Source organism: Streptomyces sp. NBC_01525, assembly GCF_045040405.1.
Taxonomy (GTDB): Bacteria; Actinomycetota; Actinomycetes; order Streptomycetales; family Streptomycetaceae; genus Streptomyces; species Streptomyces benahoarensis.
The window spans coordinates 1,060,053-1,117,723 of record NZ_CP109397.1 but is presented as its reverse complement, the minus strand read 5'-3'; the positions used below and the strand labels follow the sequence as shown (position 1 = coordinate 1,117,723).

The 57,671-nt window shown below is 72.2% G+C and carries 35 protein-coding genes (2 of these 35 cut by a window edge); 20 read left to right on the top strand and 15 right to left on the bottom strand.

Annotated elements, in window-relative coordinates; translation table 11 throughout:
- Positions 1–582 carry the 5' portion of a DMT family transporter gene (locus OG422_RS04960; RefSeq protein WP_405740098.1) on the bottom strand. Its footprint begins 516 nt before the window's first position, so 582 of the gene's 1,098 nt are visible here — the first part of the coding sequence; it begins with the start codon at positions 580–582; its stop codon lies beyond the left edge, outside the window.
- Here OG422_RS04960 and OG422_RS04955 point away from each other — a divergent pair.
- The 4 genes from OG422_RS04955 (at position 581) to OG422_RS04940 (ending at position 3,971) form a co-directional block, all read left to right on the top strand.
- Positions 581–2,044: a PLP-dependent aminotransferase family protein gene (locus tag OG422_RS04955; RefSeq protein WP_405740095.1), complete on the top strand. Its 1,464-nt coding sequence runs from the start codon at positions 581–583 to the stop codon at positions 2,042–2,044. The two genes, OG422_RS04960 and OG422_RS04955, sit on opposite strands and share 2 nt — an antisense overlap.
- A 54-nt stretch (positions 2,045–2,098) precedes the next feature.
- Positions 2,099–2,551, top strand: a complete 453-nt coding sequence (locus tag OG422_RS04950) for a GNAT family N-acetyltransferase (protein ID WP_143942448.1) — start codon at positions 2,099–2,101, stop codon at positions 2,549–2,551.
- Between the two features lie 145 nt (positions 2,552–2,696).
- Positions 2,697–3,668 (top strand): hypothetical protein, encoded by a 972-nt coding sequence (locus tag OG422_RS04945; protein WP_405740091.1) that lies wholly within the window; start codon positions 2,697–2,699, stop codon positions 3,666–3,668.
- A gap of 111 nt (positions 3,669–3,779) precedes the next feature.
- The gene (locus tag OG422_RS04940) at positions 3,780–3,971 is read left to right on the top strand and encodes a DUF1059 domain-containing protein (protein WP_405740088.1); all 192 of its coding nucleotides are present in this window, start codon (positions 3,780–3,782) and stop codon (positions 3,969–3,971) included.
- A 127-nt stretch (positions 3,972–4,098) separates the two neighbouring features.
- Here OG422_RS04940 and OG422_RS04935 read toward each other — a convergent pair whose 3' ends face one another.
- From OG422_RS04935 to eccD, 11 genes are all read right to left on the bottom strand, one after another.
- Positions 4,099–7,575, bottom strand: coding sequence for a right-handed parallel beta-helix repeat-containing protein (locus OG422_RS04935; protein ID WP_143942451.1), 3,477 nt, complete (start codon positions 7,573–7,575; stop codon positions 4,099–4,101).
- A gap of 55 nt (positions 7,576–7,630) precedes the next feature.
- Positions 7,631–9,151 carry a hypothetical protein gene (locus OG422_RS04930; RefSeq protein ID WP_405740085.1) on the bottom strand — a complete coding sequence of 507 codons (1,521 nt, stop codon included), beginning with the start codon at positions 9,149–9,151 and terminating at the stop codon, positions 7,631–7,633.
- 99 nt (positions 9,152–9,250) lie between these two features.
- Positions 9,251–23,401, bottom strand: a complete 14,151-nt coding sequence (locus OG422_RS04925) for a hypothetical protein (protein ID WP_405740082.1) — start codon at positions 23,399–23,401, stop codon at positions 9,251–9,253.
- Positions 23,402–23,405: 4 nt separating this feature from the next.
- A complete protein-coding gene (locus OG422_RS04920) occupies positions 23,406–23,735 on the bottom strand; it encodes a hypothetical protein (RefSeq protein WP_143941931.1) in 330 nt (109 codons plus the stop codon).
- Between the two features lie 128 nt (positions 23,736–23,863).
- Positions 23,864–24,163 (bottom strand): YbaB/EbfC family nucleoid-associated protein, encoded by a 300-nt coding sequence (locus tag OG422_RS04915; RefSeq protein WP_405740078.1) that lies wholly within the window; start codon positions 24,161–24,163, stop codon positions 23,864–23,866.
- Positions 24,120–26,180 carry a hypothetical protein gene (locus tag OG422_RS04910; RefSeq protein WP_405740075.1) on the bottom strand — a complete coding sequence of 687 codons (2,061 nt, stop codon included), beginning with the start codon at positions 26,178–26,180 and terminating at the stop codon, positions 24,120–24,122. Before OG422_RS04910 ends, OG422_RS04915 begins: the two co-directional genes overlap by 44 nt.
- Before the next feature lie 77 nt (positions 26,181–26,257).
- Positions 26,258–26,740 (bottom strand): hypothetical protein, encoded by a 483-nt coding sequence (locus tag OG422_RS04905; RefSeq protein WP_143941929.1) that lies wholly within the window; start codon positions 26,738–26,740, stop codon positions 26,258–26,260.
- 160 nt (positions 26,741–26,900) lie between these two features.
- Complete coding sequence (locus OG422_RS04900) at positions 26,901–27,209, bottom strand: WXG100 family type VII secretion target (protein ID WP_143941928.1); 309 nt, start codon at positions 27,207–27,209, stop codon at positions 26,901–26,903.
- Between the two features lie 99 nt (positions 27,210–27,308).
- Positions 27,309–27,632 (bottom strand): WXG100 family type VII secretion target, encoded by a 324-nt coding sequence (locus OG422_RS04895; protein ID WP_143941927.1) that lies wholly within the window; start codon positions 27,630–27,632, stop codon positions 27,309–27,311.
- Positions 27,633–27,737: 105 nt separating this feature from the next.
- Positions 27,738–29,258 carry a type VII secretion protein EccB gene (gene eccB, locus OG422_RS04890; protein ID WP_405740071.1) on the bottom strand — a complete coding sequence of 507 codons (1,521 nt, stop codon included), beginning with the start codon at positions 29,256–29,258 and terminating at the stop codon, positions 27,738–27,740.
- A gap of 142 nt (positions 29,259–29,400) precedes the next feature.
- Complete coding sequence (gene eccD, locus OG422_RS04885; RefSeq protein WP_405740068.1) at positions 29,401–30,795, bottom strand: type VII secretion integral membrane protein EccD; 1,395 nt, start codon at positions 30,793–30,795, stop codon at positions 29,401–29,403.
- Positions 30,796–31,248: 453 nt separating this feature from the next.
- Between eccD and eccCa the strand changes: the two genes are divergently transcribed.
- Together eccCa and OG422_RS04875 are read left to right on the top strand one after the other, a co-directional pair.
- Positions 31,249–35,214, top strand: a complete 3,966-nt coding sequence (gene eccCa / locus OG422_RS04880; protein WP_405740065.1) for a type VII secretion protein EccCa — start codon at positions 31,249–31,251, stop codon at positions 35,212–35,214.
- Positions 35,215–35,381: 167 nt separating this feature from the next.
- Positions 35,382–36,530 (top strand): glycosyltransferase, encoded by a 1,149-nt coding sequence (locus OG422_RS04875; protein ID WP_405740062.1) that lies wholly within the window; start codon positions 35,382–35,384, stop codon positions 36,528–36,530.
- A 65-nt stretch (positions 36,531–36,595) separates the two neighbouring features.
- Here OG422_RS04875 and OG422_RS04870 read toward each other — a convergent pair whose 3' ends face one another.
- Both OG422_RS04870 and OG422_RS04865 read right to left on the bottom strand, forming a co-directional pair.
- Positions 36,596–37,801 carry a S8 family serine peptidase gene (locus OG422_RS04870; RefSeq protein ID WP_186000429.1) on the bottom strand — a complete coding sequence of 402 codons (1,206 nt, stop codon included), beginning with the start codon at positions 37,799–37,801 and terminating at the stop codon, positions 36,596–36,598.
- A gap of 176 nt (positions 37,802–37,977) precedes the next feature.
- Complete coding sequence (locus OG422_RS04865) at positions 37,978–38,742, bottom strand: class I SAM-dependent methyltransferase (protein ID WP_405740058.1); 765 nt, start codon at positions 38,740–38,742, stop codon at positions 37,978–37,980.
- A gap of 163 nt (positions 38,743–38,905) precedes the next feature.
- Between OG422_RS04865 and OG422_RS04860 the strand changes: the two genes are divergently transcribed.
- The 11 genes from OG422_RS04860 (at position 38,906) to OG422_RS04810 (ending at position 54,667) form a co-directional block, all read left to right on the top strand.
- Complete coding sequence (locus tag OG422_RS04860; RefSeq protein WP_405740055.1) at positions 38,906–39,838, top strand: ABC transporter ATP-binding protein; 933 nt, start codon at positions 38,906–38,908, stop codon at positions 39,836–39,838.
- Between the two features lies 1 nt (position 39,839).
- The gene (locus OG422_RS04855) at positions 39,840–40,592 is read left to right on the top strand and encodes an ABC transporter permease (RefSeq protein ID WP_405740052.1); all 753 of its coding nucleotides are present in this window, start codon (positions 39,840–39,842) and stop codon (positions 40,590–40,592) included.
- Positions 40,593–40,672: 80 nt separating this feature from the next.
- Complete coding sequence (locus tag OG422_RS04850; RefSeq protein ID WP_143941689.1) at positions 40,673–41,932, top strand: sensor histidine kinase; 1,260 nt, start codon at positions 40,673–40,675, stop codon at positions 41,930–41,932.
- On the top strand, positions 41,925–42,566 hold the full coding sequence (locus OG422_RS04845) for a response regulator transcription factor (protein WP_143941688.1): 642 nt from the start codon (positions 41,925–41,927) through the stop codon (positions 42,564–42,566). Before OG422_RS04850 ends, OG422_RS04845 begins: the two co-directional genes overlap by 8 nt.
- Positions 42,567–42,884: 318 nt before the next feature.
- The gene (locus OG422_RS04840; protein ID WP_405740047.1) at positions 42,885–44,327 is read left to right on the top strand and encodes an FAD-dependent monooxygenase; all 1,443 of its coding nucleotides are present in this window, start codon (positions 42,885–42,887) and stop codon (positions 44,325–44,327) included.
- Between the two features lie 743 nt (positions 44,328–45,070).
- Positions 45,071–48,625, top strand: coding sequence for a hypothetical protein (locus OG422_RS04835; RefSeq protein WP_405740044.1), 3,555 nt, complete (start codon positions 45,071–45,073; stop codon positions 48,623–48,625).
- A 997-nt stretch (positions 48,626–49,622) separates the two neighbouring features.
- Positions 49,623–50,651 carry an N-acetyl-gamma-glutamyl-phosphate reductase gene (gene argC / locus OG422_RS04830; protein ID WP_405740041.1) on the top strand — a complete coding sequence of 343 codons (1,029 nt, stop codon included), beginning with the start codon at positions 49,623–49,625 and terminating at the stop codon, positions 50,649–50,651.
- An 85-nt stretch (positions 50,652–50,736) separates the two neighbouring features.
- Entirely contained in the window at positions 50,737–51,915 is a 1,179-nt protein-coding gene (gene argJ, locus OG422_RS04825) for a bifunctional glutamate N-acetyltransferase/amino-acid acetyltransferase ArgJ (RefSeq protein ID WP_143941683.1), read from the top strand.
- A gap of 61 nt (positions 51,916–51,976) precedes the next feature.
- Complete coding sequence (argB, locus tag OG422_RS04820) at positions 51,977–52,903, top strand: acetylglutamate kinase (RefSeq protein ID WP_143941682.1); 927 nt, start codon at positions 51,977–51,979, stop codon at positions 52,901–52,903.
- Positions 52,900–54,117: an acetylornithine transaminase gene (locus tag OG422_RS04815; protein WP_405740037.1), complete on the top strand. Its 1,218-nt coding sequence runs from the start codon at positions 52,900–52,902 to the stop codon at positions 54,115–54,117. The genes argB and OG422_RS04815 overlap by 4 nt, the downstream gene beginning before the upstream one ends.
- A 7-nt stretch (positions 54,118–54,124) precedes the next feature.
- The gene (locus tag OG422_RS04810) at positions 54,125–54,667 is read left to right on the top strand and encodes an arginine repressor (protein WP_143941680.1); all 543 of its coding nucleotides are present in this window, start codon (positions 54,125–54,127) and stop codon (positions 54,665–54,667) included.
- Between the two features lie 155 nt (positions 54,668–54,822).
- Here the strand turns inward: OG422_RS04810 and OG422_RS04805 are convergent, their stop codons facing one another.
- Positions 54,823–55,149 (bottom strand): TraR/DksA C4-type zinc finger protein, encoded by a 327-nt coding sequence (locus OG422_RS04805; protein ID WP_143941679.1) that lies wholly within the window; start codon positions 55,147–55,149, stop codon positions 54,823–54,825.
- Positions 55,150–55,588: 439 nt separating this feature from the next.
- Here OG422_RS04805 and OG422_RS04800 point away from each other — a divergent pair, with 439 nt between their 5' ends.
- The 3 genes from OG422_RS04800 to OG422_RS04790 form a co-directional block, all read left to right on the top strand.
- Positions 55,589–56,551: a HAMP domain-containing sensor histidine kinase gene (locus tag OG422_RS04800; protein ID WP_405740032.1), complete on the top strand. Its 963-nt coding sequence runs from the start codon at positions 55,589–55,591 to the stop codon at positions 56,549–56,551.
- Entirely contained in the window at positions 56,548–57,216 is a 669-nt protein-coding gene (locus OG422_RS04795) for a response regulator transcription factor (protein ID WP_143941677.1), read from the top strand. Before OG422_RS04800 ends, OG422_RS04795 begins: the two co-directional genes overlap by 4 nt.
- Positions 57,217–57,280: 64 nt before the next feature.
- Positions 57,281–57,671, top strand: the 5' portion of a protein-coding gene (locus tag OG422_RS04790) for a hypothetical protein (protein WP_405740029.1). 260 nt of this gene lie beyond the right edge of the window; only the first 391 of its 651 coding nucleotides appear in the window; it begins with the start codon at positions 57,281–57,283; its stop codon lies off the right edge, out of view.

Sequence of the window (57,671 nt, the reverse complement as noted above, 5' to 3'; positions counted from 1 at the left end):
CCCGGTGCGCAGCGCGGAGAACGCGGCGGTGGTCAGCGGGAGCAGGCCGACGACCACGGCGGCGTGCGAGGTGGTCGTCGTCTCCAGGGCGAGCGTGGTCAGCAGCGGGAAGCCGAGGACGATACCGCAGGCCACGACGGCGATACCGGGCCAGTGGCGCCGCGCGGGCAGCGGGGTGCGGCGCGCCACGAAGCAGGCCCCGGCGACGGCGGCGGCCAGGACGCTGCGCAGCATCACGACCGTCCACGGGCCCATGCCCTCCAGCGCCCAGGCGGTCGCCGGGAAGGTGAGCGAGAAGGCGGCGACGCCGAGCGCGGCGAGCAGGACGCCGCGGCGGAGGTGGTCGGGGGGATCGAGGGGACCGGCCGAACCGGCGGAAGCGGCTTCGGTGGACGCGGCTTCGGCGGGCGGAGAGGCGGCGCCGGGCCGGGCGTCGGGCGCAGTGGCCTCGCGCGCGCCGGTGGCGGACGAGGCGTCGGTGGGCGTGGCCTCGCCGGACGCCGTGCAGGGGACCGGAGCCCGGGCCGAAGGGCCGCCGACCGTTATCCCCGCGGAGCTGGTAGCGCTATCGTGTGCTCTCATGCGTGAGCGTAGCAGTGTCGCCGAACTGGCCTCAGTCCTGCGGAAAGAGGTCAACCGCTACTCGCCAGGGGAGAAACTGCCGTCGAGTCGCGCCCTGCGGGAGCGCTACCGCGTCAGTCCGGTGACGGTCTCCCGGGCGCTCGCCGAGCTGGCCGCCGAGGGACTGGTCACCACCCGGCCGGGCGCCGGGGCCTTCCGCGCCGCCCCGCCCGCCCGCGCCGCGCGCCCCGCCGACACCTCCTGGCAGGAGATCGCGCTGAGCGCGGAAGCCGCCGCCGACCAGGTGCCGCGCAGCGTCGACGCCTCCGGGGTGCTCGCCACCCTCGCGGGGCCCCCGCCCGGCGTCGTCGAGCTGAGCGGCGGCTATCTCCACCCCGACCTCCAGCCGGAACGCGCCCTGGCCGCCGCGCTGGCCCGGGCCGGGCGCCGCCCCGGGGCCTGGCAGCGGCCGCCCCTGGAGGGCGTGCACGAGCTGCGGGCGTGGTTCGCGCGGGAGATCGGCGGGCCGGGCGGCGCGCTGGCCCCGAGCGATGTGCTGATCACGGCGGGCGGGCAGAGCGCCCTGACCGCCGCGCTGCGGGCGCTCGCCCCACCCGGCGCGCCGGTGCTCGTCGAATCCCCGACCTACCCCGGCGTCCTGGCCGTCGCCCGCGCGTCCGGGCTGCGGCCGGTTCCGGTGCCGGTCGACGCGGACGGTGTCCGCACCGACCTCCTCGCCGACGCGTTCCGGGCCAGCGGCGCCCGGCTCTTCGTCTGCCAGCCGCTGTTCCAGAACCCGACGGGCGCGGTGCTCGCGGCCGAGCGGCGGGCCGAGGTGCTGCGGGTGGCGCGGGCGGCCGGTGCGTTCGTCATCGAGGACGATTTCGCCCGCCGCCTGGCCCATGAGCCCGCGGCCGCGCTGCCGCCGACGCTCATCTCCGACGACGCGCACGGCACCGTCGTCCACGTCGGCTCGCTGACGAAGGTGACGTCCCCGAGCCTGCGGGTGGGGGCGCTGGCCGCCCGCGGGCCCGTCCTCGACCGGCTGCGCGCCATCCAGGTCGTCGACAGCTTCTTCGTCCCGGGGCCGCTCCAGGAGACCGCGCTGGAGCTGGTCGGCTCACCGTCCTGGCCGCGTCATCTCCGGGCGGTCTCCAGGGAGTTGGGTGCGCGCCGGGACGCGCTCCTGGCCGCGCTGCACGCCCGGCTGCCCGGTCCGGCGGGTGCGGACGGCGGCGCGGCGCTGAGCGCGCCCCGGGGCGGCTGCTACCTCTGGCTGCGGCTGCCGGACGGCACGTCGGAGGAGGCGCTGGCCGGTGCGGCGCTGCGGGCCGGTGTCTCGGTCGCCCGGGGCCGCCCGTACTTCCCCGCCGAGCCGCCCGCGGCCCATCTGCGCCTCGGCTTCGCCTCGGCGTCCGGCCCCGCCGAACTCACCGAGGGTGTACGGCGCCTGGCCGCCGCCTGGCAGGAGGTCGCGCCGTAGGGCGTGTCCGGAAAGGGCTCGACGCGCGCCCCGCCGCTCTGCGACTCTCCGGCCATGAACGCACACCTGCCCGCGGGCTACGAGCTGTCCACCGACCCGGCGCGGCTGGACGGTGAGCGGGTGCACCGCTGGCTGTCCGAGGACACCTACTGGGCGCCCGGCCGCTCCCGCGAGCGGCAGGAGCGGGCGGTGGCCGGTTCGCTCAACTTCGGCCTGTACGCCACCGATTCAGGCCGTCAGGCGGCATACGCGCGGGTGGTCACCGACCGCGCCACCTTCGCCTGGCTCTGCGATGTCTACGTGGATCCCGCCGACCGCGGCCGGGGCCTGGGCACCGCCCTCGTCGAGGTGGTCGCGGCCGACCTCGCGGCGCGCGGGCTGCCGCGGGTCGTGCTCGCCACCCAGGACGCGCACGGGGTGTACGAGAAGGCCGGGTTCCGGCCGCTGGCGGTGCCGGGGGAGTGGATGACGCGGCCGCTGGCCGGTCCGGACACGCCCGGCCGCTGACCGCCGGACCCGTCCGGCCCAGCCACTACCCGGTCGGCGTAGCGCCGCCGGTGACCTGCGCGGATGGCGGCGTCCGGGGCCCGTGGCGCGGCCGTCGGGCCCGGACCGAGGTGCGCCCGGCGGGCGGCCGGGGTCTGCTCGGTGCATGTTCATACGGCATGTCCTCCGACACGCACCGGCCACCGGCGCCCTCGCGGCCTCGCTGGCCCTGACCGGCGCCGGGCCGGTCCTCGCCGCGGGCGACGCGCACCGGGCGGTCGTCCAGCCCGATCCGGTCGCCCCCGGGGAGGAGTTCTCGGTCTTCGACGGCGGCAACTGCCCCGGGGAGAGCGGCGAGGCGACGTTCGACGGCGCGGGCATACCGACGATGAAGCTGTCCATGCTCCGCAACCAGGTGGGCGGCACCGGGCGGGTCCCCGAGTCCGCCGAGCCCGGCTCGTACAAGGTGACCGTCGTCTGCGGCGAGGGCGGAAAGGACGGCGGCCACGGCGGCGGCGCGGGCTCCGGCCATGACGGCGGGAGCGGCCACCGGCCCGGGGCGCAGCAGGGCGACGGCGGGCTGATGCCCCGGAGCGATCCGGGCGCGGCGGGCCCGGGCGCCCCGACGGCGGACGGGGGCCTGTCGGGCGGGGAGCTGCCGGACGGGGCGTTCCCCGGCAGCGGGACGCCGCCCGGCGACGGCCTGCCCGGGGCCGGGGGCGGCGCGCTCCCCGTGCCCGGCGACGGTACGGCGGGCGCACCGCTCGGGGCGGACCCGGACGCGGACGCGGCCGGAGCCGGGCTGCCCGCCGCGGGCCCGGTGGACGGCGTGGCGGCGGGCGGCGGCCCGGCGGGTGCGGGCACGGCCCGGGCGGTGGCCGCCGTACGGCCGGGCGGCGCCGTGCCGACGACCGGCGGCGGCGACGGCGGGCACGGGAAGGCCACGCTGACCGGCACCCTGACGGTGGTCGCCGCCGACCACGGCCGCCTGCCCAAGGGCGGCTCCGACGCCGGTCTCGGCGGCGCCGCGGGCACCGGTCTGGGGACCACGGCGCTGGGCGGCGCCCTGCTGGCCGGTGCGATCGGCTGGGGCATCGTCGAGGCCCGGCGCCGCAGCCGGGAGGAGGGCCAGGACTGAGCGGAGCGGGCGGCGGGGCCCGGCGGCGTCGGCCCGCCCTGCCGCCCGCCGCGACCGCGCAGGCGGCCGACGGGCGGGTGGGCGGAGACTGGAGGTATGAGGAGGTGCGTCATGCGCAAGATGATCGACTGCCGGGACTACCCCAGCGAATCGCGGTGCACGCTCACCATCTCCGGTGAGGAGGAGGAAGTGGTGCGCGCCGCCAGTGAACACGCCGTGTCCGTCCACGGGCACGCGGCGGGCCCCGAACTGCGTGAGCAGATCCGGGCCGCGCTCAAGAACGAGATGCCGCAGCACGCCTGAGCCCGCGGGCCCGTGCCGGCCGTCGCGGTGGTGCGCGCGGTGTGCGCCACCGGGCGGCCGGCGCGGTGTGCGCGGTCGCCCGTCCCCGGAGCGGGCCGGGAGCGGGCGACGGCGGCCGCCCCCTGGGTCACGTCAACGACGTCTCCTGAAAGTCCTCCGGCACCAGCTGCAGCAGTTCCTCGCGGCTCGGGGACGTCTGGCGGCTGAGGCGGCCCGCCTGGCGGGTGACGAGGGATTCGAAGACCTTGCGGGCGTAGCGGGCGTTGCCGAAGTTGCGGTCCCTCGGCACCGCCGCGAAGTGCGCGCGCAGCAGCGTCTCCAGCTCCGGGGCGCAGGTGTAGCCGCCCGCCTTGGCCTGCCGGTTCACGATGATCACCAGCTCGTCGCCGTCGTAGTTGCCGAACTCCACCCGCTGCGAGAAACGCGAGGTCAGACCGGGGTTGGAGGCGAGGAACGAACCCATCTCGTCCTCGTATCCGGCGGCGATGACGACGACGTCGTCGCGGTGGTCCTCCATCAGCTTGACGAGGGTGTCCACCGCCTCCTGGCCGAAGTCGCTGCCGCCCCGCTCGGACGGCGTCAGGGTGTACGCCTCGTCGATGAAGAGCACCCCGCCGCGTGCCTTGTTGAACGCCTCGGTGGTCATCTGCGCCGTGTGACCGACGTACCGGCCGACCAGGTCGGCGCGCGCCACCTCCACCACCTGGCCACCGGCGAGCACGCCCAGTGCCTTGAGCAGCTTCGCGTAGAGCCGCGCCACGGTGGTCTTGCCGGTGCCGGGCGGGCCGACGAAGACCAGATGGCGGCTGAGCGACGGCGACGGCAGCCCCGCCGCCTCCCGCTGCCGGGCGTTGGCCAGCAGATGCACCAGGTCCGAGACCTGCCGCTTGGCCTCCGCCAGCCCCACCATCTGCTCCAACTCGCCGAGCAGCGACTCCAGTTGGCCCTCGTCGCCGCCCGCCGCGCCCGCACCGACACCGGATCCGGCGACCTCGCCGAGGTCCTGCGGCAGCAGCCGGACCATATCGGCGGGGGAGGCGTTCACCTCGTTCGCGAGGCGGAACGCCTGCCGGTCCACCATCTCCTCGAACACCCCGCGCGCGGCGCGCCCGTTGCCGAACGTCTCGTCCCGCGTCATCTGCCGGAACAGCGTGTCCAGCCCGTCCCGGGCGGCCGGGTCGAGGGCGTACTCGTGCCGTTCGCAGATGCTCTCGACGATGGTCACCAGTTCGTCCACCGTGTAGTTGGGGAACTCCACGGTGCGGTTGAACCGCGAGGCCATGCCCGGGTTCGACGACAGGAAGCTGCGCATCTGCGCGGAGTATCCGGCGGCGATGACGACGACGTCGTCGCGGTGGTCCTCCATCAGCTTGACGAGGGTGTCCACCGCCTCCCGCCCGAAGTCGGGGCCGCCGGAGCCGGACTGGGAGGTGAGGGTGTACGCCTCGTCGATGAAGAGCACCCCGCCGAGCGCCCTGTTGAACGCCTCCGTCGTCTTGATCGCCGTCCCGCCGACGACCTGCGCCACCAGATCCTGGCGTGCCACCTCCACCAGATGCCCGTACCGCAGCACCTCCAGCTCGGCGAGGATCGTGCCGTAGAGGCGGGCCACGGTGGTCTTGCCGGTGCCCGGTGGCCCGGCGAAGACCAGATGACGGCTCATCGGCGGCACCGTCATGCCCATCTCCTCACGGCGCCGCGCCATGCGGTTGAGGCTGACCAGCGTGGTCACCTCGTGCTTGACGGAAGCCAGCCCGACCAGCTGCTCCAGCTCCTCCAGCGGCGAGGCGGGGGCCTTCTTCTTCGTGTCCTTCTTCGTGGCCGTGCGGGCGGATCCGCCGTCGTCCGGCGCGTCGCCGTCCGCGGGGCGCTGCCCGCCGTCCGCACCGGCGGCGTTGTCCGTCGCGCCGGTGGCCGCGTCCCAGGCGGCGCTGCCCGCGGCCGGTACGTCCTCGCCGCCGCGCTCCGCCGCACCGCGCGCCGCCGCCGCGCCGTCCGCCACGTCGCCGTGGATGTCGGCCAGGCCGTTGCCGCGCGACATCACCTCCTCCAGCAGGGCGTTCTCGCTCACCACCGTGCGGTGCACCCCCGCGCCGCCGTTCTCCCAGGTGGAGACGGACCGCAGCGCGAACTGTTCGGTGGTGTGCGTCAGGACGCCGTCGCCGCGGTTGCCGAAGACCTCGCAGCCGGTGAAGGTGCCCGAGCCCCCGGCCGCCACCAGGATGCCGTTGCGCTCCCCGTCGTGGAACCGCGACTGCGTCGCCACGACATTGGCGCCGGATCCGACCGACAGCCCGTCGCCGCCGGTACCGGCCACATCGCAGTCCCGCAGCCGCACCGACGCCGTGCCGGACACGGCTATCCCCGCCGCGCCGCTCTGCCGTACGACCAGCATGTTCAGCCGGGCGCGGGCCTCGCCGCCGATCTGGACGCCGCTGCGCCGGGTGCCGGTGATCTCCAGGTCCTCGAACCGGCCCTGGCTGGTGTCACACACCTCCAGGCCGTGCGCGCCGCCGCCGGTCAGCACCGTACGGCGCAGCGTCGGCCGCGCGTCCTCGGCCACCCGCACCCCGATGCCCGTCGGCTCCGTCACCGTCAGCCGGTCCAGCTCCGGCACGCAGTCCTGCGTCAGCTCCACGCCGGTGCCCCGGACGTCGGCGATCCGCAGGTCCACGAAGACCGGCCGGGCCGCGCCGCCCACCCACAGGCCGGTCTCCTCGCTCGCCTCGACCGCGCAGTCCTCGAACCGCCCCCGCGCCGAGTCGTACATCCGCACGCCCTGCCCGGCGGTACGGGCCACCCGCAGCCGCCGCACCAACGGGTCGGCGTGCTCGGCGACCGTCACGCCCTCCTTGCCGGTCTCCTCGACGTGGCAGTCCTCGACCAGCACCTGATTGCGGCTGGCCAGATGCAGACCGACGGCCTTCGTGCGGTGGATGCGGCAGCGCAGCAGCCGGGTCGAGCTGTCGTCCTCCAGCGCGACGCCGGGCTGCGCCGTCCCGGAGAAGTCGCAGTCCTCGACGGTGCCCTGGCCGTGGCCGCTGACGTACAGGCCGTTGCCGCGTGCGTCACGGACGGTGCAGCGGCGCACCAGCGGGTCGCCGTGCCCGCCGATGACGATGCCGGACGCGCCGAGGTCGGCCAGCCGGCAGTCCTCGATGACGCTCTCCGCCTCGCTGGTGACGACGATCCCGGCGCCCTTGGGGTTGGTCACCTCGCAGTCGCGCATGGCGAGGGTGCCGGTGTCACGGGCGAGGACGGTGGCCCACGAGGCGCCGCCGACCTCGCAGCCGTCCAGCTCCAGCTGGCCGTCGGCCACGTCCACGGCCGGGCGCTCCGGGTCGCTGCCGTGCACCACAAGACCGGTGAGTTTCACCGCCTCGGCGGCCACCGTGACCGCGGAGCCGGTGCGCGGCGTGATCCGCACCGTGCCGAGGCCCTCCGCGGCGACGACGGTCACGATGCCGGTGAACACCAGCGCCTCGGCGTACCGGCCCGGGGCCACAGTGATCAGCGCACCGCTCGGCGCCGCCTGCACCGCCTCCGCGATCGTCGCGAACTCCCCGGACCCGTCTGGCCCCACGGCCAGCACCTGACGGCTCATCGCCGCTAACTCCCTCCAGGGCCCGGCGCCGTGACGGCGCCGGGCCCGAACGTGCTCACTCTGCGCGGCATTCGGCCTTCACCTGGGCGGCGGCGACGTGCGCCAGCGTCGAGGTGTCGCCCTCCCAGTCCTGCCCGGCGTTGGTCACCCGGAGGGTGAACCGGCCGCCCTCCACATGGACCGTGGTGCCGAGCACCCAGCTTCCCTTGTTGCGAGGCTGGTCGATGTGGAACCCGGCGAGGTCCCCGCCGTACCACTTGGTGCCCTTGTGCACCGAGTATCGCGCGGGAGCCCCACCCACCTCCACCGGGCTCTTCCCCTGGGGGATGTAGACCGAGATGCGGCAACTTGCCGACTTCATCCCGGAATTGAACTGCCAGTACGCGGTCACATCCGAGTCCGGCGAATCCGCGTCACCGGACATCGGTATCGCCCGGGAGCCACCCCCGCAGCCTCCGGCCGTCGACCCGCCGGTCCGCGTCAGCCACCCCTTCTTGCCGTCGCCGTACGCGCCGATCTCGTGGTACGAGGCGTTGGCGCCGGTCGCGCAGGTCGGCCCGGCGAACGCGGTGAAGGTATGGGTCGCCAGCGTCTGGGTGTGCACCTCGGAGCCGGAGCCCTTGTCGTCCGCGCCCGCCTTGTCGGCGTGGTCGGCGCCGGCGGCGGTCGGGTCGGTGCGGGTGGTGGCGTCGCTGTCGGTGTGCGGCCCGGAGCCGGAGCCGCCGGAACTGCCGTCGGCGGGGCCGTTCCCGGCGTTGGAGGGGGCGCGGCCGTCCGTCCGGGGGGCCGCGCCGCCGTCGTCGCGGACGCCGCCCGGGACGGGGACGAAGCCCTTGCCACCGTCGCCACCGGCGTCCGGCAGCGGCTGCGTCAGGTCACCGGCGGCGTTCGCCGGGGACGTGGCGAAGGACTTGCTCAGCGCGGAGATCGCGAACGGCGCGCCCAGCAGTACCACCCCGGCCAGCGCCGCGCCCGCCACCACACCGGGGGAGACCCGGCTGCCGCTCTCCGCCTTGGTGTCCGCGCCCACCGCACCGGCCGCCGCGTCGGCGCGGCGGAAGAGGCCGAGGCCGCGCCGCCCGGCGGACGCCTTCTTTCCGGCGGACGCGCCCACCGGGGCGGGGGCCGCCTCGGCCGCGGCGGGTCCCTTGGCCTCCGCAGCGGCTGCGCCGTCGTCCGCCGCCGCGCCGCCGGAGCCGTCCCCGCCGTCCGCCTCGGGCTCGGCGTCCGTCTCCGCATCGGCCTCCGTGTCCGCCGCGCCGGGCAGCGGCGCGCCGGGACGCAGCACGGTCGCCCCGGCGGCTCCGCCGGTGGCCGCCGGGGCCTCGTCCGGGACGTCCGCCGCGGCGTCCGGCTGCTCCTGCTCCGGGCGCAGGGTCGTCCCGCCGGCCGGCGTCTTCGCGGTGCCCGGTGACGCGGTGGGGGTGTCCGTGGACGCGGCCGGGGTGGGCGCATCGGCGGTACCGGCCGGGCCGTTCTGCTGCGGCGCGTCGGTCACGGGCGCGGACGTCTCGCCGGTGGCTCCGGCGGCACCGGCCTCTTTCGCGCTGCGGGAGTTCGCCGTCTCGTCGGTCATGATGAGTTCCGCTTCACTCGTCGGGTGTTCGGGGGAGTGGGGGCACCGCCACGCGGGACGCGGAGGGGGCGTTCCGCCCGGCGGTGGTCCGGATGCCGGTCAGTAGTGCTCCATCGCCGCGTCCAGTGCCGTGTGGAGCGCGGCGGCCCAGGTCTTGAGGCTCTCTGACGCCTCGGGCAGGCCCAGCAGGCCGGGGGTCTCCGGCTCGGGTGTCGTCGGGCGCGGGCCGTGGGTGCCGAGGGCGTCGCCCGGCAGGTCGAGGTGGAGCAGGAGCGGTGCGCCCGCCCCGCCGTCCCACTGAACCAACTCATCCAGTCTCGCCGCCTGTTCGGGCCTGAGGTGCGGTTTCACGTAACGATCGAGGAACTGCTCGCGGCTCATCCGCTCGCCGCCCACCAGGACGTCGTCGCCCGCGGACGTCAGGTGCACGGTCTGCCGGCCGTCGTCCGCCGTCGTCTTCTGGGCCGTCAGCAGCGCGTCCAGCATCGCCTTCTGCTGCGCGCCGTTGGCGTCGCCGTAAGGGTGTGCGGGCAGGTACCAGCCGGAGTCCACCCGGATCGCGCCGGGCTGCACCCCGCCGACGCCGCGCAGCACCGCCTCGGGGCTGAACCGCAGTTGCAGCGCGTCGTGCAGGGTGAAGGTCTCCTCGAAGACGTTCTTGTCGGAGATCTTCGGCAGCCCGAACGCGTCGAACGTGTCGTACGTGGCCACCTTCACCACCACGTTCACGGAGGTCGGCGTGTGCCGCTGCCAGTGCACGGTGCGGTCGACGGAGTTCTTCTGCAGCGCGACCTGGCCGCCGGAGTCGTGCTCCAGCGTGTGCGTCACCGACGAGGACGCGGAGAACCCCTGCTTGGCGCCCGCGAAGCTGCCGGCGGCGGAGCCGCCCAGCTTCGTGCCGCGACTGTCGGTGTGCGCGTCGATGTCGTTCTGCAGGTCGTAGTCGGCCCGCTCGCCGGTGCCCTGGTGCCAGCCCTGCGACAGGCCCAGGTTGCCGGGGACGAACTCGACGGTGACCCGGGCGTGGGTGTGCGTGGCCACGCCGCCCTCCGCGGTGATGCGCACCGGGAACGTTGCGGTCCGCGTCGTCGGGGTGCCCAGGCCGGTGCGCACCATGTGGCGGGCCAGCTCCCGGGCGCCGATCAACTGCTTGAGCTGCACATGGCCGCCGTGCCGGGGGTCGGCGAAAACCTTGGGGGCGCCGGGGTGCCCGGCCAGCTGCGTCATCAGCTCGGTGAACAGCGTGTGCCCGGCCCGCTCGTCCATGTCCACCAGCACGTCGTGGTTGAGGAACTCCTGGGACGTGATGGGGGTCAGCGGGGTGGGCGTGCCCGTCACGGGGACCGGCAGTTCGGACCGGGGGACGAGGACCTCCTCCCGGACCGGGACGGTGATCTCGTGCGGGGCGCTCCGGCCGGGCGAGAACCAGGTGGCGGCCTTGTCGAGGCCCGCCTCGACGAGGTGGGCCTTGCCGAGCAGCAGGGCGTCGACCAGCTGCGAGGCGTGCGAGGAGCTCTCCACCGTCAGCGTCAGCGTCGCGTCGGTCTCGTAGACGAACAGGTCCTCCGCGTCGGTCGTGTACGCATCGTGCCGGCGGACCATGACGCTGCTGTTGTTCGCGACGCCGTTCCCGGTGGATCGGTTCCAGGACCCCGACAGCGCGGCACCGCCCCCGGCGCCGCTGCCCCCGGCGCCGAGCGTGACGCCCTTGCTGTGCTTCGTGGAGGCGCTGAACTGGTCCTCGATACGGGTGTTGGACTGGATGTAGCGGGAGAGGACGCCGTGCGCCGACTTCCCGGTGAAGCGGGCCGCCGTCGCGTTCCGGTCCATCCGGAGGTGGACGTCGACGTAGGTGTGGTGGCCGACGCCGTCGGTGCGCAGCCGCAGGGTCAGTCCGGTGTCCCGCAGCAGGCTGGACAGGCCGCGCAGCGAGGCGCCGTCGAGAATGCTGTCGGCCATGGACTTCATGGCCCCGGCCGGTGCGTTGAGGGTGTTCAGCGGGCCGAGGACCTGCGGCGCCGCCTGGGACAGCAGTGTGACGAGCTGACCGAGCACCTGCTGCGAGAGCGTCCGGTCCGGCACGGGTGGCTGCCCGTTCGGCACCTGCGTCCGGTCGCCGGGGCCGTCGTCGTGGGTCTCCTGACGCTGCTCCTCGTGGTTCTCCCGCGGCGGCTCGTTCTGCTCGTGCGGGCCGTTGGCTGCGAGGTGGGGGGCGCCGGGCACCGGCGTGAGCCCGGTGGTCATCGACAGGATCGGCAACTGTTCCAGCGTCGGCGGCACATCGGCGTCCTCCGCCGTCCGTTCGGCCAGCACCGGGCGCTGGAATGTCGCGCCGCCCGGCACGTGCAGGGTGGCGCTGAGCCCGTCCGCCTTCCAGGTGCCCAGCATGGTGTTCTTGGTGACGGCGATGTTCAGCCGCCAGACGACGTCCATGGCGTGGTGCTCGTGCGGGACGTCGATCGAGGAGAACTCGCCGGGGTGGGTGTCGTCGATCTCGATGGTGGTCCGCGCCTTGGAACGGCTCCACGTCTCCGAGTAGCCGACCGAGCCGCTGCCACCGTTGTCGCCCTGCTTCCCCGCGTACTCCATGCTCCCGCCCGACGTCCAGGCGTTCCCGCCGGAGATCTGCGTCTTCTGGGTGTGCCGGAGCATGTACTCGGTGAGGCTGAAAGACGACAGTTCCTGCGTCTCCGCGCTGAGCGGCCGCTTGTTGCCGGTGATCGCCTCCGCCATCAGATACACATGGGCGTCCGCGAACTGCTTCCCCACCACGAACCGGCCCGGCAGCGCCTTCGCCTCACTGCTCAGCGCTCCCTTGAGCTGGTCGGTGGTGATCATGTGCTGGAGGTACGAGGCGACATACGGCGGTACGTGCAGCTCGGCCAGCAGCTCCGCCGCGGCCTCCCGCAGCGCACGGGCGTGCCGGACGTGGTCGATCCGGTCGCCCGACTCCAGCCGCTCCTGCGTGAAGCCGTCGGGCAGCACGAGGTCGGAGAAGGTCATCGTCCTGCCGTTCCAGGTCGGCTTCGGCGCCCGCTGCGCGACCGGCGGCGGACCGTCGCCGGCCGCATCGTCGGCGTGCTGGATGACCGACAGGTCGGAGAGCGACTTCGGCACCAGGTACTGCACCCCGCCGTTCGGGTGGGTGACGTGCGGCGTGGACGTCTCGGACGCGGTGCCGGTGATCTTCTCGGCGTGCACCGACACGTGGTAGCGCGCCGGGTAGTGGTCGTGCCACATCGTGCCGGAGGCGTTCGTCCCGTGGTGGGAGAACGCGTACGTCGTGATGCCGTTGGTCAGCGAGACGTCACGGGAACGCCCGAAGTTCAGCCCGGGCGGCGTGAAGGTCATCCCGCCGCCGCCCGCGGACATCGAGAAGCCGAGCGAGAGGGACTGGCCGTTGCCGACGGAGTCGGTCGTGGACAGCCAGTTCCAGTGGGTGGGCCAGCTCTGGACGGTGGCGTCGTCGACCGGCAGCCGCCACGGGCCGTCGGTGCCGTCGCCCTGGCGGTGTTCGCCCCGCACCTCGAAGTGGAGCAGCAGCTGGGTGCCGTTGTCGCCGCGCGGCCCGAGGAACGTCAGATGCAGCCCGTCGCCGAACACCTCCTTGGTCTTGCGGGACAGCTCGTTCACATGGAACCGGATCTCCAGGAAGCGGTTGAGCTGGTCGAGGTGGCGGGTGCGGTGCTCGGGCGTCAGATGGGAGAAGCCGATGTCCCGCTCCGCCACGACGGCCTGTTTCCGGAAGTGGTCCACGAGGTGCGACAGCCCGGAGACCCCGAATCCCTCGTACATTCCGAACTTCGGCGGGCTCGGCGGCGGCGTCGTCAGTTCCAGGGGCGGGTGCGCCGGCCGGCCCATGGCGTGCGCCAGCCGGTACTCGAAGTGGTCCGTCAGATGTTCCGGGACGTGCACGACCAGCCGCACCGGCACGGAGTGCGGCGGCATCGCCGGCGCGCCCACCTCGGTGAGCGTCGCCTCCATCGTGAGGTGCACCTCGTACGGGACGCTCTTCCCGTTGAAGCGGACGGTGTCCAGCATGCCGCCGGTGTTGCCCTCGGTCAGCGACGAGGAGTTGTTGCTGTTCAGCGCGAAGGAGAACGGGAACGACAGCGACGGGTCGTGGTCGGAGAGCTTCGGGCCGACGGTGAGATCCACGCCGAAGCTCTTGCCGCCGCCCTGGGAAGTGGTGTGGAACAGCGAGTCCCACGCCCGTACGTTGTTCGCCAGCCCGGCGTCGAACGCGTCGCCGGTCCGCTTGACGGACAGGATCTCGGCCCGGACGTCCGAGACGTAGTGGTGCCCGTCGCTGTGGACGGACGGCAGCCGGGTGGCGCTGAGCATCCGGGAGAAATGGGCGACGGTGCCCATCTCGCCGAACCAGTGGTTCAGGAACTCGCGCGCCCGCGACCCCGGGCCCATGTGCGGATACGGGCCGGCCAGCAGCGACGCGAGCTGTTCCTGCCCGCTGCTCTCCCGGACGAGGAAGAACGTGTCCTGGAGCGCGCGGGCGACGCGGCGCCGCTCGTCCGGGGTGCGCGGGGTGACCTCCCAGTCGTGGCTGGTGTGGTGGGCCTCGTGGCCGGTCAGTTCGTGCGGGAAGGCCACCTCGACCGGCACCGGCCGGTGGACCGGTGCCTGGTGCTGCACGGCCTTGGGGACGCCGTGCAGCTCCGCCTTCAGGGTGGCGTGCGGGAAGGCGAAGTGTTCCTGGTCGCCGCTGAACACGAACTCCGGGCGGTCGTAGGAGTTGTGGAGGAAGCTCTGCCCGGCGGAGGCGCTGGACGAGCCGCCGAGGTTGAAGGCGAGGCTCAGCACCGCGTGCTCGGCGGTCGGCTTGAACGACGTGGTGCTGGTCAGCGCGCGCGCGTTGCCGGTGGTGTGGGTGCCGCCGTACTGCCGGTTGAGGGTCGCCTCGCGGTGCCCCCGGACCTTCGCGCCGAACGGCAGCTTCCGGGTGGCCTGGTGATCGGGCAGATGGGTCGCCCCGTTCCGGGACAGCCCGTCGAGCCGGACCTTCAACCGGTACTTCGACTGCCGGTCGTCGTACAGATCGAGCGTGAGCCCGTCCTTCGACAGCAACTGCCGTACGAGGAGGGGCCCTTCGGGCCCGGAGATCTTCTGCCACACATCGGTGGCCAGCTTGTTGACCAGGGCGTTCTTGTGGCCGGGCTTCAGCGTCGTCCCGGTCTGGTCGACGGCGGACCGCACCAGCTCTGTGAGCGAGGCGGGACGCGGCCCGGGGACGCCGATGGGGATGTCCCCGATCCGCACGACGGAACCGAACTGCCCGAGCGGGTGGTGCCCGCCGTCGCCGAAGCCTTGGGGGACCTGGGGCTGGTGGACGAGGGGGAGCGGCTGAGAGGGGGTGGGGTCCGGGTTGTCGTCCGGGTTCTCGTGCGGGTTGTCGTCCGGGGTTTCGTGCGGGGGCTCGGTGAGGTGGTTGTCGTGGTTGTCGTGCGGGGGCTCGGTGGGGGTGTTGTCCCGGCTGTCCCGGCTCTCGTTCGGGTTGTTGTCGCGGTTCTCGTCCCGGTTCTCGTTCCCGCCGTCGTCCTGGTTCTCGTCCCGGTGGTCGTGCGACGCATCGGACGTCGGCCGGGCGGAGGTGTCGATGTGGAGCCGGCGGGTGGCGCCGGGGGTGTCCTGGCCCTCCCAGTGCATCAGGCGGTGCAGGTCCGCGTTCTGCTCGGGGGTGAGCTGCGGGCGGACGTACCGGTCGAGGAAGTCCGCTTCGCTCAGGCGCCGGTCGCGGACGAGGACGGTGCCGTCGCCGCCCGAGGTGACATGCCAGGTGGTGCGGCCCTCGGTGAGGTCCGACTCCTGGGCGGTGCGCAGCGCGTCGAGCATGGTGGCGGTCTGCTGCTCGTCCCCGGCGTGGTGCGGGGCGAGGTACCAGCCCGAGTCGACCTGGACCGCCGCCTCGGTGACGCCGCCCACCTCGCGGACCACCGCCTCCGGCGAGTACCGCAGTTGCAGCATGTCGTCGAGTGCGAAGCTGCCCTGGTAGACGTCGTTGCGGGTGACGTTGCCGAGGTCGAAGTGGTCGACGGAGCTGTCCGCGGCCACGTGCACATCGACCTTGAGCTTCGTGGGGCTGTGGCGCAGCCAGTGCACGGTGCGGTCGATCGACTCGGTGGGCATCGAGGTGAACGCGCCGCTGTCGTGCGACTCGGTACGGCCCTGCTTGAACTTCCCCGCGAGGTTCTGGGTCATCTTGCCGGTGGCCGCGGCGAAGTTGGCGGTGGCGCCGCCGCCGACGCTGCGGTCCTTGCCGACCGCGTGGGACTGGGTGTTGTACTGGTACTGGTAGTCGGAGCGCTCGGAGGTGCCCTTGACCCAGCCCTCCGGCGAGCCGAATGCGAGCTGGGTGAAGGTGAGCCGCAGCTTTCCGTAGGTGAGCGTCGCGACACCGGCTTCGGTGGTCAGCCGCGCGCCGAAGGTGCTGTCGTCCTCGGTGGCCTTGCCGAGGCCCGAGCGGTGCAGATGCCAGGCCAGCTCGCGGGAGTTGAGGAGCTGGCGGAGCTGCTCGCGGCCCGCCTGCCCCTTCTCCGCGAACTTCTTCGGGGCGCCGTCGTGCGCGCTCAGTTCCTTCATCAGGTCGTCGAAGAGCTTCCGCGAGGACGACTCGTTCATGTCCACCAGCACGCCGTGGTTGCGGAACTCGTCCTTGCCGATCGGCTTCGGAGTCTGCTGCGGGGGCGGCGTCTGCGTCTGCGTATCCGTAGGTGTCTGCCGCGGGGGCGGCGTCTTCGTGTGCAGGTCCTGGTGTGCGGCCTGGTTCCCGGTCCGGTTCCCGGTCTGCTCTTCGACCTGCTTGAGCTGCTCAGGGGAGAGCTCGGAGCGGGCGACGACCACTTCCTCCCGTACGGGGACGGAGAGGGTGTGCGTGCCGTCCTCGTGCTGGGTGACGTACTGCCACAGCGTTTCGGCGCCGCCCTTGATCGTGGCGGCCTGGCCGAGGAGCAGGGCGTTGACCAGCTGGGACGCGTGGCTGACGCTCTCGACGGTGAGGTCGATCGTGCTGTCGACCTCGTAGACGTACAGCTCCTCCTCGGCGGTCGAGTACGCGTCGTGGCGGCGGATCATGATCGCGTCGCTGTCGGAGAGTGTGGTGCTCCGGCCGAAGCCGAAGGAGAGGGACGGCGAGGCGCCGTTGCTGCCCTTGCCGCCGGAGCCGCCGCCGCCGAACGATCCGGAGTGTTTGACGGTGTGGGAGTGCGCCTCCTCGACGCGGATGTGGGACTGCGTGTACCGGGAGAGCACGCCCTTGGAGATCTTGCCCGTGAAGTGCGCGCCGCCGGAGCCCCGGGTCAGCTGGGTGACGATGTTGGTGTACGTGTGGTGGCCGAAGCCGTCCGTCCGCATGCGGACGTGGAGGCCCGTGCCGCGCAGCAGGCTGCTGGTGCTCTGCAGGGTGCGGGCGTCGAAGATGCTGTCGCCCCCGGCCTCCGTCACGGTGCCCGGTGTGTGGTACCCGTGGTTCTTCCCCAGCGCGTCCGGAGCGTGCTGCTGAAGAAGCTTCTCCACCGTCTTGAGGATCGAGGACGACACCGGGGGCGTCGATCCGGCGGGGGTGCCGTTCCCGTCCTGCCCCGTCGCCGTCGGATCGGTGTTCCGGGGGGACAGGTCCACGGTCATCGCCGTCAGCGGCAGCTTCGCCAGATGCTCGGGGACCTTCGCCTCCGCCGCCGTCACCTTGGTGTACTCGGGGCGCAGATACGACACACCGCCCTCGACGTGGACGTCCTTGACCAGGACCTGCGGCGTCCCCCAGGTACCGAGCAGGTTGGTGTCGCGCTGGACGACGCTCAGCCGCCAGATGACGTCCGCCTCGTGCTGGCGGTGCGGCAGCGTCTGGTCGATGAACTGGCCGGGGTGGATGCTGGTCACCTTGACGGTGGCCTTGCCGTCCGACACGGCCTTGCCGCCGGACGCATCCCCCGAACCGCCGCCGGAGTCATCACCGTTCTCCTTGGAGCCGCTGAGCGAGGCGCCCAGCCCGTGGGAGTGGGTGATCACCGTCTTGTCGGTGCTGGTGAAGCGGCTCATGGCCTCGTCCAGCGTGAAGTTCGACAGCTCCTGCGTCTGCTCGAAGCTCTTGTCGTTGACGGTGATGGCCTCGACGACGAACTGCACGTTGTTGTCGGTGAACGTCTTCTCCCGGACCAGCCGCCCGGCCGACGCCTGCGCGTCGCGGTTGAGGATGCCCTTGAGCTGGTCGGGGGTGAGCAGCTTCTCGACGTAGGGGACGGCGTCCTGCCGGGGGATGCCCGCCGCCTCGAAGAGCTTCGCCGCCTCGCGCTGGAGGTCCAGGGCGCCGTGCACGTGATCGATGCGGTCCTGGTTCGCGATCCGGTTCTCGGTCATGTCGGCCGGCGTCTTCAGCGGCGGGTAGCTCTTGTTCCTGCCGAGGGCGTCCGGCTCGACGTCCACGACGGTGACCTGGTGCTTCGTCTGCTCGGTGGGCGTCTCCTCGGTGGCGGAACGCTCCTCGACCGGCAGCGACTTCGGGACCAGATAGTCGGCGCGGCCGTTGACGGTCTTCGTCAGCACCGGCTTCTGCTGCTCGTTCAGCACCTTCGTACCGGAGACGTGCTCGGCCTCCACGGTCATCTCGAAGACCACCGGGTACGAGTCGTGCCACATCTCGCCGGAGGTGTTGGCGCCCATGTGGGAGAAGCCGTACGTGGTGATGCCGTCGGACTCGGAGTGGTCGCGGCCCCGGGAGAAGAACGCGTCGGCCGGGGTCAGCGTGAACTCGTCGGTGACGTTCCCGGAGAGGGTGCCGCCGACGGTGAACGACTGGCTGGTGGTCTGGCCCTGGGAGTCCTGGAGCCATGACCAGTTCGTCGGCCACTTCTGCACGGTGCCGTTGGCGACCGGCAGCCGCCAGGCCTGCGCCTCCTCGCCGGGCCGCGCGGGGCGGGCGGAGACGCCGAAGTGCAGCAGCAGCTGACCGTTGTCGCCCTTCGGGCTGCGGAACGTCCGCCGGACGCCGCCGTTCAGCACGTCGGACGCCATATGGGACAGCTGGTCGGCATGGAAGTGCGTGGTCAGGAACTCGTTGAGGGCGTGCCGGTGCTCCTTCTCCCGGGCGGTGTTCTTGTGCCGGAACTCCGTGCGCGTCTCGACGCGGCGCGCGTCGTGCAGGAACGTCTTCGGCAGGTCGGCGAGCCCCTGGAGCCCGAAGACGCTGAAGAACCCGCGGGTCGGGGGCCGCTCCGGCGGCGTGAGCCGGTCCTCGGAGCCGTTCTGGTGGTCCGTGTGGTCTTCCCGCGGGACCTCGGTGATCTCGTCGGGGTTCTCCTGGGGGCGCTCTTCGGGGCGCTCTTCAGGGTGTTCGTCGGTGGTGTTCCGCTCCTGCGTGAGGTGGCCGCCGTCCTGCCGGGCCACGTCCGCGAGCTGCTGCTCGAAGTGGTCGGTGAGGTGCTCGGGGACGCGGATGATCACGGTCACGTCCCGGGTGCTGGAGAAGTCCGCGCTCCCCACCGGGTTGAGGCCCGCCTCGACGCGCAGCTTCAGCTCGTACGGCACGCTGGGCCCGTTGAAGCGGGTGGTGTGGGACATACCGCCGGTGTATCCCTCGGTCAGCGACGCCGAGTTGCTGGTACCGAGGCTGAAGCCGACCGGGAAGGACAGCATCGGCAGCGCCTCGGGGCCGATGACGACGGTCGCGTCGAGGGACTTGCCGCCGCCCTTGGAGGCGGTGTGGAACACCGAGTTCCAGTCGCGGGTGTTGCCGGCCAGGCCCACCTGCGTCGCGTCACCGACCCGGCGGATGGAGGTGACCCCGGCGCGCGTCTCGGCGGCGTAGCGGGTTCCCTTGTGGACGGTGGAGGGCAGCAGCGTGGAGCTGAGCATCCGGTGGACGCTCCACAGCATCCCGTGTTCGCTGAACCAGTTGTCCAGCATCCGCCGCGGCGCCGAGTCCGGGCCCATCGACGCGTACGGCTTGGTCAGGCCGGAGACGAGCGACGACTGGCCGTGGCTCTCCTGGGCGACGAAGAACATGCTCTGCAACGCCTGCGCGAGCTTCTGCCGCGCCGTGGGCGAGGCGCCGCTCCGCACCTCCCAGGGATGTTCGGTGTGGTGGGCCTTCGGATCGGTCAGCTCGGTCGGGAAGGTCACCTCCAGGGTGTCCTTCGCGGTACCCGTCCAGTGCCGGCCGCCGCCGTCGCGGCGGATGTCGACGGAGAGTGTGGCGCCCTCGAAGCCGAAGTGCTCCCGCGTCCCGGCGAGGTTCAGTTCCGGGCGGACGTAGGTGTTGGTGAGGTTGCTGTGCCCCTTCGACGAGCTGGAGGAGCCGGTCAGCGTCACCTTGGGCTTCACGCCCACGTCGTTCACGGTCGAGGCGTGCGAGGTGGTGGCCGACACGCTGCGGCTGTTGCTCACCGTCGAACTGTCGCTGACGTTGTAGTTGACCGCCGCTTCCCGCTGCCCCTTGTCACTCTCACCGAACAGCAGCTGCCCGGTCGCCTTGGTGTCCTTGACCGGTGCGGAGCCGGGCGTGGGGGAGGACGTCGGCTGTGGCGCCGGCGCGTTGAGGTGCTGCGCCGCATCGTGGTGCACATCGCTCAGCTTGAGCGTGACGGTGTACGCGTTCCCGAACCGGCCCACGGGGACGCGCAGCTTCAGCCCGTCCTCGTCGAACAGCTTCCGGGCCAGGTACTGCCCGTTGTCGCCCGACAGGTCCTTCCACAGCTGGTCGGAGAGCTTGTCCGCCAGCCGGTCGCGGTTGGCGGGCTTCAGCTGGCCGCCGTGCAGGCCCCCGCGCTGCCCGTGGACGTTGTCGAGGGCCGACCGGACCAGCGTGTGGAGTCTGGCGGGACGCTCCCCGCCCGCGCCGAAGGTGAGGCCCCCGAACCGCTGAAGCCGCCCGAACTGGCCCAGCCCGTACCGCCCGTCCTTCCCGAAGCCCTGCGGCACCTCGACCTGCTTGGGCGGGGTTTCCTGCGGGGGAGGCTGATGGGTGCCGTCGTTCTGGCCGTCGTTCCGGTCGTCGTGCTGAGGGGTGTGCCGGCCGTCGTGCTGGTTGTCGCTCCGGTCGTCGTTCTGGCTGTCGTTGTGGTTGTTGTCCTGACGGTTGCCGTTCGGCTGCTCCTGCTTCTCCTCCGGGTTCGGCTTCTCCCGTTGGTGGGGCGTGTCCTGCTGCTCGGTCTTGTCCTGTGACGGGTCGGGCCGGGGCTCGGCGGTGGTGTCGTGCGGGATGTCGGACATGGTCTTGGCCATGGCCTGGTAGTGCGCGCCGCCGCCGTCGAAGTGCACGTACAGCGGGCTGCCCTCTCCGGTGGGCAGCGGCAGCGTGCCCCGGTCCAGGGACTTGAGCGTGACATTGACGCCGAGGGACTCACCGAGAAGCCGCGCGAAGTCGTCGGCGAACGGCGAGTTCCAGAGCCCGTCGCCGTTCTGGGCTGCCTTGACCATCAGCCCCTTGGTTCCCAGTTCCCGTGCTTCCGCCGGGGACCTGACGATGTCCGCCAGCCCCGTGAACCTGCTCTGCCGCAGCAGGTCCTGCCACGCCTCCTGCTGCTTCTTGGCGTCCTCGCCGGACAGGCGCTGACGGATGTCTCTTTCGAGGGGGGCGTCAAAGGGCGTCGCCGGATTCGCGAACGCCTCGGCGACCACGAGTTGGACGGGGTCGTCGACGTGGTGCGGCCCCAGCTCCGAGGTGTCGGCCTGCTCGATGTGCCGGGCCAGATGGTTCCGCAGGCCCTGCACGTCCAGCCCCCGGATCTCGGGCAGCGTGTTCTGGTGGTAGGCGCTCACCAACACGGAGGTGAACAGACAGTCACCATCGCCCGGGACGCTCAGCACGTGGTAGGTGTCGCCGTTCACGAGGTGCTCGCCGACGACGCTGCGCTGCTGGGTGACGAACTCCGGCGGTGTCACCGGCGCCGGTTCGTGATCCCGCTCGGTGAGCGTGGTCAGATCGCCCCACTTGCTGCCGGACGGTTCCGGCGCCGCCTGCTTCTGCTGCGCGTGCTGCTGCTCGGGCGTCGGCGTCTGCTGCTTCTGCTCCGGCTCCTGCTTCTCCTCCTGCTTCTGTTCGTGTTCCTGCTTCTGGGCCTGCTGCTGTTCCTGCGTCTGCTGTTCCTGCTGCGGCGTCCGGTGCTCGTCGGTGATCTTCTCGGACGAGGCCGGAGTGGTCTGCGGCTGTTGCTTCTGGGTGCCGTCGGACTGGTTCTCGGGGGTGGCGGTGGAGTGGTCGGTGGACGCGGTGTCGTCGGAGTGCGAGGACGTGGCGATCTTCTGCGGCTCGCCGGTCTGCCCCCCCGACGTCTCCTCGTTCGACGTGTCCGTGCCCGTGTCCGTCTGCTTCTGTCCGTCCTCCGTGTGCGCGGTCTGCTGCGTGCCGCCCTGGTGATCGGAGACCGGCGGGGTGGCGCCGTTCTTCACGGCCTCGGACTTCGGCGATGTCTGCGCGGTGTTCGTCTGCGAGGTGTTCTGTTGGGTGGGCGCGGACTGCTGATGGCTGTTCAGGGCAGTGGCCTGGACGGTTGCCGTGTGGTGGTCGTCCTCGGTGACGCCCTCCGTGTCCATGACGGACTTGTCGTCGGTGATGGACTCGTTGTCCACGACGGACACGTCATCGGTGACCGATTCGTCGTCCTTGACGGAGACGGCGTCCTCGTAGTGCCCGGACGTCGGGGGGCGGTGGTTGCCGTCGTTGCCGCCGCTGCCGCCGCTCGCGGTGTTCTGCTGGGACGAGGAGGGCGTGGAGGTGTCCGTCGAGCCGCCTACGGGGTTCTGGTTCGTGGTGGTCGGCTGCTGCCCTCCGCCCGTGGGAGTGGTGTCCGTCGACGCGTTCTGCTGGCCGTCGCTGGACGTGGCCGGAGGCACGTACGCGTTCGGCTCGTTGGACGAGGGCAGGCCCCGGTCGCCGTCGACGGTGGTGGGGAGCGGGCCGGGGGCGTTCTTGACGGCGTGGGTCAGGGCGGCGACCCCGGCGATGCCGCCGACGGTTCCGGCGTGGGTGGCCACCTGGCCCGCCGCGGCCGAGGCGCCGGACATCGCCGTGACGTTGAAGCTCTTGTCGTCGGAGAAGAGCAGGTTGTAGAAGCCCTCGGACAGATACGCCTGACCGGCCACCGCGCCGGTCATCCCGCCGAAGTGGCTGGCCTTGGTGGCGATGTGGTCGTGCTGGTCCCGGATGGCCTTGAGCGTGGTGTCGGAGAGGTTCGCCAGCGACTGGTGCACGGCGGGGTTGAGGTGCTGGCCGCCGCCGTGGTCGAGGACCTCCTTCAGCGCGGGTCTGCTCTCGTTGCCCCAGTTCTTGGCGAAGGTGTTCCCGTACTGTTTGCCGAGGTCGCGGGCGGCCTGTTCGCCCATCGTGTCCTTGAACGTGTGGGCGAAGAGATCGCCGAAGTCGTCGCTGATCTTTTTCGTCGCCGTCTCGCCGACGCCCTTGCCCGCTGCGGAGCCGCCGAGCGGGCGGAGCAGATCGTCGGCGTTCTTGGTGACGATGTCCTGGATGCCGTGGGACAGGCTCTTGGAGGTGGTGCCCGCCACCGTGTCGGTGGCGACCGACAGCTCGTTGGTGATCTGCTTGGCGACGTTCTTGGCGATCGGACCGGCGAAGAGGTCGGACAGCTTCTTGCCGACCTTCCCGCCGAGCAGCGACAGCGGACCCTCCAACAGCCCGTCGAGCAGACCGCCCAGCGCCGCGTCCTTGGTCAGGCTGGCGTCCCAGGAGTCGCGGTGGCCCTTCGCCATCTGGATGCGCTGCGCGAGCCCGTCCAGGGCGGTGCCGATGGACTCGTTGAGGATGACGTGCATCGCGAGGTGGTCGAGGAGGGAGCGGAGCAGGCGTTGCAGATAGGTCGAGGTCTTGATCTTGATCTCGGGGATTTCTTCCCACTGGAACGTGGCGATGGCGATGATGATCTCGATCAGCATCTCGGCGATCTGAAGGATCGCCATGATCTTCATGTACTCGATGTTGACCGAGGAGGACTTGGCCACCTTCTCCAGGCCGCCGGTGATCTCCTGACCGGCCCGGACGTAATTGCGGTCACCCGTGGTGAACTCCGAGAGCGACTTCGCGTACGCGTCGGCGGTGTCCCCCGTGATGCTGTTGCGGACCGTGTTGACGGCGTGGACCACCTGCTCGGGCAGATGCTCCAGCGCCTGGCGGATCTGCCCGAAGCCGTCGCCCATGTCCCGCAGCTTGTCTTCGTTCGCGTTGCTGAAGCTCTGGCCCGTCAGGACGATGAAGAAGCCCTGTACCTCCGGGGGCGCGTAAAGGACCACCGGGTCACCGCATCCGCTGCTTCAGGCGGTGGGACGCGTCGATGTTGGCGTCCTCGGCGTTGGCGAAGGACGTCCGGGTGCCGAGGGTGTCCTCGGCCGCCTGCTGGAAGGCGACCGCGAGGTTCGCCAGCAGTTCATGGCAGGCGTCGACCGCGGGCAGGAACGTCTTCCGGAGCTGCTCGGACGTCTCGTCGCCGGAGCCGCATGCCTCGTTCACCATGCCGGAGACCGTCTGCGTCTGCGCGTAGATCTCCCTCGTGATGGCGGACAGGTCGTCGGTCTGGGTGGCACCGTGGTTTATCCCGCTCAGGTCGGCAGCCAGAATCTCGGCCACGGCCGTCTCCCTTCGTCCCCATCACATCCGTCGCACACCGGCGGCCCGGGTGGTGCCGCCGTACCGCCGTGCCGCACGGCATCCCGTACGGCACGGCGCTTTCACTTCCCGCGGGGTGGCCCGCCCTGCTATCCCTGCTGCTGGCCGGGGAGGGTGCCCCGGGTGAAGGCGGTGAGGAGGTCGTCCAGCGACGAACGGCCCTCGGTCATCGCCTTCAGGTCGAGCCCCTCGGGCAGGTGCGGCGCCATCGCCCGCTCCTTCGCCTCGGCGGCGTCCTCCTGCGCCCGCTGCACCGTCTCCAGCAACGCCTTCGCCAGTTCCGCCGCGGCCATCGACCGGTAGCGGGTGCTGTGCAGCTTGATGCCGGTCACCCGGCCCCGGGCGTCAGCCGTGACGCTGAGCAGATGATCCTTGGCCGTAGCCGTCACGCTGACCCTGTCGAGACTCTCCCGCGCCTCCTTGGCCTGTACGCGGGCCTCCTCCAGACGTTCCAGGGCGTTCTCCATACGGCCCAGGAGCGGATTGCCATTCATCGGTCTCTCCCAGATATGCGGTGTCGGCGAAGAGTTGGGTGCCCGGCCGGCCGAGTACGGTGGGCGCCATCTCCGGGTCGGTGCCCCAGACGGACGCGTCCTCGGCCAGCCAGGTCGTGCGCTCACGCTCCTGATTCTCCTGGCCCTTGCCGCCGCCCATGCCGTTGGCCATCGGCGGGAACACCGGGACGCTCGAACCGTTCTTGCCGCCGGACGAGGAGGTGGCGATCGGGCTGCGCACACCGTTGGCGCCGTTGGTCCCCGTGGTGCCGCCCGAGGAACCGCCCGTCCCGCCCGTGCCGTTGGACGAGATCGGGATGTTGCCGGAGCCGGTGCTCGTCCCGGGACGGAACCGGTTCGAGGAGACCGGCGGCGGCGTGTACTTCTTGCTCTCGTCCGGCGTCCACCGCCGCGTGTCGGTCCGGCCCGGAGGGGGCGGCTTGTAGGTGGTGTTCCGGTTGTTGGGGTACCGGTACGGGTTCCGGCGATCGGTGTTGCCCGGGGGCGGCACGTTGCCCGGATGGCGCAGGTACGGCGGGATGTACTGGTTCCGGTCGTTGCCACCGGTCTGGCCCGGGTTGAGGTCGCCGGTGCCGCCGCCGGTGCCGTCGCCGGTGTGTCCGGGGTTGAAGTCTCCGGTCCCGTTGCCGTCGCCGGTCTGACCTGGGTTGAGGTCGCCGGTGCCGCCGCCGGTGCCGTCGCCGGTGTGTCCGGGGTTGAAGTCTCCGGTCCCGTTGCCGTCGCCGGTCTGGCCCGGGTTGAGGTCGCCGGTGCCGCCGCCGGTGCCGTCGCCGGTGTTCCCCGGGTCGAGGTTGCCGGTGTCGCCGTTGCCGTCGCCGGTGTTCCCTTCAGGGTTCGGCGGCAGATCCTTGTCCTTGTCGGTGTCCTTGTCCGGGTTCTTGTCGTCGTCCGTGCCCGGCGGCTTGGGCGGAGGGGTCGTGCTGCCCCCGTAGCCGCCGCCGTTGATCGCGTTCTCGATGCTCGTCGGTACGGGCTTGAGCGCGAGCGTCGCGGTGTTGTACGCCTGCGCCAGCTTGATGTGGACGTCGCCGACCATGCCGTTGAGGTGCTGCTGGGCGGTTTGCAGCCAGAGCTGTTTGGCCTGTGCCTCGATCGCTTGCCAGGTGGCCTCCTGGTCGATGTACCCGATCTCCTGGCCGTCGAGGGTGAGCTGGGTGGTGCCCGCGAGGGTGTTACCGGGGTTGTCCTTGTGGTTCACGCCCACCCGGCTCAGGATCTGCTGCACCGCCCCGTACGGGGACCACGCCGGCTGCTGCTGCCAGCCGGTGTAGATCTCCTGCATCTCGTTCACCGCGGCCCGCAGCCCCTGACCGGCCTGGTTGATGGCGCCCAGGTAGCCGCCGGAGCCGCTCGGGCCGCCGGTCAGGTTGTCGATCTCCTCGAACGCCCGCGACAGCCGCAGCAGCACGTCCGCGAACGCGGCGGACGCCGACCCCTTCCAGCCGCTCTCCGGGTTGTCCAGCTTGGCCCGCCACTGGTCGAGACCGATGTGGTAGTTGTTGAAGTACTGGATGGCGCCTTGGAGTTGCTGCTCGGCGTAGGTGAAGCTGGGTATCGACGTGACGTCGGTGCCCGAGCCCGCGAGCGCCGTGAGCACCTTGCTGGAGCCCATGTTGAGCCTGGGCCAGGGCGAGTCCTTGCCGTCCATGTCCTTGTCGCCGTCGACCATGCCGACCCCGGCGGTCATCTCCACGCTGCGCCCGTTGTCGTACCGCGTGACCCACATGCCCTGCCACGGGTCCCGCCCGAGGGCGTAGTTCCAGTAGGCGCGGGTCCACGGGGGCTTCGTGACGTCCTCCAGGGCGGGGATCGGCTCCAGAGTGCCGCTGCCCGCCGTCCCCTTCTGGAAGAAGGAGTTCAGCAGTTCGGGCCAGGTCGTGGGGTCGGCCATGGGTCTGCTCCTGCGTGAGATGCGGTCGGGGGGCGGAAGGCGGCCGGGGTCCCCTCACGGACCTGGCGCCACGCAGATCAGGCGGTGGTGTGCTGCCCGCCGTCGGTGTTCTGCCCGCCCTGGTTGTCGCCGGAGGAGGAGCCCGGCGGCTGCGTGCCGCCGCTGGAGCCACCGCTGGAGCCACCGGAGCCCTTGCCGCCCGCCGCCAGCGCGCTGCCGATGATTTCCTGGAGCTGCTGGGCCGTCAGCTGGGTGTTCTCGTCCTCGATGTTGCTCATGGCGGTGCTGGTCTCCAGGAGCTGCACCATCATCTTGTCCGAGAGGTTGTACGCCGTGGTCAGCTCGTTGAGCAGCGCGGTCGCCGCTTCCTTGAAGCGGTTCGACAGGTCGACGGCCGGCTGGTAGTTGGTCCCGCCCGGCAGCAGCTTGTTGGCGCCCTGGAACGCCTGGAGGAGGACGCGGGCCTGGTCGGCCCCCTCGCGCAGGTGGGTCAGCTCGTTCGTCCGGAAACCCTCCAGGGTCGCCTTCGTGAACGTCACGGTTCCTTTGTCGTCCGCCATGTCTCGCTCCTGCTGGGTGAGGGCGCGCGCACGCGGCGCGGGCCACGCTGATCGGCGCGGAAGTACGAAGTGGTGAGGGGGAGGGCGCCCGCCGCGGACGGGGGCTACGGGTACGGGCAGCGTGCGGAGACCTCGCTCCGCACGCCGTCCGCACGGTCCGTCAGCTGGTGGTGAGCGCACCCCACTTGGCCTGCTCGGTACCGTCGACGTGCTGGTAGTTCATCCGGACCTGGCCCAGCGTCCTGCCGCCCATGCCCAGCGTCGCGCGCATCTCGTCGACCTTCTGGATCCAGGCGCGGTGCGCGTTGTCGTACGCGTCGATGGCCTGACCGGACATCTCGCTGCGGACGGTGTTGACCTGGGCGTTCAGCTCATCCAGGTAGTTCTCGATCGTCTGCGTGTAGTTCACCAGCTCCTGATGGCCCTGGTCCATGGCTGCGTGGTTGGTGCTGAAATCGGTAAGTTCCATCTGGCGCGTCCTCACGAATCGATGGGATGACAGGGGAAGAGTGGCCGCCCGGAGGCCGCCCGGTCGCGGACCGTCGAGAGCGGTCCGCCCACACGTCGCTCAGTGGTGACTGGTCTGTGTCACCCAGTTCTTGCTCAGGCCGACACCCTCCGACTCGGTGTTGGTGAAGCTGTTGCGCGTGCCGCCCAGCTGGTCACCCATCGCCTGGAGGGAGTCCATGAGTGCCTTGAGCTGCGTCTGCCAGGTGGCCAGGGCGTTGCCGAAGCCGCCCGACGCGTTCCCCGTCCAGCTGCCGGACAGCGCGATCTTGCTGTTCTCGACGCTGGTCTGGATGTTCTGGCAGCTGGCGTGCGTGTTGTCGATGGCCTTGGCCGCGATCTGGAGAGCATGCTCACTGCTTGTGAGCTGGTTTCCGGCTCCCATGCTGGGCTCCTTGGAGATCGGCGCCGGACGCGGACCCGGTGTCCGTGTCCCGGCGGGAACGTGCGGTGAACGGCATCCGGGCCGGGGTGGCCGGAAGGCGGTGCGTCATCCGGCCGCCCCCTTCCCGGAGTCTGCGGTGGAGCTTCCGGAGGCGCGGCACTCGGGGTCCTCCGGCGCCTGCGGAGCCGTCAGCGCGGGCTGCGCCGCCGCCACCGGATCGAGCACGGGGCCCGTCGGCAGCAGGCGCAGCAGCGCGGACGGCAGTCGTACGGCCTCCGGCTCGGTGAACGACAGCTTCTTCAGCACCGAGCCGTCGGCCAGCGGGTACTTGGTGCCGTCCCCGGTGACGAGGTACGGCGCGCCGGTGCTCCGGCCGCTGCCCTCGCCGCCGCGGCCCGGCAGCGGGCGGGCCAGCACCGCGGTGCCCGGCTGCGCGGTCACCAGGCCCGGCTGCGGGCAGCCCGGCGCGGTGCTCTGCCGCGGCACGATCGGACGGCCACCGGCCAGCCGCCGGTCGGTCAGGCTGATCCGCTGGAGCGGGGCGTTCCCGTGCGGGGTGACGGTCAGACAGGGGACGGAGCCGCCGGGGGAGACGGCGCGGGGCGGCGCGGCGGGCAGCCCGGCCAGGAACTCCGCCGGGCCGCCCTTGGCCAGTGCCGGGCGGACCTGGTCCGGGGTGAGGGCGATCGCGGCGGGCGCGGAGCCGCCGTACGCCTTCTTCCGGGTGGCGGCGTCGCCGGTCAGCAGCTGGGAGCCGGTGAGGGTGAACGGCACCAGCCCGTCCTTGGTCAGCAGGTAGTACTGGTCGGCGGAGCTGGGCGTGTGCACCACGAAGAACTGGCCGACCAGCCGCTTCGACCCGCCGATCACCGGGCCCGCGGAGCCGCGCCCGGGAACGTCCGGCGCCGTCAGATCGGGACCGGCGGGGATCGCGGCGAGGAACGACTCGTCCACGGCGACCGGGTCGACGGTGCCGTAGCCGAGCGCCTGCACGGCGCCGCTCCGGTCGTCCAGCCGTAGCCGCTGACCGTGCCACAGCAGGTAGACGTTCTCCTTGGCGTCCTGGACGAGTACCGCCTTGGCGTCCGGCAGCGGCGGGCTCGCGGCGCTCACGCCGATCCCCACCGAGGTGGTCGCCAGCTCGCGTCCGTCGTCGCCGGTGCGGCTGGTGGCGCACACCTGCCAGGCGCCTTGGGAGAGGGCGTCGCCCGACGGCAGCGAGTCGGGCGCGTCGGGGATGCCGATCGCCGTGCCGCGTGGCACGCCCGCCAGTGATTCCCGCGAGACCTCCTGCACCAGGCCCTTCTCCCCGATGGCGAGCTTCGCCGAGGTGTAGTTGAGGACCGGGCGCAGCTCCCCGCCGCCGTAGAGGTACCGGGCGCCGGTCTCCTTCTCCACGATGATGGCGTCGGCCTGCTGCCAGGAGGTGGACCGTCCGGGGAAGAGCAGACCGGACAGCGCGAACCCGACGCAGAGCAGCACCCCGATGACCAGCCCGATGACGGTCCCGCGCTTGGTGCGGCCCATATGGGTGTCGAGGGCGTCCGGATCGGCGGAGAGCATGCTGGAGGTCAGGCGTCCCACCACGAAGGAATACGCCTGGACCTGGTCCCGCCGTGACTGCATCTGCTCTCCTACCACCGTGCCGCGCCCGCCGCTGCCGGGCTGTGTTGTCGGGACCGGACGGTGCGTTCGCGCCGGTCGCGGACCCACCGGGAAGAGGCGAGAGGGCGCGCGGGGCCGGTCGTCCGCCGCGCGCCGCGGGACGTCAGCTCAGCCAGGCCCGCAGCGCGCCGAGCGCACCCAGATCGATGAGGACGAGGGGGAGCAGCGCGACGGCGCAGGCCGAGTGGAGCAGATCGGCGGCGCGGCCCCAGTACGGGACGAGCCGACGGCCGGGCAGCGCCCAGGAGGCGATGACCAGCCCGGCGCCGACGATCAGCAGCGCCAGCAGGACGAGGGCGCGGGTGCCGGGGGAGCCGTGCCAGGCGAAGCCGACGGCGGGCAGCAGCAGACCGAGGCAGCCGGGGAGCACCACCGACAGCCGCTGGCGGGTACCGGCCATCGCGCGGGCGTGCAGCACCAGCAGCACGCTGAGCACCGAGCCGAGCACCAGCGGCTCCCAGCCCCGCCCGGTGGACAGCGCCACCAGGCACACCGCGCACATCAGACCGCAGGCCGCGTAGAGGGCGGTCATGTAGCGGTCGGCGACGCGGGTGCGCTCCAGCACATCGGTGGACGGCACCGGGTCGATGCCCTCCTGGAGTTCCTGGGCGTTGGTGGGCAGCGGCGGCAGCCGCAGTCCGGCCAGCCGGAACGACAGCAGGGGCACGAAGGTGCCGAGGATGACGGTGACGGCGGCGACCGGACCGGCCGCCTCCGACGGCCCGAGACCGGCGGTGAGCCCGAGGACCCCGCCGACCGCGGTGAGCCAGAAGCCCAGCAGGACGGCGGTGAACAGCGGCGCCGCGGACGCCGCCGCGGCCAGTGCCAGGATGGCGGCGCCCGAACCGGCCGCGGCACCGGCCAGCAGCCGCGCCCCGAGCAGCGGGTCACCGGCCGGTCCGGCGGGCACGAACCAGCCCGCCACGAAGAGATAGGGGACGGCCAGCAGGCCGAGGGTGGTACCGGCGACGGCGTCCCCCACGGCCCGGGAGGCGGCGATCGCGCCGAGGAGCAGCAGGACGCCGACGGCGGTGGTGGCCGCGGAGTGCAGCAGCGGCAGGCCGCTGGTGGCCAGCGGGACCAGCCCGGCCAGCAGCACGGCGGAACCGAAGCCGAGGGCGAGGCGCCGGGTGCCCTGCGGGCCCCACTGGTCGGCGCGCTCGCGCATACCGGTGGCGACGCCGTCGACGAGGTCGTCGAAGTGCACGGGCGGCAACTGCTCGCGGCGCGGCCGCAGATGGAGGGTTTCGCCGTCCCGCAGGCCCAGGTCGGCGGGGGTCGACTCCTCGTCGAGGGCGGGGCGGCCGAGCCGCTGGAGGATCCAGCCGCCGTGCTCCACACCCGTTTCGTCGAGGTCGCCGCCGGGGACGGAGCCGTGCTCCAGCAGCGAGGGCATCACCTCGACCAGGGGCATGTCGGCCGGTAGACCGATCTCGAAGGAGCGCTCAGGCGCCTTGACGACGATCTTGCATATATCGGCAACGATGGTGCTGCTCACGTCAGTTCTCGCCTTCCACCCCAACGTCGAGGCTCTTCGACCAGAACGTCCCGCCGGGGCAAGGACTCCCGTTTTAGACCTCTCGGTATAAAGCGGCTAGACATCCGATGGCTGTGCCGACGCCTGTTCCTCGGTCGATGGGGCCTCTGCACAGGCCGCGGAACGTCACGCTCCCGGCGCGAAAGCATCGCTCTGCCTGCGTGGAGGGCGTCCTGGTGGAGAGGAAGTTAACACAAGTCGCTTTAAGGATGGTCGGTCTGAGGAAAACTTGTGCGATCTTCGCCGGACGGGGGCGACGGGGCCCCGAAGCGGCCATGGCATCATCTGGGCCCACCAGCCCGACGCGCCGCCGAACGCCCGCTGTTGACGCCGCCGCCCCCTGCCCGGACACCCCCTCCGGACGGTCGGCCGGCTCCGGTGGCGGCCGACCCCGTACGTACCGAGAGGACCCGTGTGAGCCTCATCCTCTTCCGCCGTCCGCCACGCCGGCCGGGTCCTGAAGTTCCCGGTGGCGAACTGGAATTGCAGGAGCCGCCCGTCCTCCCCGAGCGGACCAGCAGCCTCTCCGCGCTCTTCACCTATCTGCCGATGGCCGTCGCGTCCACCGGCATGGTGCTGATCTTCCTGCGGCCCGGCGGCGGCAGCGGCGTCTTCACCTATATGGTCGGCGGGATGATGCTGGTCAGCACGTTGGCCATGCTGATCGGCCAACTCGTGCGCACCGCAGGCGAACGCAAGCAGCGCCTCAGCGGCGACCGCCGCGACTATCTCCGCTACCTGTCGCAGAACCGGCGCCGGGTCCGTGAGGCCGTCGTCGGCCAGCGCGACGCCCACGCCTGGCGCAACCCCGATCCGGAGGCGCTGCGTTCACTGGTGCGAACGACCCGGCTGTGGGAACGGCGCACCTCCCACGAGGACTTCGCCGAGGTCCGCCTCGCCGTCGGCGACCAGCGGCTCGGCATGCGCGTCGCCCCCATGGAGACCAAGCCCGTCGAGGACCTGGAGCCGCTCGCCGCCCACGCGCTGCGCCGCTTCATCCGCGCCTACACCTCCGTCGCAGACCAGCCCATCGCCCTTTACCTCCGCGGCTACGCCCGCGTCCAGTTCCGCGGCGACGACGAGACCGCGCGGGCCATGCTCCGCGCCCTCATCGGTCAACTCGCCGTCTTCCACGCCCCCGAGGAACTGCGCCTCGCGGCCTGCACCTCCAAGGACGCGCTGGAGCACTGGGAGTGGCTCAAGTGGCTGCCCCACGCCCTGCACCCGACCGAGCACGACGGTGCCGGACAGCGCCGTCTGGTCACCGAGGACGCCACCGAATTCGCCGAACTCCTCGGAGGTCTGCTCTCCGACCGTCCGCGCTTCGACCCCCAGGCCACACCCGGCAAGGAGGAGCCGTTCACCGTCGTCGTCCTCGACGGCGCCGACATCCCCGGCGACGACCGGCTGTCCGGCGGCGGCTACCGCAACTGCGTCGTCCTCGACCTCTCCTCCAGCCTCGCCTGGGGCGGCCCGCACACCCTCGGCCTGGAGGCCGAACCCGGCCATCTGCGCGCCGTCGGCCGCGACCGCAACGGACGCGAAACCGTCTCCCGGCTCGGCCGCCCCGACGCCCTCGGCCTCGTCCGCGCCCGCGCCCTGGCCCGCATGGTCGCGCCGTACCGCATGAGCGTGACCACCGAGGTCGCCGAGCCGCTGGAATCCGACTTCCAGCTCACCACCCTGCTGGGCATCGCCGATCTGCACACCCACGAGCTGGAGCGGTTCCACGAGTTCCGCGGCCCGGGCGAGCGCGACCGGCTGCGCGTCCCGGTCGGTGTCGCCGCCGACGGCTCGCCCGTCGAAATCGACCTCAAGGAGTCCGCGCACAACGGCATGGGCCCGCACGGCATGCTCATCGGCGCGACCGGTTCCGGCAAGAGCGAGCTGCTGCGCACCCTCGTCACCTCGCTCGCCCTCACCCACTCCTCCGAGATCCTCAATCTCGTCCTCGTGGACTTCAAGGGCGGCGCCACCTTCCTCGGCCTGGAGAACCTGCCGCACACCTCCGCCCTCATCACCAACCTCGCCGACGAGGCCGCGCTGGTGACCCGTATGCACGACGCCGTCCACGGCGAACTGATCCGCCGTCAGGAGCTGCTGCGCGCCGCCGGTAACTACACCAACAACCTGGAGTACGAGAAGGCTCGGCTCGCCGGGACCCCGCTGGCGCCGATGCCGTCGCTCGTCATCATCGTCGACGAGTTCAGCGAACTGCTCGCCGCCCACCCCTCCTTCATGGACCTCTTCGTCATGATCGGACGGCTCGGCCGCAGCCTCGGCGTGCATCTGCTGCTCGCCTCCCAGCGCCTCGACGAGGGCCGCGTCCACCAGCTCGAATCGCATCTCTCGTACCGCATCGGCCTGCGCACCTTCTCCGCCATGGAGAGCCGCGGCGTCCTCGGCGTCCCCGACGCCCACCAGCTGCCGCCCGCCCCCGGCAACGGCTACCTCAAGAGCGACACCGCCACCCTCACCCGCTTCAAGGCGGCCTACGTCTCCGGCCCCTACGAGGCCCGGCGCCGCAACGCCCCGAGCGCCCAGGGCGGTGGCTCGGCTGTCCCGTACCGCTCCGGCTACGTGGCACCCACCCGGCCCGTCGTCCCCGCCGAGCCCGACCCGGCCGAGGAACGGGAGCAGCTCACCCTCCTGGAAACCGCCAACCGGCGCCTGCTGGACGCGGGCGGCCCGCCCGCCCACCGCATCTGGCTGCCCCCGCTGGACGTTCCGCCGACCCTCGACGAGATGCTGCCCGCCCAGCCGGACGACCTGGCCCGCCTCTACGACCCCGAGCGCAAGCAGGCCGGACCGCTGCGGGTGCCGGTCGGCGTCATCGACCGCCCCTTCGACCAGCGGCGCGACCCGCTCATCGCCGACCTCTCCACCACCGGCGGCCACCTCGGCGTCGCCGGCGGACCGCAGACCGGCAAGAGCACCCTGCTGCGCACCGTCATCACCGCCCTCGCCCTCACCCACACCCCGCGCGAGGTGCAGTTCCACTGCCTCGACTTCGGCGGCGGCAACTTCGGCACCCTGTCCGACCTGCCGCACATGGGCACCATCAGCAGCCGCGTCCACACCGAGCGCGTCCACCGCACCGTGGGCGAGCTGGAGACCCTGCTGACCCGCCGCGAGGAGCAGTTCGCCGAGTCCACCATCGACGGCATCGCCGACTATCGCAGGCGCCGCGCCGCCGGGGAGTTCCCCGACGACCCCTGGGGCGACGTCTTCCTCGTCGTCGACGGCTGGTCCACGCTGCGCAACGACTTCTTCGACCTGAGCCAGAACATCGCCCAACTCGGCGCCCGCGGCCTCAACTACGGCATCCACCTGCTGATCTCCTCGCCCCGCTGGGCCGACATCCAGCCCGCCCTGCGCGACCAGATCGGCAGCCGCTTCGAGCTGCGGCTCGGCGACCCGGTGGACTCCGTCGTCAACATGCGCAAGGCCAAGGAGGTCCCCCGCATCCCCGGCCGCGGTCTGACCGAGGACACCTACCACTTCCTGACCGCACTGCCCCGCACCGACGGCGACGGCAACGCCGCCACCCTCACCGAGGGCACCCAGGAAATGGTCGCCGCGGTCCGCGCCGCCTGGGGCGACCGCCCCGGCGCCCCCGCCGTGCGGATGCTCCCGCCCACGGTCCACGCCGCCGAACTGCCCGCGCCGGTCGGCCGGGACATCCCGCTGGGCCTGGAGGAGAACGAACTCGCCGCCTTCCGGCAGGACTTCGACGCCGACCCGCACCTCGTCGTCATCGGCGACACCGAGAGCGGCAAGACCAACCTGCTGCGGCTCGTCGCCGACTCCATCGTCCGCACCCACACCAGCACCGAGGCCAAGTTCGCCTTCGTCGACCTGCGGCGCGAGCTGTACGACGCGGTGCCCGAGGAGTACCGCCTCGACTACGCGGTCTCCCTCGACGCCGTCCGCGAGATGGTCCGCAACTGCGCCGCCTCGATGCGGCCACGCATCCCCGGCCCGGACATCACCCCGGACCGGCTGCGCAAGCGCGACTGGTGGAAGGGCCCGCAGGTCTTCCTCATCGCGGACGACTACGACCTCGTCGGCGGCTCCGGTATCGGCGCGCAGACCCCGTTCGAGCCGCTGATCGACGTCCTCACCCAGGGCTCGGAGATCGGTTTCCACCTGATCCTCGCCCGCTCCGCCGGAGGCGTCAGCCGCGCGATGAACGACCCGCTGATGCGGCGTCTCATCGAGGCGAACACCAACCGCCTGCTGCTCTCCTGCCCGCCCGGCGAAGGCGTCCTCTTCGGCGACGTCCGCCCCCGTACGTATCCGCCGGGCCGCGCACAGTGGATCGCCCGCCGCCGCAACGTCCAGGTACAGACGGCGCTGCTGGAGGAGAAGGAGCACTGAGGTCCGTCGTGAAGGTGCCGGTCACGCCACTGGTGTGACCGGCACTTCCGTTTCCCCGGGGCCCCGTGTACGAACTGCGCCCGCACGCCACACCCGCGGCCCGCGGGCGCCCGTTCCAGCGCACGATGGCCGGACCGCCACGCCCCACGAGGAAGCCCGGAGCCCCCATGACCTTACGCATCGCCGTCACCGCCGAGCCGATACCGTCGCATCTCTCCGCGCTCGACTACGTCATCGGCCCGGCCCGGGAACAGGGCCACGAGGTCACCTTCCACGCCCCCCTCATGTTCCGCCGCGAGGCCCGGCGCCGCGGCATCGCGTACCGGCGGGCGGGCACGGAATGGACCTGCGAGCCCGGCGTGCAGGAGAGGGCGAGCGAGATCTGGCGGCGGCACGGGAACTGGGCCTTCAACCGCCATGTCTTCGGACGGCTCTGGCCCGGCCACGCCGAGGCCAAGACCCGCGCCCTGCTCACCGCATGGCGCCGGGACCGGCCCGATCTGGTGATCGCCGAATGCAGCGACCCGGGCGCCCACCTCGCGGCGCGGATCCTGCGCCTGCCGCTGCTCGTGGCGGACAACGGCCTCGGCCCGCTGCTGCGGGACCTCTGGGACACCGACATCGCGCCCGCCCTGAACCCCCTCCACAAGCAGTACGGGCAGGACGCCCCCGCCCTGCCCCCGATGCTCACCCCGGCCCCGGTCCCGTGGTTCCACGCGACGCCCCCGCCCGCCGCGCACCCGGTCCGCCGCACCGTCGCGGCACACCGGACCGTCCTCCCCGCCCGGCTGGACCGCGCCCCGTCCGCCCGCCCCCTCGTCTACGCGAGCCTGGGCACCCTCACCACCGCGATGCCGGGGCTGCGCACCACCGTGGAGGCCGTGTACCGGGAGATCATCGCCGCGCTCACCGCGCTCGACTGCGACGCGATCGTCTCCGCGGGCGGCCTCGCGACACACCTGACCAGCGACGATCCCCGTATCACCGTCGTCGCGCACGTACCGCAGCCCGCGCTGCTGCACCGCGCCGACCTCTTCGTGACGCACGGCGGCCGGGCGTCCCTGCTCGACGCGGTGCAGGGCGCGACGCCCGTCCTCGGCATGGGCGTCCTCGCCGATCAGCCCGCCAACACCGCCGCGTTCGCCCGGCACGGACTCGGCCGGGCCCTGCCCCTGACGGCGCCGCGCGCGGAGATCGCCGACGCCATGACGGCCCTCCTCGGCGACTCCCGGTACACCGATGCCATGACCGCAGCCCGGACCGAACTGTCCGGGCTGCCGCCGCTCGACCTCACACAACTGCCGGAGCCCTGCTGAGACACGCGCACGCACAAGGCGCACCGGGCGGCGTCCGCCCGGTGCGCCTTCGTCGCATCCAGCTCCTACGGCGCGCGCCAGCCGCGCGCCCGGCCACGGGGGATCACCACCGCCAACAGCGCCGCCACCGCCGCCACCGCGGCGACCCCGCCCGCCATCGCCCACACCGGGCCGGACGCGACCTGCGGCGGCGGCTGGTCCGCCTGGTAGGCGGCGGCGACCGACCCCTTGCCGGGCGCGCCCGTGCCCTCGCCCGGCCGCAGCGCGGCCACCGCGCCCTCCGGGTCGACCATGCCGTACCCGGTCACCGCGTCCGGCACCGCCCCGGAGCCGCGCACCGCGGTGGCCCGCAGCCGCTCCCGTACCGCGTCGGCCGACAGCTGCGGATCGCGGGCGCGTACCAGCGCGGCGGTCCCGGCGACGAACGCCGCCGCCACCGGGTCCCCGCTCCCCGTGAAGTGCCCGCCGCCGGGGCCCACGCTCAGCACCCGGTCGCCGGGCGCCGTCAGATCGACGCGGACCGTCGCCCCGCCGGTCGCCGCCGCCTGCCGGGCGTCGCCGCCGAGCGGGGCGCCCGCCACGTTGACGGCGGCCACGCTGACCACCCGCGGATAGGCCGCCGGGTACGAGATCCCGTGGCTGCGGCTCTCCGTACCGGCGCCCGCCACCACGACGACATCCTTGTCCTGTGCGTACGCGAGCGCCGACTTCAGCGCCCCGCTGGAGCGCGCGGCACCCACCCCGACCAGCACCACCCGCGCACCGTGGCCGATGGTCGCGCGGATGCCCGCGGCCACCGCGTCGGGGTCGGCGTCCCCGCCGTACCCCTCCGCCTCGACGGCCGCCCCGACGATCCGGGCCTGCGGGGCGACGCCCTCGAAGCCGATGTCCGGGGTACGCGCGGCCGCGACCACCCCGGCGAGGAACGTGCCGTGCCCGGAGCAGTCCTTGCCGGTGCCCGCCGCCCGCCCGGCCAGCGCCGGGACGGAGGCGTCGAGCCCGCCGTCGACCACCCCGACCGTCACCCCGCGGCCCTCACTGAGCGGATGCGCCTTCTCGATGCCGAGCAGCTTCTGCGGCCACGGCGTCGCCCGCGCCGTACGGGAGCTGTGCTTGACGCACTTCGTGCCGTCGAGCGCCGTGGAGATCTGCGGCAGTACGGCGGAGTCGGCGAGCGGGGCGGCGACGGCCGGGACCGGGACCGCCCCGGCGAACAGGACGCAGCCCACCGTGGTGGCCCGCAGGGAGAATTTCCGCCGACGGTCGGACACGAAGGTGCCTCCTGGAGCAGGTCGAACAGCGCCCACCCGACGGGGCCGGCCTGTGCTTGACCGGGATCATACGCAGAACCGGCCGACGGGCGAACGGGCAGGCGAGCCGGTGCAGTTTGTCCCGGCGGACGGGCCCGGGGCCGACGGACGCAGTCCGCCCCGGAGACCCGCCCCGCTCACCCCGCCGGCTTCCGCGCCTCGATCAGAAACCGCGTCGTACGCGCCGGGAACGGCCCCTCCGCGAGGATCTTCTCGTGCAGGTCGCGCAGCCGGTCGCGGTAGCCGTCCACGGTGAAGCCAGGGACCATCCAGATCACCTTCCGCAGGAAGTACACCACCGCGCCGATGTCGCGGAACTCCGTCCGCAGGGACTCCAGCCGCAGATCGACGACGTCCAGACCGGCCGCCTCCGCGTCCCGCCGGGCGTCGTCGGGGTGGCGGCTGCGCCGCACCTCCTCCGGCTGCGGCCCCAGGAAGAACTCCACCAGCTCGAAGACGCTGGCCGGACCGACCTGTTGGGACAGATACGTACCGCCGGGCTCCAGCACCCGGGCGATCTCCTGCCACCACACCGTCACCGGATGGCGGCTGACGACCAGATCGAAGGAGGCGTCGGCGAACGGCAGCGGCGGCTCGTCCGGATCGGCAACCACCACCACACTGCGCGGCCGCAGCAGCCGCGTCGCCGCGGCGACGTTCGGCGGCCACGCCTCCGTGGCGGCCACCACCGGCGGCAACCGGTCCACCCCGGCCAGCACCTCCCCGCCGCCGGTCTGCACATCCAGCGCCGCCGACGCGCGCGCCATCCGCGCGCCCATCAGCCGCTGATACCCCCACGACGGGCGGTCCTCCGCCGCCCGCCCCGCCAGCCAGGAGAAGTCCCAGCCCGCCATCGGAGCCCGCTCGGCCTCCGCCACCAGATCCTCAAACGTTCGCGACACGGGGGCGATGCTCCCAGCCGCTCCGCCCCGAAGCCACCCGGTTTCCGCCCAGGGGTCGTACCCCGGCCATCGGCCGATCGCCGCGCCATCAACCGATCGGCTGATACGGCGTCGAGCGCGTCGGCCGATGTCCGGCGCGGGCCCGGCGGGCGAGGCTGGCGTCATGTCCATCATCGAAGTGAAGGGCCTGCGCAGGGCCTACGGGGGGCGCCCCGTCGTCGACGGCATCAGCTTCACCGTCGACGAGGGCGAGATCTTCGGCATTCTCGGCCCGAACGGCGCCGGTAAGACCACCACCGTCGAATGCGTCGAGGGACTGCGCGTCCCCGACGCCGGAACCGTACGGGTCGCCGGGCTCGACCCCATCGCCGACCACGACCGCGTCACCCGCCTCCTCGGCGCCCAGCTCCAGGAGAGCGAACTCCAGCCGAAACTCACCGTCGGCGAGGCCCTGGAGCTGTACAGCGCCTTCTACCCCGACCCCGCCGACCGCGGCCACCTCGCCGACCGGCTCGGCCTCACCGACCTCCTCGGCCGCCGCTTCGGCAAGCTCAGCGGCGGCCAGAAACAGCGCCTGTTCATCGCGCTCGCCCTCATCGGCAACCCCCGCGTGGTGGTCCTCGACGAGCTGACGACCGGCCTCGACCCGCGGTCGCGGCGCGATACCTGGCGGCTCATCGAGGAGGTCCGCGACAGCGGCGTCACCGTCCTCCTCGTCACCCATTTCATGGAGGAGGCGCAGCGGCTCTGCGACCGCGTCGCGGTGATCGACCGGGGCCGGATCGCCGCCCTCGACACCCCCGCGGGCCTGATCCGCGGCGCCTCCGCCGCCACCGTCATCTCCTTCACCCCCTCCCGGCCGCTGGACCCCGCGGACCTCACCGCGCTGCCCGCGGTCACCTCCACCAGCCGCGACAGGGACGGCCGCATCACCCTGCACGGCGCCGACGACACCGTCACCGCGCTCCTCTCGCTGCTCGCCCGGCACTCCGTCACGGCCGGCCGGCTGCGCGTCGTCGACGCCACGCTCGACGACGCGTTCCTCGACCTGACCGCGGGGCACGGCGCCACCGACCTCATCGACCGGGAGAGCTGAGATGTCCACCGTGACCACGGCGCACACCGCCGTACTCAAGACCGAGGCGAAGCTCTTCCGCCGGGAACCCGGGGCGCTCTTCTGGCTGGTGGTCTTCCCGAGCGCGCTGCTGACGATCCTCGGCCTCATCCCGGCCTTCCGCGAACCGGGCGCGGCCCCCGGCGGGCTGCGCGTCATCGACCTGTACGTGCCGGTCGCCGTGCTGCTCGCGCTGAGCGTCGCCGGGGTGCAGACCATGCCGGCCCAGCTCACCGGCTACCGCGAACGCGGCATCCTGCGCCGCCTGTCCACCACCCCGGCCCGCCCCTCGTCGCTGCTCCTGGCGTCGCTGGTGCTGCACGCCGTCGTCGTCCTCGGCTCCGTGCTGCTCGCCCTCGCCGTCGGCCGCCTCGCGTTCGGCGTGGCGCTCCCCGCCCAACCCGCCGGGTATGTGCTGGCGTTGCTGATCACGGCGTTCGCCGCGTTCGCGCTGGGCTGCGCGCTGGCGGCGGTCCCCCGGACGGTGAAGGCCGCGCAGACCCTCGGCACCGTCGTCTTCTTCCCGATGATGTTCACCGCGGGCGTGTGGATCCCGGTCCAGTCCATGCCGGAGACGCTGCGTCACCTCGTGGAGTGGTCGCCGCTCGGCGCCGCCTCGCAGGCGCTCGGCCAGGCGGCCGCCGGACACTGGCCGAGCTGGTCGCACCTGGGCGTGACCGGCCTGTGGGCGGTGCTGCTGCTGATCGTGGCGGCCCGCCGGTTCCGTTGGGAGTGAGCGGCGGCGGGGCCGTGGTGCGCGGCGCCGTCCCCGGGCCGGAGGAGGGGCCGGGGACGGCGCGGTGCATCCTGATCGCCATGACGACCGTGAGCGAGCCGCCCGGCCCCGACGAGCGCGGGGAGCAGTTCTACCGCTGGGGCCCCTACGCCCTGCTGGCGGTCAGCGCCCTCCTCGCGAGGGTGTCGGACCCGTTCGTCCCCACGCACGGCCACCGCGGCCAGGACCTCGCGTGGGGCGCCGCCGCCCTCGCCCTCCAGCTCTGGTGGCACCACAGTCACCGCACCGCCGCCCCGGGGACAGCGCCCGGCCTCGCGTACTACGCCGTCCGCACCGCGCTCGCCTTCGCTCTGACCTGGGTGAACCCCTTCTACTCGATCTTCGCCGTGATGGGGTACTTCGACAGCGGGGCGCTGCTGCCGCCCCGGCTGCGGAACGCCGGTATGGTCCTCACCGCCGTGACGATGGCGGGCTCGCAGTCCGGCGGGCTGCCCCCCGGCCCCGGCGTGGCGGGCTGGACCCTCTTCGGCGGGGTGTTCATCCTCCACTGCGGCCTCGGCCTGCTCTTCAAGAACCTCGCGGACCGGGACGCCCGGCGGGCGGCGGCCAAGGCGGCCGCCATCGCCGAGCTGGAGCGGACCAACGCCCGCCTGGAGCAGGCGCTTCAGGAGAACGCCGGGCTCCACGCCCAGCTCCTCGTCCAGGCCCGCGAGGCCGGGGTCGCCGACGAACGGAGCCGCCTGGCCGCCGAGATCCACGACACCATCGCCCAGGGCCTGACCGGCATCATCACCCAGCTCCAGGCCGCCACCGACACCCGCGACCCGCACCGCGCCCGCTCCCATGTGGAGCGCGCCGCCGGGCTCGCCCGCCGCTCCCTGGGCGAGGCGCGCCGCTCCGTCCAGGACCTCGGCCCCGGCGATCTGGAGCACGACGCGCTCCCCGAGGCGCTGGAGAAACTGGTACGGAACTGGTCGGACCGGGCGGACGCCCGCGCCGGACTGACCGTCACCGGCACCGTCGAACCGCTCCACGACGAACTGGAGGCCACCTTGCTGCGCATCGCCCAGGAAGCGCTCGCCAACGCCGCCCACCACGCCGCCGCCACCCGCGTCGGCGTCACCCTCTCCTATATGGGCGACGAGGTGAGCCTGGACATCCGCGACGACGGCCGCGGCTTCGACCCGCTGGCGCTGCCCCCGCGTTCGGCCACCGGCGGCTTCGGCCTCGGCGGGATGCGGGCGCGCGCCGAACGCGTCGCCGGGACCGTCGACATCGAGTCGGAGCCCGGCGGCGGGACGGCCGTCTCCGCTCGCGTACCGTTGGTGCGCCATGGCTGACGACCCGACGATCACCCTCCTCCTCGTCGACGACCACCCCGTCGTCCGCGACGGACTGCGCGGCATGTTCAGCGCGTCCCCCGGCTTCACCGTCCTCGGCGAGGCATCGGGCGGCATCGAGGCGGTGGCGCTCGCCGAACGCCTCGACCCGGACGTCATCCTCATGGACCTGCGCATGCCGCGGGGCAGCGGCGTCGAGGCCATCGCGGAACTCACCCGCCGCGGCGCCCGCGCCAAGGTCCTCGTCCTCACCACGTACGACACGGACTCCGACACCCTCCCGGCGATCGAGGCGGGCGCCACCGGCTACCTCCTCAAGGACGCCCCGCGCGACGAGCTGTTCACCGCCGTCCGTGCCGCGGCCGCCGGCCGCACGGTCCTCTCACCCGCTGTCGCCTCCCGCCTGGTCACGGCCGTCCGCTCCCCGGCTGCCGCCGACGCCACCCTCTCCGCCCGTGAACGCGAGGTCCTCACCCTCGTCGCCAAGGGCACTTCCAACCGCGAGATCGCCCGCGTCCTCTTCATCAGCGAGGCCACCGTCAAGACCCATCTCACCCACATCTACGCCAAGTTGGACGCGAAGGACCGCGCGGCGGCGGTGGCGAACGCTTATGACCGGGGGATTCTCGGGTAGCGGGGCACGGTGTACGCGTCGAAGGAAAGAAAAGCACTCCGGCGCGACGGAGCCCGGCGAAACGGCACCGCCCCAAAGCCCAAAAGCCCAAAAGAAAAAGCAAGGACGGATATCCGCTCCTTGCCACTCTCAACATATAGCGCACCGGGGGCCTTGCCGCAAGGCCCCCATGGTGTCGCAGAATGTCCGCCGCACGGTCGGGACCAGCGGAAACGGTGGCTCGCGGGATACGCGGTGCCGTTCCGAGCGGGGCGCCGCATGCCGGGCGTGAAAGACGTGGGGCAATTCTGTGGAACGGGGTTTTCGATGAGTGATTCCATGAGTGATGCGACGACTGACGTGATCGTGGCCGGCGGCGGGCCGACCGGTCTGATGCTGGCCGCGGAGTTGCGGCTGCACGGTGTGGGCGTCGTCGTGCTGGAGAAGCTGGCCGAGCCGTCCGGGCAGTCCCGTGGGCGGGGTCTGCACGCGCGCAGCGTGGAGATGCTGGACCAGCGCGGACTGCTGGAGCGGTTCCTCGCGGTCAGCGAGAAGTTCCGGGCCGGGGGCCTGTTCGGGGGCCTCATCAAGCCGTGGCCGGACGGGCTGGACACGGCCCATCCGTACGGGCTCGCCATCGGGCAGCCGGACACCGAGCGGCTGCTCGACGCGCGGGCCCGCGAGCTCGGCGCCGAGATCCGGCGTGGCTGCGAGGTCGTCGGGCTGCGCCAGGACGCGGACGGCGTGACCGTCGAGACGGCGGACGGTACGTGCCTGCGGGCGCGGTACCTCGTCGGGTGCGACGGCGGCCGCAGCACGGTCCGCAAGCTCGCCGGTATCGGCTTCCCCGGCGAACCGGCCACCACCGAGACGCTGTTGGGCGACCTGGAGGCGACCGCGGACCCGGCGACGATCGCCGCCGTCGTCGCGGAGGTCCGCCGCACCCAACTGCGGTTCGGCGTCATGCCCGACGTGGACGGGAAGGCGGGCGTGTACCGCTTCATCGTGCCCGCCGAGGGGGTGTTTGAGGACCGTACGGCGCCGACCCTGGAGGAGTTCACGGAGCGGCTGCGGGCCTGTGCGGGCACCGACTTCGGGGTGCACACACCGCGGTGGCTGTCCCGGTTCGGCGACGCCACCCGGCAGGCGGAGCGCTACCGGACGGGCCGGGTGCTGCTGGCCGGTGACGCCGCGCACATCCATCCGCCGACCGGCGGCCAGGGCCTCAACCTCGGCATCCAGGACGCGTTCAACCTCGGCTGGAAGCTGGCCGCCGAGGTGGCCGGGCGGGCGCCGGACGGCCTGCTCGACACCTATCACGCCGAACGCCACCCGGTGGGCGCCCAGGTACTGGCCCACACCCGCGCCCAGATGACGCTGCTGGGCACCGCCCCGGGCCCGGCCGCACTGCGCGAACTGTTCTCCCGGCTGATGGACATCGACGAGGTGAACCGGCACATCACCGGCCTCATCACCGCGGTCGACGTCCGCTACGACCTGGGCGACGGCCATCCGCTGCTCGGCCGCCGTTTGCGGGACGTGCCGCTGCCCCGCGGCCGTCTCTACGAGCGGATGCACACCGGTCGCGGCCTCCTCCTCGACCGGACCGGCAGGCTGACGGTGATGGGCTGGGCCGACCGGGTCGACCGCGTCCCCGACACCGCCGCCTCGGACGTACCCGCGGTGCTGCTGCGGCCGGACGGCCATGTGGCGTGGGTCGGCGACGATCAGGGGGAGCTGTGCGACCGGCTGGCCGAGTGGTTCGGGGCGGCCGTCGGGTGAGGGCGGGGCAGAGACTTCCGGGCCCCGCGTCCGCAGGAAACCGCCCAGCGCTCCCGGTCTCTTCGTGAGGGGCGTTCGGAGCGAGCCCGCGCCCTCACCGTTTTCAGGGGGTGTCGTCCGGATCTCCACGCACCGTCGAAACAGAACCCTCGTCACCCTCTAGGATGCTCATCAGATGAGCGCAACGGGGGCTTGATGGCAACGCAACCGTCTTCCGAGGACCGCACGGCCGCTGAGCGTGAACGGATGCTGGACGCCGTGCTGGGTCCGGCCAGCGAGGCGTACTACGCCGAGCGTGTCCGCTCGGGCAGCGGAGCGCGAGCCAGGGCGCAGGCGGCCCAGTCCACCGTCACGTTGTTCGCGGGCGGCATCGTGGCGGCGCTGACCTTCACCCAGCTCGCCGACCGGCCGTTGAGTACCCAGTTGGCCGGTGTCGGAGCGGTGGCCTTGTGGCTGTTCGCCGCCGTCCTCTATCTGCGTGCAGTGGCGCAGCCGGTCGGAGCCCTGGCCGGGCCGAGCCATGCGCGTGATCGCCTGGACCTGCTCAACGCCGTGCTGAAGAGGGCCGACGACGAAGCCGCTCAGGTCGACAGGCGACAGAAGCATGCGAACCGGGTGGCCATGGGAGCGTTGGCCGTCAGCGTGCTCACGGTCGGGCTCGCGGCCGTCGGGGGCCCGAAGGAGGAGAAGGTCTCCGGTGCGGTCGCCGTCTCGCCCGCGTACGCCAAGAGCATCCGCACGGTGTGCGCGATGAAGGACGAGCGGATCACCGGCCGGATCGACAAAACCTCGCTCGCCACGCCCTTCGTGAATATCACGGTCGCTTCCCGGGGATGCGGTGGCGGGACGGGCAAGGAAACCGAGCTGGTGATTCCCAAGTCAGCTGTCCGGGCAATTGCGTGGGAAGGGGAATGACCACCGACATGGGCGCGGTCTTCCATCTCTTGTGCTTCACACCACTCGTCCACCACGAATCCGCGCTTGAGACGGTGCAATCGGTGCACGCCAAGGGCGATCGGATAGACGGCATCCTCGTGCTGGGCTCCAGCGCCGGCGAGCCACGACCCGTCACACGTTCCGCAACCAAGGACTTCCTCGAAACGGTGATGCTGGAGTGCCTGGAGGCCGGCGCAGACCGGTTCCCTCCGGTGACGACCGTGCCGGGACGGCATGACATCAGCCGGCTCGGACCTGGCCGCGGAATGCTCACCAAGGCACTCACCCGCTACTGGGGCGATACCGAGCGAGGGCTGTGGCGGGGTGACGAGCAAGACATCGTTGAGGCCATTCGCGATATCCCCTTCGCCGAATTCGTCGAGTGGGCCGGAAAGTTCGAGAACTCTCCTCAGTGGCGACAGGGCGTCCTGCCGGGCGAGGGATCCGTGACAATCGGAACGAGCGCGGGCACCCTCGGCATCGTTGCCGCGAATACCGTCTTCCGTATGGCGGTACCCGACGGCACCGCCGACCTGGCCACCTGCACCCTGGGGCAACTGGACAGCGCGGTCGGCGGCGATTATCTCCGGTGGGCCGATACGAACGACCTCACGCTCATGGTTGCGGGACACTCCGCCGTCGTCCCGGAGTCACTCACCCCTGCGCTGCCGAAGACGGTGCTGCTCGCTTCCGACGGGGAGTCCACCCGGTCCGGTTCGGCCGCGCGTTGGCTGGTCACTCCTCGCGGTACGACGCGTCAGCACAGGCTTCTGCGCGTGGAGATCACGGCTGCCGGGGCGCCGAAGGTCCGTGACCTTGCGGCACCACCTGCTGAGCAGCCGGTTCCCCTGCCGAGCCCCAGGCGCGCCGGGAACCGCCTCGGGCCGGCCGGTCGGACCGAGCCGGAAAGCTACGACCAGCAGACCGCGGTGGAGGAGTTCTACCAGCAGATCGGCACCGGCCGGGTGATCCTGGTAGCTGTCTCGGGCGTCCACGGCGACGGCAGCCTGATCGACACCGACGAACTCACCCGGCAGCTGACACAGGAGGTGTACGGCGTGGTGCCCGACCCGGCACCCGCCACTTCCGAGATCTGGAACACCGCTCTCGCCGAACTGGGCTCCCGGACGGTTGGCCGGTACGTCGCCCAACTGTGCGGTGCGGACCAGGAGTCCACGACAGCCGCACTCCGTATCCTGCAGGCCCCCTGGCGGCGCATCTACGACTTCACGGCGACCGACGTCTTCTCGTCGCTCCTCGAACGCGACCCGCGGACCGCGGAGACCAACACGTTCGTCAACGCCCTGGTGCGAAAGCCCGCAGCCGGTAACGCCACGGTCGAGGCGGTGGCCATGCACGGCAACCCCACCGCTCCCGACGCCCTGGACTTCACCCTTCCCGCGGACGACGGCTTCTCGCCGCGCGCTCTGTGGTTCCGCAAGCTGAAAGCGGAACTGCTGACCCATCCCACGGTCTTCATGGCCGCCTCTCCCAGCAGCCGGTCGCTGTGGAATGCGCTCGCCCTGACGCAGCCGCAGAGCGGGGCGGAGCACTTTCCCCGATTCCTCATCTCAGGACCGGGGACTCCCGCGGACCGTGCGCGGATACGACAGGCCGGCCTGACGCACATTCAGGTCCCGCCGCACGAGTTCGCGGTGCAGAAGCTGCGGCCGGGACTGGAGATACTCCAGCAGGGCAAGAAGCGACTGGCCGACATTCGGGTCGGTGCACGACGGAGCTCCGGAATCAAACTCGTCTCGTCCCTCGTCGACACCGCGCCGACGGGCAGCGTGGAGTTCCTGAAGGGCCAGGACCCGACGTGGGGCGATGTCAAGGATGGCTTCGCCGTGAAGCTCTCGATCACCGACCGCATCCGCGCCGGCGCGCGGCCCGCAGAGGACGGAAGGCACCGGATCGTCCTGGTGGAGGGCCGGGCCGGCTCCGGCAAGACCACCGCCCTGATGCAGTACGCGTACGCACTCCATCAGGCAGGGCGAACCGTGGCATGGATCGACCGGGAGGCCACCGATCCGCTGCGGAACCTGAAGGCCCAGGCCCTCAGCATGTCGGCGGACGCGTTCTTCGTGGACGATGTCGACATCTTCGGAAGCCTGGGCGCCTCACTGCTCAGGGATCTCAGCAACGGCGGTAAAGCGCTGATTGTCGCGGCGATCCGGACGACCCGTTCCGACGAACTGGACGTCACCTTCCAGTCCCAGCGGGTGTCGGCGGACGAGCCGTTGAAGGACGAGGACCTGGGGCACATCGTCGATGTGCTGCACCGGCACGGTCTGCCGGGGATTCTCAAGCGGCAGAAACTCCGTCCCGAGAAGATCGACAAACTGCGGGAGCTGTGCGACCGCAATCTGCTCGCGGCCATGATCCAGGTGGTCACGGGTAAACGCTTCGAGGACAAGGTCGAAAGCGAGTACCACCAACTGGCTACCGAGCAGGCCGCGGTCTACGCAACCGTGTGCGTCTTCGAATCCGCCATCGTCTTCAAGAAGCGTGGCATCGAGCTGGAGGACCTGCTCCAAATAGTCTCCGGGCGGAGTGCCCCCGAACCGTCGGTGAGCCGGGCGATCAACCAGCTCGTGGACAGGCGCATTCTCACCCTGGCCCCGGACGGGACCGTACGGTGCCGGCAGCGCACCATCGCGGACACCGTGGTCGAGACGGTTCTCAAGAAGGACCCGACCCGGCTGGCCGTCATCATCGAATTCCTGTTGAGGTTCTACGCGCAGTACGCGGCCGACATCCGCGACAACGACGACCCCTACCGCCGGATCCTGATCCGGCTGCTCAGCCACTCCCTCATGGTGTCACTCCGGCTCAGGCCCGCACAGGTCCGGGAGATCTACAGCACCGTGCACGAACTGCTGCAGGACAACTTCCACTACTGGTTGCAACGCGGCGAGTACGAACTCGAACGGGGTGATCTCGGCATCGCCGAGAACCATCTGGAAACCGCCCAGGGATGTGAAGGAGGGGCGACCGATCACTTCGTCCTCACCGCGTGGAGCGCGATCCGGCTGCGCCGGTCAACGGAGAGCCCTGTCGACGGTGGCCTGCGTGACCGTGCGTGGGAGGCCATAGGCGTGCTGGAGGATGTCACGCGGCGCCACGGAGGCGCCTCTCCGCACTCCTTCTCGGTGATCGCACGACGGGGGACCGAGTGGGTGGAGGCATGCGAGGTGTCGCTGTCCGCCGGCCAGGTCGAGGACACCCTCCGCCGGATCCTGGCAGTCGTCGAGGCCGGCCGGCGGTTCTGCAAGGACAACCATGAATTCATGCGCATCGCCGACGAGTTCGGACCGAAACTGAACCGACTGCTGGAGCGCAACCAGGGCATTCCGCTGTAGCGCTTGACGGCGGGCCCCTGATAGCCGTCAGGGGCCCGCCTCCTCCCGTGGGCCGGGTGTGTCAGGGCGGTAGGCCCCGGTGAGCGGGGTCATTTATACGGCCGTAGCACTGCGGTCCTGGGAACTTTGACGTCGCGCCATTCAAGATGGACATCCCCTTTTGTGATGGCAAAATCGAGGTCTGCCCAAGCCCAGCAGAGATTGGATTTTTTCGTCATCGTCTCCTTGATGATGCCTTGAGTTCCATTGACCCTGGTGAGTTTGAGATCGCCTTTGCAATTAAGGCCGGGCCAATCGATGGTCCCGATATTTTCTCCGACCTTGTCGGGGTGGAAAGTAACAATGGCGACGTCGGCTTTTTGTTGCTGGCAGTGCCCCGATACACCCCGTCCAGCGTGAATGGTTCCGTGTGGGTGCTGTTACCCCAGGGGGCGATCCGAACAAGGACATGCCACGGCGGCGGTCAGCGCACCCGACGATCCCCATGCGAGCAGCGTTGTCTCGACGGCACCCTTCCGGCCCGGCTCCGGCACCCCGCGCCGCGCGACCGCCCCCACCTCTTCACGCAGCGCCGTGTGCAACGCCACGACCTGGTCGTGCCACGGCTGATCCTCCGGGTCGAACCGACTGCTCCCCGGCTGCAACGTCACCTCAAGCCCTGTGGCCATGACCTCCCCCTTGCCTGCTTGCGGTGGGCAGCATATTGCTCGGGCCATCCTCTCCCCGGCAAACCGGGAATGGGGCGAAGTGGCCACTCCTGGCGTCGAGTTCGCGGCGTCGGCGCGTCGGGGAGAGCCGGGGCGGGGCACGTACGGCAAACGCCTCGCATGTGCGGCCGGCCAACCGGAACGCTCGGTCACCTCAAGATCCGCCGATCAATGCGCTCGCCTGCCGGCTGAAACCCTCGGTCGCGCATGCGGCCACCCCGCCCGCCCCCGAATGGATTGCATAACCCTGCCATCGACCGTATAGTCATGCCATCGAGGAGGAGGGTCCCATGGCGGTACGTGCAGCAGTGGCCGGAGCGAGCGGGTACGCGGGAGGTGAGGTCCTGCGCATGCTTCTGGGGCACCCGGAGGTCGAGATCGGCGCGGTGACGGGGCACTCCAACGCCGGGCAGCGCCTGGGCTCCCTCCAGCCGCATCTGCTCCCGCTGGCCGACCGCGAGGTGGCGCCGACCTCCGCCGAGGTGCTGGCCGGGCACGACGTCGTCTTCCTCGCGCTGCCGCACGGGCAGTCCGCGGCCGTCGCCGAGGAGCTGGGCCCGGACGTGCTGGTCGTCGACTGCGGTGCCGACTTCCGGCTCCGGGACGCCGCCGACTGGGAGGCGTTCTACGGTTCGCCGCACGCCGGTTCCTGGCCCTACGGGCTGCCCGAGCTGCCCGGCGCGCGGGCCGCGCTCCAGGGCACCAGGCGGATCGCGGTGCCGGGCTGCTACCCGACCGCCGTCTCGCTGGCGCTCTTCCCCGCGTACACCGCGCGGCTCGCCGAGCCCGAGGCGGTGATCGTCGCGGCGTCCGGCACCTCCGGCGCGGGCAAGTCCGCCAAGCCGCATCTGCTGGGCTCGGAGGTGATGGGCTCGATGAGCCCGTACGGTGTCGGCGGCGGTCACCGGCACACGCCGGAGATGATCCAGAGCCTCAGCGCGGTGGCGGGGGAGCGGGTCGGGGTCTCGTTCACGCCGACGCTCGCGCCGATGCCCCGCGGCATCCTCGCCACCTGCACCGCCAAGGCGCGCCCCGGCGTGGACGCGGCGGCGGTCCGGGACGCGTACGAGAAGGCGTTCGCGGACGAGCCGTTCGTGACGCTGCTGCCGGAGGGGCAGTGGCCGGCGACCGCCGCGGTGTACGGCGCCAACACCGCGCAGATCCAGGTGGCCCTGGACCCGGCGGCCGGGCGGATCATCGCGATCTGCGCCATCGACAACCTCGCCAAGGGCACCGCGGGCGGCGCGGTGCAGAGCATGAACCTCGCCCTCGGCCTCCCGGAGACCACCGGGCTGCCGCTCGTCGGGGTGGCCCCGTGAGCCGTACGGGCAGCACGGGCGGGCAGTACGGGGTGACCGCCGGGTCCACGACGGGCGCGGCCGGAGAAATGATCGAGGAGAAGCAGTGAGCGTCACGGCAGCACAGGGATTCACGGCGTCGGGCATCGCCGCCGGGATCAAGGAGAACGGCAACCCGGACCTCGCCATCGTGGTGAACCATGGGCCGCGCCTGGCCGCCGCGGGCGTCTTCACCTCCAACCGTGTCAAGGCCGCGCCGGTCCTCTGGTCCGAGCAGGTCCTCAAGGGCGGCGAGGTCTCCGCCGTCGTCCTCAACTCCGGCGGCGCCAACGCCTGCACCGGCCCCCAGGGCTTCCAGGACACCCACGCCACCGCGGAGAAGGTCGCCGCCTCGCTGAACACTGCGGGGTGCGACGAGACCGGCGGCCACGCCCCCGGCGCCGTCGCCGTCTGCTCCACCGGCCTGATCGGCGAACTGCTGCCGATGGACAAGCTGCTCAAGGGCGTCGACAAGGCCGTCGCCCAGCTCACCCCGCACGGCGGCGAGAAGGCCGCCATCGCCATCAAGACCACCGACAGCGTGCACAAGACCGCCGTCGTCACCGGCGAGGGCTGGACCGTCGGCGGCATGGCCAAGGGCGCCGGAATGCTCGCGCCGGGCCTGGCCACCATGCTTGTCGTCCTCACCACCGACGCTGACGTCCCCGCCGCGGAGCTGGACGCCGCGCTGCGCGCCGCGACCCGCACCACCTTCGACCGCGTCGACTCCGACGGCTGCATGTCCACCAACGACACGGTGCTGCTGCTGGCGTCCGGCGCCTCCGGCACCGTCCCGGAGAGCGCCGCGTTCGCCGAGGCCGTCCGCGCCGTCTGCGACGACCTGGCCCGGCAGCTGATCGGCGACGCCGAGGGCGCGAGCAAGGACATCCGTATCGAGGTGGTGGGCGCCGCGAGCGAGGACGACGCCGTCGAGGTCGGCCGCTCCATCGCCCGCAACAACCTCCTCAAGTGCGCCATCCACGGAGAGGACCCCAACTGGGGCCGGGTCCTCTCCGCCATCGGCACCACCTCCGCCGCCTTCGAGCCCGACCGGCTCAACGTCGCCATCAACGGCGTCTGGGTCTGCAAGAACGGCTCCGTGGGGGAGGACCGCGACCTCGTCGACATGCGCTACCGCGAGGTGCGCATCACCGCCGACCTCGCCGCCGGTGCCGACTCCGCGGTCATCTGGGCCAACGACCTCACCGCCGACTACGTCCACGAGAACAGCGCGTACTCGTCGTGAGGGACCGTCCGCCGTCCGCCGCCCGCGCATCCGCCCCGAGCCCAGCCAGCGAGGCCGTCGCATGAGTACCCGCAAACACACCGCGTTGCCCAAGGCCCGCACCCTCATCGAGGCGCTGCCCTGGCTGACCCGCCATCACGGCAAGACCGTCGTCATCAAGTTCGGCGGCAACGCCATGATCGACGAGGACCTGAAGAACGCCTTCGCCCAGGACGTCGTCTTCCTCCGCCACGCCGGACTCCGCCCGGTCGTCGTGCACGGCGGCGGCCCGCAGATCAGCGCCCAGCTGGACCGCCTCGGCCTGGAGTCGGAGTTCAAGGCGGGCCTGCGGGTCACCACGCCCGAGGCGATGGATGTCGTCCGGATGGTGCTGGCCGGGCAGGTGCAGCGCGAACTGGTCGGCCTCCTCAACCGGCACGGCCCGCTCGCCGTCGGCATGACCGGCGAGGACGCCCAGCTGATGACCGCGACCCGGCACTACGCGTCGATCGACGGCGAGCGGGTGGACATCGGCCGGGTCGGCGAGGTCACCGCCATCGACACCGGCGCCATCCTGGCGCTGCTGGACGACGGCCGCATCCCCGTCATCTCCTCCATCGCGGCCAGCGGCGACGACGGCGATCACGGCGTCTTCAACGTCAACGCCGACACCGCCGCCGCCGCACTGGCCGCGGCCCTCGGCGCCGAGACCCTGATGGTCCTCACCGACGTCGAGGGCCTGTACGAGGACTGGCCGCACAGCGACGAGGTCATCTCGCGGCTGACCGCCATCGAACTGGAGGCGCTGCTGCCGGACCTGGCCAGCGGGATGGTCCCCAAGATGCGGGGCTGCCTGCACGCGGTCCGCAACGGCGTGCACACCGCCCGGGTCATCGACGGGCGGGTCCAGCACGCGATCCTGCTGGAGATCTTCACCGACGAGGGCATCGGCACGATGGTCGTGCCGGACCAGGACACCGAGAACGGTACGGACGAGGGGGCGGCATGAGTGACGCGACCGGCAACACGGATTACCGGCGGCGCTGGCAGGGCGCCATGATGGACAACTTCGGCACCCCGCGCCTAGCGCTGGTCCGCGGCGAAGGCACCACGGTGTGGGACGCCGACGGCGCCGCCTACCTCGACTTCCTCGGCGGCATCGCGGTCAACGCCCTCGGCCACGCCCACCCCGCGGTGGTCCGCGCCGTCACCGACCAGGTCGCCACGCTCGGCCATGTCTCCAACTTCTACGTCTCCGGGCCGACCGTCGCGCTCGCCGAGCGGCTGCTCGCCCTCGCCGGGCGCCCCGGGCGCGTCTACTTCTCCAACTCCGGCGCCGAGGCCAACGAGGCCGCTTTCAAGATCGGCCGCCGCACCGGCCGCACCCACATGGTCTCCACCACCGGCGGCTTCCACGGCCGCACCATGGGCGCCCTAGCCCTGACCGGCCAGCCCGCCAAGCAGCAGCCGTTCGCCCCGCTGCCCGGCGACGTCGACCACGTCCCGTACGGCGATGCGGAGGCGCTGCGCGCGGCGGTCACCACCGACACCGCGTTCGTGATCCTGGAGCCCGTGCAGGGCGAGAACGGCGTGGTCGTCCCGCCGCCGGGCTACCTCCGGGCCGCCCGGGAGATCACCGCCGCCACCGGCACCCTCCTCGTCCTCGACGAGATCCAGACCGGCATCGGCCGCACCGGGCACTGGTTCGCCGCCCAGGAGGAGGGCGTGGAGGCGGACGTCGTCACGCTGGCGAAGGGGCTGGGCGGCGGGCTGCCGATCGGCGCGACGCTGGCGTTCGGCCCGGCCGCCGAGCTGCTGACGCCCGGCTCGCACGGCTCGACGTTCAGCGGCAACCCGGTCGTCTGCGCGGCGGCGCTCGCCGTCCTGGACACCATCGAGCGCGAGGGCCTGCTCGCCCACGTCAAGCGGGCCGGGGAGCGGCTGCGCTCCGGGATCGAGGCGCTGTCGCACCCCGCCGTCGCCTCGATCCGTGGCGCGGGCCTCCTCCTGGGTATCGTCTTGACGGAGCCCCTCGCGCCCCAGGCGCAGCAGGCGGCTCAGGACGCGGGCCTGCTGGTGAACGCGGTCGCGCCGGACGTCATCCGGCTCGCCCCGCCGCTGATCGTCTCCGACGACGACGTGGACACGTTCCTCCGCAAGCTGCCCGGCGTCCTCGACACGGCCCGCGAAGCGGCCGACGGGGAACAACGAGCCGGAGACTGACGAAGCGATGATCGAGGCGCAGGACAACGAAACACTTGGTGGAGGTCAGGCCGTACCGCAGACCCGTACCGCCCGCCACCGCCGGATCGTGGACATCCTCAACCGGCAGGCGGTCCGCTCGCAGAGCCAGCTCGCGAAGCTGCTCGCCGACGACGGTCTCTCCGTCACCCAGGCGACGCTCTCCCGCGATCTGGACGAGCTGGGCGCGGTGAAGATCCGCAACACCGGCGGCGAGCTGATCTACGCGGTACCCAGCGAGGGCGGCGACCGCACCCCGCGGGCGCCGCTGGGGGAGTCGGCCAAGGAGGAGCGGATGCGCCGCCTCTCCGGGGAGCTGCTGATCTCGGCCGAGGCGTCCGCCAACCTCGTCGTGCTGCGCACCCCGCCGGGCGCCGCGCAGTTCCTCGCCTCCGCCATCGACCAGGCCGAACTGCACGACATCCTCGGCACCATCGCCGGTGACGACACGCTGATGCTGATCAGCCGCGACCCGGCGGGCGGTCAGGCGCTCGCCGACCATCTGCTGCGGCTGGCGCAGAAGGCGCACTGAGGCACCCCACGACGCGGGCCCGGCTCCGACCGACAGGTCAGGGCCGGGCCCGCGCCGTCGTGCGCGCCGCGCCCGCGGGCGGCCGTACGCACCGAGGACCCGGGCGCCCGCCTCCACAGCGGCGGTGCGCCCGGGTCCTCATCACACCCGGTGGCTCAGCCGGTGTGCTCCTGGCAGCCGACGCAGCACCGGGCGTACGGCAGGATCTCCAGCCGTTCGGCGGGCACCGGCTCGGCGCACCGCGCGCAGGTGCCGTAGGTGCCCGCGTCCAGCCGCGCCTCGGCCTGCTCGATCTCCGCCAGGACCCGGCGGATCGCGGCGGTCTGCGACGTCAGCAGCGCGTCGGTGCCGGGCGGCGCACCGCCCTCGATGGCCGTGAGCTGCGCCAGCCGGGCGTCACGCTCGTGCGCCAGGCGCCGACGGGCGTCGTCGGCACCGATCCGTTCGGCGGGGGTCTCGGCGCGGGCCGCTTCAGGCGACATCGTGGACGGTTCCTTTCGCTGCGCCACGAGGGCCGCGGCGGGCGTGCCCCGGCCCGGGTCCGAGACCGGGCCGGGACGCGGCCACCGCGGCCCCCGATACGCTCCGGCGACGGTGCCGGGGCGGGCGGGTGACGGGACGGCGGGCGGCGGTCACCGCCCGGCCGGGAGCGGCCCGGACCGCATACCGGGGCGGCGCACCGCCCGGCGGACGCGGCACCGTCGCTCCCGATTCCACCCTGACCGCCGCCGCCCGCCCCGTACATGGGTGGTGCCACCCATCTCCGGGGGCGCCGGAGCTGTAGCCCCTGGTCAGGGATGGGCCGCGCACCCGATCGACGCCGCTGCCGCGCCCCGGCAGGCTGGGCCCGGTGCCCGACCCGGGCGCCCCCGAGGTCGCGACGGATGGGAGAGTGAGCCGATCAAGGAGGTGTGGCGCGCGGTGTCGCTGTTCTGGCGGATCTTCGGGCTCAATGCGGTGGTGCTGGGAGCGGCCACCGCGTTGCTGCTGTGGGCGCCGGTGACCGTTTCGGTGCCGGTGGTGCTGACCGAGGCGGTGGTGCTCGTCGGCGGCCTCGTCGTCATGCTGGTCGCCAACGCTGCGCTGCTGCGCATCGGCCTGGCGCCGCTGGACCGGCTCACCCAGCGGATGGTCACCGTGGACCTGCTGCGCCCCGGCCACCGGCTGCCGGTCGACGGCCGTGGCGGCGTCGCCGTCCTGCTGCGCACCTTCAACGAGATGCTCGACCGGCTGGAGTCCGAACGCGCCGCCAGCTCCGCCCGCGCCCTCTCCGCCCAGGAGTCCGAGCGGCGCCGCATCGCCCGGGAGCTCCACGACGAGGTGGGCCAGAGCATGACCGCCGTGCTCCTGGAGCTGAAGCGTGCCGCCGACCGCGCCCCGGAAGACCTGCGCGCCGATCTCCAGCACGCCCAGGAGACCACCCGCCAGAGCCTGGACGAGGTCCGCCGCATCGCCCGTCGGCTGCGCCCCGGCGTCCTCGACGACCTCGGTCTGACCAGCGCCCTCACCGCCCTCGCCACCGACTACGCCACCCACACCGGGCTCACGGTGCGCTGCCGCTGCGACAGCGGCCCGCCGGACCTGGGCGCCGCCGCCGAGCTGGTGGTCTACCGCGTCGCCCAGGAGGCGCTGACCAACACCGCCCGGCACGCCGACGCCCGCACCGTCGACCTGACCCTGCGCCGGGTGCCCGGGGCGGTGGTGCTGGAGGTCCGCGACGACGGCCGCGGCATGGGCCGGGCGCGCGAGGGCGCCGGGATCCGCGGGATGCGTGAGCGTGCCCTGTTCATCGAGGCGGGCCTGGACATCGGGCCCGGGCCCACCGGGGGCCTCAGCGTCCGGCTGACCGTTCCGCTGCCCCGGGAAGAGGGGAAAGCCGCATGATCGACCGCACCGTGCCCGGCCCCGTCCGCATCCTGCTCGCCGACGACCACGCCCTCGTGCGGCGCGGCGTCCGGCTGATCCTGGACGGTGAGCCGGACCTGGAGGTCGTCGCAGAGGCGGGGGACGGCGCCGAAGCCCTCGCGCTGGCCCGCGAGCACCGCCCCGACCTGGCCGTCCTGGACGTCGCCATGCCCCGGATGACCGGCCTCCAGGCGGCCCGCGAACTCTCCGCGGCCCTGCCCGGCCTGCGGCTGCTGATGCTGACGATGTACGACAACGAGCAGTACTTCTTCGAAGCCCTCAAGGCGGGCGCGTCCGGCTACGTCCTCAAATCCGTCGCCGACCGGGACCTCGTCGAAGCCTGCCGCTCCGCCATGCGCGGCGAACCCTTCCTCTATCCGGGCGCGGTCACCGCCCTGATCCGCCACTACCTCGACCGGGCCCGGCAGGGCGACGGTGTGCCGGAGAAGATCCTCACCGCCCGCGAGGAGGAGATCCTCAAACTCGTCGCCGAGGGCCACTCCTCCAAGGAGATCGCCGCCACCCTCGTCATCAGCGTCAAGACGGTCGAACGCCACCGCGCGAACATGCTGCACAAACTCGGCATGCGCGACCGCCTGGAACTGACCCGGTACGCGATCCGGGTGGGCCTGATCGAGCCGTAGCGGCAGCCGCGGCGGTGGCGGTGGAACGGAGCGGACGGTGCGGACGGGAGAGGGGAGGGACGGCATGACGCGGTGGAGCGTACGGCGGCCCGGCCCGGCCGCCCGTGACCTGCGCGGTCCCGTGCTCCGCACCCTCCTGCTGCTCACCGCCCTGCTCCTCGGCGCGCTCCCGCCACCGGCGGGGGAGCGGGGGGCGGTGCCGTCCGCGCATGCGGCGAGCGCCGTCCGCCCGGCGAGCACCGCGTACGCACCGGGGAACGCCCTCGCGCCGGGCGTCGCCTCGACCTCGGACGCCGCCTCCGGGCCGCCCGCCACCTCCGCCACAGACGCCGGGGCGGAGCCGCACGCCGCCTCCGCCCCGTACGCCGCCTCCGCCCCGCACGTCCCCTCCGCCCCGGACGTCCCCTCCGAGCCGGGCGCCCGCCCCGTACCCCCGCCCTCACCCCCGCACTCCG

Coding starts and splice junctions, on each gene's coding strand:
- OG422_RS04950 (WP_143942448.1), top strand. CDS start 2,099: ATGAACGCACACCTGCCCGCGGGCTACGAGCTGTCCACCGACCCGGCG.
- OG422_RS04805 (WP_143941679.1), bottom strand. CDS start 55,149: ATGTCGCCTGAAGCGGCCCGCGCCGAGACCCCCGCCGAACGGATCGGT.
- OG422_RS04945 (WP_405740091.1), top strand. CDS start 2,697: ATGTTCATACGGCATGTCCTCCGACACGCACCGGCCACCGGCGCCCTC.
- OG422_RS04955 (WP_405740095.1), top strand. CDS start 581: ATGCGTGAGCGTAGCAGTGTCGCCGAACTGGCCTCAGTCCTGCGGAAA.
- OG422_RS04900 (WP_143941928.1), bottom strand. CDS start 27,209: ATGGAACTTACCGATTTCAGCACCAACCACGCAGCCATGGACCAGGGC.
- OG422_RS04840 (WP_405740047.1), top strand. CDS start 42,885: ATGAGTGATGCGACGACTGACGTGATCGTGGCCGGCGGCGGGCCGACC.
- OG422_RS04940 (WP_405740088.1), top strand. CDS start 3,780: ATGCGCAAGATGATCGACTGCCGGGACTACCCCAGCGAATCGCGGTGC.
- OG422_RS04855 (WP_405740052.1), top strand. CDS start 39,840: ATGTCCACCGTGACCACGGCGCACACCGCCGTACTCAAGACCGAGGCG.
- OG422_RS04845 (WP_143941688.1), top strand. CDS start 41,925: ATGGCTGACGACCCGACGATCACCCTCCTCCTCGTCGACGACCACCCC.
- OG422_RS04935 (WP_143942451.1), bottom strand. CDS start 7,575: ATGAGCCGTCAGGTGCTGGCCGTGGGGCCAGACGGGTCCGGGGAGTTC.
- OG422_RS04850 (WP_143941689.1), top strand. CDS start 40,673: ATGACGACCGTGAGCGAGCCGCCCGGCCCCGACGAGCGCGGGGAGCAG.
- OG422_RS04815 (WP_405740037.1), top strand. CDS start 52,900: ATGAGTGACGCGACCGGCAACACGGATTACCGGCGGCGCTGGCAGGGC.
- argB (WP_143941682.1), top strand. CDS start 51,977: ATGAGTACCCGCAAACACACCGCGTTGCCCAAGGCCCGCACCCTCATC.
- OG422_RS04930 (WP_405740085.1), bottom strand. CDS start 9,151: ATGACCGACGAGACGGCGAACTCCCGCAGCGCGAAAGAGGCCGGTGCC.
- OG422_RS04910 (WP_405740075.1), bottom strand. CDS start 26,180: ATGGCCGACCCCACGACCTGGCCCGAACTGCTGAACTCCTTCTTCCAG.
- OG422_RS04810 (WP_143941680.1), top strand. CDS start 54,125: ATGATCGAGGCGCAGGACAACGAAACACTTGGTGGAGGTCAGGCCGTA.
- OG422_RS04875 (WP_405740062.1), top strand. CDS start 35,382: ATGACCTTACGCATCGCCGTCACCGCCGAGCCGATACCGTCGCATCTC.
- eccB (WP_405740071.1), bottom strand. CDS start 29,258: ATGCAGTCACGGCGGGACCAGGTCCAGGCGTATTCCTTCGTGGTGGGA.
- OG422_RS04905 (WP_143941929.1), bottom strand. CDS start 26,740: ATGGCGGACGACAAAGGAACCGTGACGTTCACGAAGGCGACCCTGGAG.
- OG422_RS04895 (WP_143941927.1), bottom strand. CDS start 27,632: ATGGGAGCCGGAAACCAGCTCACAAGCAGTGAGCATGCTCTCCAGATC.
- OG422_RS04860 (WP_405740055.1), top strand. CDS start 38,906: ATGTCCATCATCGAAGTGAAGGGCCTGCGCAGGGCCTACGGGGGGCGC.
- argC (WP_405740041.1), top strand. CDS start 49,623: ATGGCGGTACGTGCAGCAGTGGCCGGAGCGAGCGGGTACGCGGGAGGT.
- OG422_RS04795 (WP_143941677.1), top strand. CDS start 56,548: ATGATCGACCGCACCGTGCCCGGCCCCGTCCGCATCCTGCTCGCCGAC.